Here is a 53,788-nt window from a genome sequence, read left to right on the forward strand (position 1 = left end):
ACCCGCTCAAGAAACAGTTGCAGGTGATTGAGCGGCAGGTCGTAGAAACCGAGCATGCCCAACTGCCCGACAATCGCGGCATTGCTGGCCGTGGACAGGGCGAACTCGCCCATGATCTGGCGCTTGGTGCGTTGCAGCTCGGCTTCGCTCGGGCCGATTTCGATGAACTGATCAAGGCTGTCATGGATCACTTCCAGCGCCAGTTCGACCTGATCGGCGCGGGTCTGCATGCTGATCATGAACGGCCCCTTGGCCTGCATCGGCACCAGGCTGCTGCTGACCGAGTAGGACAGCCCGCGGGTTTCGCGGATCTGCTCCATCAGCCGTGAGCCGAAGCCCGAGCCACCGAGGATCTGGTTGCCGACGTAGAGCGCGGCATAGTCCGGGTCGTTGCGGCTGATGCCGTGCTGGCCGAGCAGGATGTGGGTCTGCTGGGAGTCGAAGTCGATATGCCGGTGGCCGGGCTCGATCGGGAACGGATCGGCGATCGGGCTGGCGGCGCGGCCCTGGGGCAGGGCCTCGGCAATCCGTCGGGCGATGCGTTCGGCCTGCTCGCGGTCGATGGCACCCACCAGGGCAATCACCGCATTGCCGGCGCTGTAGTAGCGCTGGTGAAATTCACGCAATTGCTCGCGGTCGATCTGCACCAGACTCTCGGCCTGGCCCTGGGGCAGAGTGCCGTAGGGGTGAGCCGGGTAGAGGTCGGTCCAGAAGGCCTCGCTGGCCAGGGCCGAGGGACGCTGCAAGCGGAAGCGCAGGCCGGCCAGCATCTGGTCGCGCAGCCGCTCCAACGCCTCTTCCGGAAAGCTCGGGCGGGCCACCACGGCAGTGAACAGTTCCAGCGCCGGGGTCAGCTTGTCTTCGGCAGTCAGGCTGCGCAGGCCGGCAATCGCCATGTCGCGATGGGCGCTGTTCTCGAATTCGGCACCCAGTTGCTCGAAACCGGCGGCGATGCTGCCGGCGTCCCGCTCGCCAGTGCCCTCGTTAAGCATGGCGTTGGTCAGGGTCGCCAGTCCGGGCAGATGCTCATCGCGGCTGGCGCCGGCGGCGAAGGTCAGGCGCACATCGAGCATAGGCAGCTCGTCAGCCCGCATGAAATAGACCCGTGCGCCCTGAACGGTGGTCCAGTGCTGCAGGTCAAGCTGGCGGCGGGCCGGAGCCTGATCCAGATCGACCTCGGCCAGCGAACGCAGCTTGGGCAGGGGCTCCTCGTCAATGCTGCTGGGCGCCTCGGTCAGTTCGGGGGTACTGGGCTGGGCCGGCGCTTCGGGTTCGCTGATGCTGCGTTCCAGGCTGGGGCGCAGGGCCAGCGCCAATACCAGCAGCAGGGCCGCCAGGGTTACCAGCCAGCGCAGGGGGGATTGGAACCGGGCCATCAGCGCACCTCCTCGGGGTTGTTCGGCAGCACATGGGCGCGGGTCAGGCGCTCGCGGACCAGATAGCGGCGCGCCACCGCACTGATCTGCTCGGGGCTGACCGCTTCAAGGGCGGCGATATCTTCATCGACCAGCCGCCAGGACAGGCCAACGCTTTCTAACTGGCCGATCTGGCTGGCCTGCTGGCTGATGCTGTCCTGACCGTAGACCAGACCAGCGATGGTCTGGGCCTTGACCCGGTTCAGCTCTTCGGTGCTCGGTGGTTCCAGCTTGAGCGCTTCGATTTCCTGCCACAGGCGCTGTTCCAGTTGCTCCAGATCGACGCCGCGGGACTGATTGGGAATGCCGCTGAGCAAAAACAGGCTGTCGCCGCGGCTGAACCCGTCGTAGCTGGCCGAGGCTGAGGTGGCGATGGCCTCGCCGCGCTCCAGGCGGCTGGCCAGCCGGGCGCTGTAACCGCCGTCGAGTACCCCGCGCAGCAGCCGCAGGGCGTAGATTTCCCAGGGCTGCTCGGTGGTATTCAGGCTCGGCACGTTGAAACCCATCAACAGGCTGGGCAGTTGCACGTTGAGGTTCAGGGTGAGCTGGCGCTCAGCACCGCCAGGCAGCTCCAGCGGCAGCTTCTGCGGCGGTACCGGGCCGGCCGGAATCGGCCCGAAGTGCTGCTGAACCAGGGCCCGGATCTCGGCCAGACGCACATCACCGACGATCACCAGAATGGCGTTGCCGGGCTGGTAGTGGGTCTGGTACCAGGCGCGCAGATCATCGACGGTCAGCCGCTCGATATCGTGCATCCAGCCGATCACCGGCTGACCATAGGGGCTGGCCATGTAGGCCTGACGCAGAAAGCGTTCAAAGGCCAGGCCGTTGGGGTTGTCATCGACCCGCAGCCGGCGCTCTTCCTTGATCACCTCCATCTCACGCTCGAACTCGTCCTCGGGCAGGCTCAGGCGGTGCATGCGTTCGGCTTCCATCTCCAGGGCAATCGCCAACTGATCGCGGCTGAGGATCTGGTAGTAGCCGGTGTAGTCGCGGCTGGTAAAGGCGTTTTCCTGGGCGCCTAGGCTGCTCAGCAGGCGCGAGGCCTGGCCCGGTGCCAGATTGTCGGTGCCCTTGAACATCATGTGTTCCAGTGCATGGGAAATACCGGTCAGGCCCGGCGGCTCATGGCTGCTGCCAACCCGGTACCAGAGCTGGGAGACCACCACCGGAGCGCGATGATCTTCGCGAACAATGACCTTCAGGCCGTTGTCGAGGGTGAATTCATGGGTCGGCTGACGTGGCTGGCTATCCTGCGCCCAGGCGCCCAGGCTAAACACCAGGACCAGCGTCAAGGCAATACTTTGTCGAAGCATGATCATTCCCGTTCAGACTAGGGTCATACCGCCGTAGGCGGAACTGGGGTAGGATAACCCGATTCTTTCATTACGCCCTTATGTAGCGGTTTATCCGCTGCCTGACTCAGATAGTGATCATTCATGTTTGGTTCCAAAGACAAGCCCGAACACCCCAAGCGCGACGAGCAGGACAAACCCAAGAAAGGCCTGTTCGGCTGGATGCGCGGCAAGGACGACGCCCGACCCGATGAAGCCGCGCCTGTCGAACCCGCCGAGCCTGCTGCACCGGCCTCGGCCGATGAAAAGGCCCGCCAGGTAGCCGCCGAACTGTTTTCCGGCCTGGGGCAGGGCGAGCCGCCCGCCGCCAGTGAAGCCCCAAGCCCCGAGCCTGAACCCAAGGGCTTCTTCGCCCGGATGAAGGCGGGGCTGGCCAAGACCAGCGTCAATCTTGGCGAAGGCATGGCCAACCTGTTTCTGGGCGAGAAGGAAATCGACGACGACCTGCTCGAAGAAATGGAAACCCGCCTGCTGATGGCCGACGTGGGTATCGAAGCCACCACCCTGATCATGGAGTCGCTCCAGGGTCGGGTACGGCGCCGCGAGCTGTCGGACCGCAAGGCCCTGTATCGCGCCCTGCAGGACGAACTGGAAAGCCTGCTGGCGCATGTCGCCAAACCGCTGGAAGTCGACACCGCCAAGCAGCCCTACGTGATTCTGGTGGTCGGGGTGAACGGGGTCGGCAAAACCACCACCATCGGCAAGCTGGCCAAACGGCTCCAGGGTGAAGGCAAGCAGGTGATGCTGGCCGCTGGTGACACCTTCCGCGCCGCTGCCGTCGAGCAGTTGCAGGTCTGGGGCGAGCGCAACCAGATTCCGGTCGTGGCCCAGCATACCGGGGCTGACTCGGCGTCGGTGGTATTCGACGGCCTGCAGGCCGCCAAGGCCCGTGGCATGGACGTACTGATTGCCGACACCGCCGGCCGGCTGCACAACAAGGACAACCTCATGGATGAGCTGAAGAAGGTTAAGCGGGTGATGGCCAAGCTGGATGCCGAGGCCCCGCACGAGGTGCTGCTGGTGCTCGATGCCGGCACCGGCCAGAACGCCATCAGCCAGACCAAGCTGTTCAATGAAGCGGTCGATTTGACCGGTCTGGTGCTGACCAAGCTTGACGGCACCGCCAAGGGCGGGGTGATCTTTGCCCTGGCCAAGCAGTTCGGCCTGCCGATCCGCTATATCGGCGTGGGTGAACAGATCGACGACCTACGGCCCTTTACCGCGCCGGAGTTCGTCAAGGCCCTGTTTGGACGCGACTGATCGATGATCCGCTTCGAGCAGGTCAGCAAACGTTACCCCAACGGTCATCAGGGGCTGGACAACCTCAGCTTTCATATCCGCGCTGGGGAAATGGTCTTCATTACCGGCCACTCCGGCGCCGGCAAGAGCACCCTGCTCAAGCTGATCATGTGCATGGAGCGCCCCAGTAGCGGCCATGTGCATGTTGGCGGGCAAAACCTGCGTGATCTGGGCAGTGCCGATATTCCCTACCTGCGTCGCCAGGTTGGTGTGGTGTTCCAGAACCACCAGTTGCTGTTCGACCGCACGGTGTTCGACAACGTCGCCCTGCCGCTGATCATCAATGGTACCCCGGCCGACGAGATTGGCCGCCGGGTGCGCGCGGCGCTGGACAAGGTCGGGCTGCTGAGCAAGGAAGGCAGTTACCCGATTGCGCTGTCTGGCGGTGAACAGCAGCGGGTTGGCATCGCCCGGGCGGTGGTGCACAAGCCGGCACTGCTGCTGGCTGACGAGCCAACCGGTAACCTTGACCCGGGGCTGTCGGCTGAGATCATGGCGCTGTTCGAGGACTTCAACCGGGTGGGCGTGACCGTACTGATCGCCAGTCACGACCTGCCGCTGATCGCCAAGCTCGACCACCGCATGCTGACCCTGCATCAGGGCCGCCTGCTGCAGGACGGGGAGGGCGCATGAGTCGCAAACCAACCACCAGCCAGGAAAGCCGGCGCAAGGCGCCCAGTGGCGCGGCCCGTTCCCGGCGCGACTGGCGGCACCCGCTGCGCAGTTGGAGTGGCAGCCACCGGGCCAGTGCCCGGCAGGCACTGGAGCGTGTGCGCCAGCAGCCCTTGAGCAGCCTGATGACTGTGCTGGTCATGACCATCGCGCTGGCCTTGCCGATGGGCCTGACCGTATTGATCGACCAGATTGAACGGTTGGGGATCGACTGGCAGCGCTCAGCGCAGTTGTCGGTCTACCTGGAAGACAGCGTGACTACTGAGCAGGCCAAGACCCTGACAGCACAGGTGGCGGCGCTGGACGGCGTGGCCGATGCCCAATTGCTGGACAAGGATCTGGCTCTGGCCGAGTTCCAGCAGCATTCCGGGCTGGGTGACGCCCTGCAGCAACTGGCCTACAACCCCTTGCCGGCGGTAATCGTGGTCACTCCCAGCAGCCTGGACGGCGGCGCGGCGGCATTGCAGCCACTGCGCGATCAACTGGCCGCTCTGACAGGGGTCGAGCTGGTGCAGATCGATCTGCAGTGGGTCGAGCGCCTGAGTGCCATCCTCGGGGTGTTCGAGCGCTTTACCGGCGCCCTGGCGCTGATGCTGATTTTGGCGCTGCTGCTGGTGATGACCAACACCATCCGGCTGGCGATCGAAAGCCGGCGTGAAGAGATTCTGGTGGTCAAGCTGGTCGGCGGCACCGATGCCTTCGTGCGCCGGCCGTTTCTGTATATCGGCGTGCTCTACGGGCTGATTGCCGGGCTGCTGGCCTGGGGCCTGTTGAGCCTGGGCCTGGCCTGGCTGAATGCCAGCGTGCGTCAGGTCGCAGCCCTGTACTACAGCGACTTTGCCCTGTCCGGCATGCCGCTGGCCGACGGTCTGACCCTGCTGGCCGGGGCCATGCTGCTGGGTCTGGCCGGCGCCTGGCTGGCGGTTGGACGACACATCCGGGACATCGAGCCGCAGTAGCCTGCGGCCCTTATGTTTCGGAACTTTTACCCCGGTTTCACAGTCCGATTGGGCAGTGATACACTGCACCGTCTTTACATGGGGAGTTCAAACATGAGCACTGCTTTGCAGCCCGTACATAACCTGGTTCCCGGCGCGAACCTGGAGGCTTATGTCCAGACCGTGAGCAGCATCCCGGTACTCAGTGCCGAGGAAGAGCGCGAGCTTGCGGATCGTTTGTTCTACCACGAGGATCTGGACGCCGCGCGCCAACTGGTCATGTCGCACCTGCGTTTCGTTGTGCACATTGCCCGCAGCTATTCCGGCTATGGTCTGGCCCAGGCCGATCTGGTTCAGGAAGGCAATGTCGGCCTGATGAAGGCGGTCAAGCGCTTCAACCCGGAAATGGGCGTACGTCTGGTGTCCTTCGCCGTGCACTGGATTCGCGCCGAGATTCACGAGTTCATCCTGCGCAACTGGCGCATCGTCAAGGTTGCCACCACCAAGGCCCAGCGCAAACTGTTCTTCAACCTGCGCAGCGCCAAGAAAAAGCTGGCCTGGCTCAACCACGATGAAGTCAACGCCGTAGCCGAAGACCTCGGCGTGGCCGCCCACGAAGTGCGCGAGATGGAAAGCCGTCTGTACGGCCAGGATCTGGGCTTTGACGCTGGCGCCGACGATGACGACGACGCCACCTACGCGCCGGTTCACTATCTGGAAGACAAGCGCTACGACCCGGCCACCCTGCTGGAGTCAGCCGACTGGTCGGACAACTCGGTCGGCCATCTGCAGCAAGGCCTGGCCAGTCTCGACGAGCGCAGCCGCGACATTCTCTATCAGCGCTGGCTGGCCGAAGAAAAGGCCACCCTGCATGAGCTGGCAGCCAAGTACCAGGTCTCGGCGGAACGCATCCGCCAACTGGAAAAGAACGCCATGAACAAGCTGAAGAAAAATCTGGAGGCCGAGGTCGCGGCCTGACGCGTCCGGCTTCGAGCGCTTTACTACAGGGCATCCCACGGGATGCCCTTTTGCTGTCCAAGGGGGACAAAACTGAATGGATACCCGAATGCGTGTGCGTATTGCCACGATCCTGAGTGCGGTAGTGCTGAGCTTTTTTGCTCTGGGCTACTGGATGGGCGGTGAAGACACCGCAGAGCCGCTGGCCTGGCAAGAACGCTATAACGACGCGCTATGGGTGCCGCTCAAGGAGCGCCAGCTGGAACTGGGCACGCTTGAGCGCACCCTGGGCGAGGGTCGGCTGTGGCTGATCAGTGCCGATGACCAGCCGCTGCTGGTCAGCCGTTATGGCCTGCAGAGCGATGGGCAGGCCTGGCGCGTGCAGGCGGTAGTCGAGCTGAACGCCGAGCAGATGGACAGTCTGGTTCAGGCCCAGGCCTGGCAACCCGGCCAGCACGACCAGCCGTTGTCACCAGCGGTTGGTGAAGCGCTGGCAGCACAAGCGATCAGCCGGCTCAGTCTGATCCCGGCCGAGGCCGTAGATGTAGAGCAGATTCAGGCCACCTTCGGTAACCCGGATATGCGTCTGGAAGTAGCCGAAGGTGAAGCCTGGGTCTATCCCAAGGCTGGGGTGGTGATCGCCGTGACCGGCGAGCAGGCCCACTCGGTTATGTATGGCCTGCAGGGCGGGTTGTAACTCAAGCCCCACTCAACCTTTCACGCCAATAAGTAAAACTGAGCCACTGCGGCGCGCCACGCCTGGCCTCCACCTGATCGAGATAGTGGCGGCCACCCAGTTGCCGGGTCTGGCGTTGAATCCAGTTGGCCCGGTTCTGGACATGGGCCGGCGGGTTGGCCGCACTCCATTGCCGGGGATTGGGCAGTACCGCCGCCAGCAGCGCACTCTGGCGCTGTGACAGGTAACTGCCACCGATGCCGAAGTGATGGCGGGCCGCCGCCTCGACGCCGAACACACCGTCATCCCACTCGACGATGTTCAGGTACATCTCCAAAATCCGCTGCTTGGGCCACAGCAGTTCGATCCAGAAGGTGTACCAGGCCTCCAGCCCCTTGCGCGGCCAACTGCGGCCAGACCAGAGAAACAGATTCTTGGCCACCTGTTGGCTGATGGTACTGGCGCCGCGCAGGTTGCCGCCCCGACGGTTGTGCTCCAGCGCCGCGCGGATAGCGGCCAGATCAAAACCGCCATGATTGGCGAAATGCTGGTCTTCAGCGGCGATCACCGCCATTTTCATACTGTCCGGGATATGGTCATACCTCAGCCACTGGTGTTGAATCACCAGAGCGTTTTCACCGCCGCGGGCCTGCAGCCAGCGCTCAAACATCAGCATCGAACCGGGTGCCGGCGCCCAGCGCAGTACAATCACCGGCAGCAGGCTGATCAGCAGCAGGATCAGCAGCCACTTGGCGGTTTTGCGTAGTATGGTCTTTAACATGGCAGGCCGGACTGACAGCGTTTCTGAAGGTCCGGCCAGTATAGATCGGGGGAATTGCATGGCCAAACTCTTGTTGCTGCTGGCCTCGCTCAGCGGATTTACTGGCGTGGCGCTCGGCGCCTTTGCCGCCCACGGGTTACGCAGCCGGCTGCCGGACAACCTGCTGGCCGCCTTTCAGACCGGCGTGCAGTACCAGCTCTGGCATACGGCGGCGCTGATCGGCGTCGCCTTGCTGCTGTTGCGCTTTCCTGACTCGGGGCTGTTCAAGGTCGCCGGTGGGTTGTTTGTGGCCGGTATTGTGCTGTTTTCCGGCAGCCTCTATGTGCTGGCGCTGAGCGGGCTGGGCAAGCTCGGGATCATTACCCCGTTCGGTGGCGTGTGCTTCCTGCTGGCCTGGCTGCTGTTGGGCATAGGCGCCTGGCGGGCGCTGTAAGAGGGCACCGTTTCGCGCTATCATAGCCGCTTTGCGCAAACCTCCACCGAGTAGTCCATGCATATCCAACTCAATGGCGAAGCCTATGAGCTTAACCAGCCGCTGACGCTGGCCGAGCTGGTCGAGCATTTGGGCCTGACCGGCAAGCGTCTGGCCGTCGAACACAACCTGGAGATCGTGCCGCGCAGCCAGCACGGCGACATCCGCCTGAGCGATGGCGACCGGGTGGAAATCGTCCATGCCATCGGTGGCGGCTGATCTGCACCCGCGCCGCCCCTAACCGTTTCCAGCCCGCCCCAACCCGGAGAGCCCCATGACCGACCTCACTCAGGATGCCTTTGAAATCGCCGGCGTACGTTACAACTCACGGCTGCTGGTGGGCACCGGCAAATACAAGGACCTGGAAGAAACCCGCCAGGCCATCGAAGCCTCCGGCGCCGAGATCGTCACCGTCGCCATCCGCCGCACCAACATCGGTCAGAACCCTGGCGAGCCCAACCTGCTCGACGTGATCCCGCCGGATCGCTACACCATTCTGCCCAACACCGCCGGCTGCTACACCGCCGAAGATGCCGTGCGCACCTGCAAACTGGCACGCGAACTGCTCGACGGCCACAAGCTGGTCAAGCTGGAAGTACTGGCCGACCAGAAAACCCTGTTCCCCAACGTGGTAGAAACCCTCAAGGCCGCCGAAGTGCTGGTCAAAGACGGCTTCGACGTCATGGTCTACACCAGCGACGACCCGATCATCGCCCGCGAACTGGCCGCCATGGGCTGCGTCGCCGTCATGCCGCTGGCCGGCCTGATCGGCTCCGGCATGGGCATCTGCAACCCCTGGAACCTGCGCATCATCCTCGAAGAAGCCACCGTGCCGGTGCTGGTCGATGCCGGGGTCGGCACCGCCTCCGACGCCACCGTAGCGATGGAGCTGGGCTGCGCCGCCGTACTGATGAACACCGCCATCGCCCACGCCAAACAGCCTGTGCTGATGGCCGAAGCCATGAAGCACGCCATCATCGCCGGGCGCGCCGCCTACCTGGCCGGACGCATGCCGCGCAAACTCTACGCCAGCGCCTCTTCGCCGCTGGATGGCACTTTTTTCTGAGAATGCGTCTACGGACTGCTGCGCGTCGGCCCTACTGCGTTAAAAACAGGCTCGGAATGCTCATTTACAACTCGTAAACTCCGCTTCCTCGCCTGTTTTTGCCTTGTATGGCTCTAGCTCGCTAGACCGTAAACACATTCTACGAACTTTTATTTTTTCGAGGCCTACCGATGACCGACAAGCCTGAAAGCGATAGCTCCGTCGCCCCTGAACACCGCCGCACCATCAAGAGCTTCGTCATGCGCGCCGGGCGCATGACCGAAGCCCAGCAACGTGGTGTAGAGCAGGGCTGGCCGCAGTTTGGCCTGAACCTGGAGCAAGGGCTGCTGGATCTGGATCAGGTCTTTGGCCGCAGCGCCCCGCGCAGCCTGGAAATCGGCTTCGGCATGGGCCAGTCGCTGCTGGAAATGGCGGAAAAGGCCCCCGAGCAGGACTTTATCGGCATCGAAGTGCACCGCCCCGGCGTCGGCTCGCTGCTCAATGGCGCGCTCAAGGCCGGCCTGACCAACCTGCGGGTCTATGACTGCGACGCCATCGAAGTGCTCGACAAGGCCATCCCCGATGCCAGCCTCGACCGCCTGATGCTGTTCTTCCCCGACCCCTGGCACAAGAAAAAGCACCACAAGCGCCGCATCGTCCAACTGGCCTTTGCCGAAAAAGTCCGGCAGAAACTCAAGGTCGGCGGCATCTTCCACATGGCCACCGACTGGCAACCCTACGCCGAGCACATGCTGGAAATCATGAACGCCGCCCCCGGCTACCGCAACCAGTCCCCCGACGGCACCTGGGTCCCTCGCCCGGAAGAACGCCCGATCACCAATTTCGAGAAGCGTGGCGAGCGGCTGGGGCATGGGGTGTGGGATTTGAAGTTTGAGCGGGTGGAGTGAGGGGAAGGTACTGTTCACTTGGATTGCTTCTGAACCAGTGCGTGTGAAACGAAAAACCGGGCCTAGTGCCCGGTTTTTTGTGGGGGTTACGTGGCTTCTTATGCGGCGTATTTGTCTTTCATCAGAAACGCATAGGCGGTGGTGAAGGCCGTCTCCTGATAGGCCTTGAGGCCAGTATCCGCGAACTCAATCTGAATCGGATTGCGTTTCAATAAGTCCTTGATCTCGGTTGTCGACAGAATGACCACATCAAGATCGCTGATCAGTTCAATCGCCGCTTCCAGCTTGAAACCCACCGCACCACCGGCAAACTTGCCCTTCATCGGCCGCTGGCGAATAACCACCTTGTCCACAGGGTAATCCTGCATCAGCTTGGCAAAGGTCTGCTGGAAGTAGCGCAGCTCAGCGGTGCTGTGAACATCTTTCAGCGTCAGCCGCCGGGAGCGGCAGTCAGGCAACTCGAAAATGTCGTCGCTCAGCGACAGCAGACAGAGATTCACATCGTTACTGTTGATTTCAATGCCACAGACTTTCATAGGGTGCTCGATTCGGGTTTATCCGGGCATTGTAGCGCAAAATGGTTGGGCTATATGGGGCTGCGCCGGCTTGGTGGTTCAGCTCGGTGAGTCATAGGGCAGGGGGCTTTCGAGGAGCTTCTATGGAAAGCTACGCTGTAATGACCCAGCGGATTTTGCACACCTAAGCCGCTAATTGTTGATAAACCACGCTGGGTGTTTTCATTCCCAGCGCTTGATGAGGGCGTTGTTCGTTGTAGTACTTGAACCACGCTCTCAGCGTTGTCCTGGCTTCATCCAGTGACTGGAAGTTATGCAGCCAGAGGCACTGCTCTTTTACCGTTCGGATCAGCCGCTCGACCATTCCGTTCAGCCAGATGCTCGTTGATCCTGGGTTTGGCTTTGGTGGGCCGATAGTAATAGCTGCGCCGGGAAATACCGGACCAGCGACAAGCCTGGACTACCGTCACCGCATCGCCATTGGCCGCCATCTCGGTCACAACCCGCTCGATCAATCGTCGGTCGATTCGAGATGGCGCTGTAACTTTTTTCGGAACTTGAGCTCCAGCATGGCCTCTCCATAGGCTTCCTTGAGGTCACGCAGTTGCGACTCGTATTGCTCGGCAATGTCCTTGGGATTGGCCTTCAGAGCATTCTCCATGCCGGCTTCTGCATCATCCATCCACTTCTCGATCTCTTGCTGGGTGAGATCGTAGTGACGGGCAGCCTACGGAACGGTGGTTTGCCCTCGGTAGATTTGCTTGATCAGCTCCGCTTTGCGTTTGGCTGTCCAGCGCTTGATGTCAGGTTCTTGCGTCATGCTTCACTCCATTTACTGAAGCGACTTTAGCATGTGCAGGTTTTCACTGGGTCATTACATGGCAGCGTTGTAAGATTCGATCCTCTTCCTTCAGATGCTTTGGCGGTATTGTGTGCCTCACGACAAACTAACCGGAGATTTTTCATGGGTCAGAATGTAGTGTTAACACCCGGCCGCCAGATGTACCACTTTGCTCAGCTTCGCGAAGAGGTCGGTGACCTCGGCTTGATCGGATTAATGGCTGAAAGGTTGCTCAACACAGTGCACTGCTCTGCAGCTGCGGCCGTGCGGGCCGCTGCAGATCAGTTTGAGATTCTGGAAAAAATGCAAAATGGGGTTCCCGTATTTTCCGACATGCGGGCAGCAAAGGGACTGGGGCGCATGGGAGACAAGGGTGTAGTTTTGACGATTGACGCCTCAAAAGGCATCGGTCATGAGAGTTAATGACATGAGCAAACCAGAAAAAAAGGGCTCTGCTGATACTCGCTACGAACCGAATGTGTCGATCAGTGCTCTCGACAAAAAAGCTCGCTTTAACGCCGATGACTTCTACAGGCACCTCACCTCAGAATTTGAGGTGACTGAGAAGGGTTATCAGCCATTGAAAGAGTTGATGGCTGCTTATGGCATCGATTCGACTGACATCCTAGGCTCCGATTATCCAGAGGATCCTGACTCGCCCCCGCGCAATGATCTCATGCTGTTCGAAAAGGCCAAGCTTGCGGTTCTCGCAAGGCGGATGTCTGTGCGAAGCAAAAAATGGCGTCCCTATGCTTTGTTCGCAAAGCCATCGATGAGCGCTGTCCTAGGTTCGAAGGCGCCAAGTAGCAAATACCATAAGCAAGAGCGGGATAAGATGCTCCTGTACTACCTCACAGAGTTGAAGAGCGGGATTCCAGCGCCGGCGCAGGGTTCTGCGCAACCTTTGTTGGAAAATAACGATGGCTTTGAGCTAGCGGGCGGACGCTTTGAGCAACGCTCAATGGGGATGACCTACGTCGTCGCAAACTTCTTGGCTGCTCGTCAGCGGGAAGTCGTGGTAAAGAACAACTGGGAAAACGGCTGGAGGGATTCAGAAAACAAGCTTGCGTCCTGGCCGCCGCACGTTCCGCCCGAGTATGGCGCATCTGAAGCGGTAGATATAACGAGAAAAGCGTTTGTCGCCATGCTTGAAGCTGTCCCTCCCGAAGCATCCAAAGACATGGCAAGGGTCCGATTAATTAAGGATCATTTCCTCGACGCAGAATCGTCCCACTGGCGAGAGGCATGTGAGCTTGACAAGAGCCTGTTGGCTGACATTCCTCCCGAGATCAGCAGGTTAGACCTTCGCGTAACTCGCGATCATATTAAGGAAGGCGTCGCCAGCGCCTTAGGCGTTGAGGTTCATGATCTACCTGGGAATCTTGTCCGCCAGGCGGAGTGCCTCGTTCGCCTCTATGGACATAAGCATTGCCCTAATATGACGAATCCAGAGAGACTTAGGTATTTCCGAGAACTCCAAGCTCCACACCAAACAGCGATGGCCGCAGTGTTACTCTTCAGTTTAAAGCGTACGTCCCGGCAGATAGTGCTCAGTCTCCCTGGCGAGACCCACTCCAAGGTCTATGTGCATAAGGCTTTTTTGATGGCGCTCGCAGCTGCAGGGGTTGATCTGAACGAAAGCTTAGAGACTAACGACCAGCAGCTAACATCTGTGGTCGACAACATGGATACCAAGGTACTGACCTACCTGACGTCGCTTTTCTCAATCGTCACCATGGCCGATGATGGTCATCGAAACCACCTCAAAATGGAGTACTTAGCAAGCCATCTCAAGGTCAAAATCGAGCGCAGGGCCCTCTTGGCTGAACTCCCGCAGTTGCTAAAACCTTACAGCTGCCGTTTGGCCTATCAGTTGATGGGAGATTTCATGTCCTGCCTATACGAACACACAAAAAATCCAATGTCCTGATCAGGCTGCCGACTAGAGCAGCTTCTTGGTATCCTCAGCCTAGGGACCGATTGGCCATCTCTCTCGCTGAGGGAGGCCACTGCTACCAAGCATAGGCGCCGCTGCGAGATACCTGAATCCCCCCAACCTCACCGCCTCCTCTTAAGCAACGGCAACACCGCCAGCACCACTAGCACGCCGCCAAGCACCCGCACCAGGCCTATATCGACAGAGCTTCTGCCGGCACCGGTGTAGCCCATCCAGCGAAACCCGGTCTCTGGGTCGGTGGTCAGCATCAGCAGGCCAAGAACGCCCACCATCAACAAAAAGGCATAGGGGATCAGGTGCATGGGTGTGTTTCTCCCTATTAAGTCATCGCATTGGCGACAGGTGCATGTTTGGCAATCAGGTCAGTTACCCAGTCGATGAATACCCGTAGCTTGCGGCTGATATGCCGGTTAGGTGGGTAAGCCACATACAGAGGCATGCTATCGAGGGTCCAGTCGGTGAACAGGGGCAGCAGTTCGCCGCGCTGCTGAAAGGGGCTGGACATGTACTGTGGCAGCCAGAGTACGCCGAGTCCGGCCAGGCCGGCGGCGAGGTAGGCGTTGCCGTCGTCAACGGCCAGTGCATAGCGCCCGTTGATCTGCAGGCTTTCGTTCTGCCTGTGCAGGGCGTAGGGCACCGCCCGGCCGGTTCGCGCCCACAGAAAGCCGACGATCCGATGCTCTGAGTCCTCCAGCTCGTGTGGATGGGCCGGGGTGCCGAAGCGCTCGATGTAGCTTGGTGCGGCGAACACGCCCAGTTCAAGATCACCAACCCGTCGCGCCATCAGCGATTGATCCATCAACTCGCCGCCGCGCACTACGCAATCGACATGTTCATCGATGATGTCCACCACGCGGTCGCTGACGCCCAGGTCAATCTGGATATCCGGGTAGCGGGCATAGAAATCAGGCAATGCCGGGACCAGAATCATGCTGGCCAGCGGGCTGGGTACGTCCACCCGCAGGCGCCCGCTGGGCAGGGCCGATGCGCTGGACAGGCTGGACTCGGCATCTTCCATGTCGGCCAGCAGTCTGATGACCCGCTCGTAGTAGGCTGCGCCATCGGCCGTTACGTTGACCTTGCGGGTGGTGCGATTGAGCAACTTGACCCGCAGGCGCGTTTCCAACTGCTGGATTAGCAGCGATACGGTGGTTTTGCTCATGTGCAGGGTTTCGGCAGCCTTGGTAAAGCTCCCGGCTTCTACCACACGGGCAAACGCCTGCATTGCGTCAAAACGGTCCATTTTCGCCCCGGTTGATCGGTGGATTGTTTGGCATTCACAAACAGTGCTGGTTAGCCTTGCGCGTTTATCGCCCCGGCGCAAGTTTCTAGAGTATCTCCATGGGGCTTTCACGGCCCGCCCAGTCCACATGATGGAGGTAGTTATGTCGCAACGTGATGTTGTTTTCCCGCCTGGTCGCCATGCGCTCTACGAGCGCAACCGTTATTCGCCGGCGGTGCGCTCCAATGGTTTTCTGTTCGTGTCCGGTCAGGTCGGCAGTAAGGAAGATGGCTCGCCGGAACCGGATCTGAAAAATCAGGTGCGCCAGGCTTTCACCAATCTGAACGCGATTCTTGCCGCCGCTGGCGCCAGCTTCGAGGATGTGGTGGATGTGACGGTGTTTATCGTCGATCCGCAGTCGAAATTCGACATCATCTGGCCGGTGGTGCAGGAGTTCTGGGGCGAGCCGCCGCATCCGACGGTGACCGCGGTTGGTGTGACCTGGCTGTATGGGTTTGATTTTGAGATCAAGGTGATCGCCAAGTTGCCGCAGCAGTGAGTTGCAGCCGCTCAAGATAGCGGGGCTGGGCTGTCATGTTGTTGTAATGTGCATGTCATCTTTTTTGCGCATTCTGGCGGCCCACTGCTGACTATCTGATTTCAATGAGGCTGTTGATGCGCTCTGTTTGTCGCCGACTTATGCAATACCTGGGGGTCTCCCTGGCCTTGGTCTCTGGCCCGGTATCTGCCCACGCGCTGGAAATTCATGGCTCCAACACTGTGGGCGCCACCCTGGCACCGATGCTGATGAGCGCCTTTCTCGAGCAACTGACGGGCGAATCCGTCAGCGCCAGCGCTACCGGCGCTGACAACGAGACAGTGCTCAGGACCCGGCATCAGGGTCAGCCGCTCAGTGTGTTGATCGCCGCTCACGGCACCAGCACCGGTTTCGCTGCGATGCGGGCTGGCCGGGCGGATATCTGGGCGGCTTCCCGGCGCATCACCGATACCGAAATCGCCAGCATGGCCGCGCAGGCGGACATGGTCAGCCCTAGTAGTGAGCATGTCATTGCGATTGATGGGCTGGCCATTCTGGTGCATCCCGCCAACCCGGTCAGTCAGTTGGATATCGATACGCTGGCGCGGATTTTTGCCGGCGATATCGGCAACTGGTCTGAGGTCGGCGGGCCGGATCGGGCGATTCAGGTCTATGCCCGCGACAGCCAGTCCGGCACCTGGGACACCTTCAAGGATCTGGTGCTGGCGGGCCGCTACAGCCTGACCGAGAGCGCCCGGCGCTACGAGTCGAATGACCTGTTGTCTGAGGATGTAAGCCGTGACCCGGGTGGCATCGGCTTTGCGGGTTTTGCCTCGGCTGGCAACAGCAAGTTGCTGGCGATTGCCGACGGTGCGGCACCGGCCTTGCAGCCGAGCAAGCTGTCGGTGGCCACGGAAGATTACCCGCTGTCCCGCCGGCTGTATCTCTACACCCCGGAGCTGGCCAGCAAGCCACTGCTCCAGGCCTTTATCGATTTTGCCCAGAGCCAGGCCGGGCAGGATGTCGTGGCCAAATCCGGTTTCTTTTCCCAGACCCCGTTTGCCGTCGATCCGGTGCTGGATGCCAGCGTGCCGGAAACTTTCCGGCGCCTGACGCAGAATTACCAGCGCCTGTCGGTAAATATGCGCTTTGCCGAGGGGCATACCCGGCTCGACAACAAGGCTCACCGCGACTTGCTGCGCATTCGGCAGTATCTGCAAGACACCGGCAAAACCGGTGCCGATCTGATGCTGATTGGTTTTGCTGATCAACAAAGCGGCGAACTGCGCGCGCAGATGATCTCCGAGCTGCGGTCCCAGTCGGTCAGCCGTGCGCTGCGTGACCTGGGTGTGCAGGGCCACGGCCATACCGGCTATGGCCACTACATGCCCGTGGGCGCAACTGGGGGAACCAGCGGCGCCCAGCGCAATGGCCGCGTAGAAGTCTGGGTGCGGCGCTGACGGGCTCAGCGAAACCGACTGCGGCTCAGGTTGCGTTGGCAGCCCTGATATTGCTGGTGGTAGCTGTTGGAGCGGGTATCCACGCGTCGCGCCACGCCCTGCAGCCAGGCTTTGTTGCGGTGGGTGCCGCGCCGGTATCCGCCCCAGCCTTCGTGGTAGTTCAGGTACTGGTGCTGGGCATCCCACTTGGAGATGCGGTTGATGCTGTGGGTTTTGTTGATGTACCAACCCATGAAGTCGATCGAGTCGGCAAAGTTTGTCCGGCTGGCTCGGCGGTTGCCGGTTTCCTGCCGGTAGTCATTCCAGGTTGAGCTAAGGGCCTGCGAGTAGCCCAGTGCGTCGCTGGGGCGGCCGGCGGGAATAAAGCCGAGGATGGTGCGCCGCGGCGGGCGGGCGTTATGCCGGAAGCTGGATTCCTGATACATCATTGCCATGGGCACATGCACGGGCACTCCCCAGGTCTTTTCCATTTGCAGCGCGTGGTAATGCCAGCCGCGCTGGTCGGCAAAGATATGGCAGATGTTCTCTTGGCGGGTGGGTACGGCTTTGCTGGCGCAACCGGCGAGCAGGGCAGCCAGTACCAGCAGGCTGATCAGTTTGCCGGCGGCGGGCCGGCGCGCTGTGGGGGTAAAGCGGGGCATGGCAGGTTCCTTGTTTTGTCGGATGATACCCATGGGGGCTGACAAAACAATCTTTCCTGGCCTCCGGTTTGTATCAGGGTAATTGCGGGAGGCTGCGCAAGCGCTGTCAGGTTGGCGCGGTGGATGGGTAGTTGCTGGGCCAGCCAGCGGCGTGCCCCGGGACCGGATGATGGTCCGGTCGGTCAAGGGATCGCCGCTGGCCACGCCATGACTGAAGGCCAGCTCGCGTTCAGCGCTGTGCTCGGAGGATGTGCTGGTCATACAGCAACACCAGCCCCGCCAGCCCGGCGAATAGTACCCCCACTACGCAGGTCGTGGCCCAGCCGCCGTGGCTCCAGGCCAGTGCCGCTAATGCCGAGCCACTCGCGGCACCGACGAAGTAAGCGGTCATGTACACGGCGTTGACCCGTGCCCGTGCCTGCGGGGCCAGTTGATAAATCACGCTCTGATTGCTGATATGCACCGCCGGTAGGGCTATGTCCAGCAACAAGAGCGCCAGCAGGAACCAGTACAGATTGCCGGCCCCAAGATAGAGCCCCAGCCAGCCGAGTAACAACAGAACCAGTGCGCCAGCGCTGACCCTCTGCCCCCGGCCACGATCTGCCAGGCGCCCTGCCATATTGGCGGTAATGACCCCGGCAATGCCGAGCAACCCAATCAGGCCAATCTGGCTGTCGCTGAGTTGATGAGCCGGCCCTGATAGCAGCAGAGCCATGGTCGAAAACAACACGCTGACCGAGCCAAATACAAGGCCGCCGAGCGCTGCACGGGTGCGCAGTCGAGGGTGGGCGATAAGCAACTGCACCAGCGAACCGAGTGTCGCGGCGTAACTGGCCGGCTGAGCGTTGCGGGCGCGGGGTAACACTACCCACAGCGCACCAGCCAACAACAGCATCAGCACGGCGGTTAAACGATATACGGTACTCCAGCCATCCACTTCCGAGAGCAAGCCGGCAGCGGTGCGTGCCAGCAGAATCCCCGCCAGCAATCCGCTCATGACCAGCCCAACGGCTCGGCCGCTGCGCGCTGGGTCGGAAAGATTCGCCGCCATGGGCACCAGAATCTGGGCGGCAACCGAAAAGAAGCCGGTAACCAGGGTACCTATCAGCAGCATGTTGAAGTTCTGTGCATAGCCGCTGATCAGTAGACCCAGTGCGGCGATCAGCATCAGGCTAACCGCCAGACCGCGCTGCTCAAGCTTGTCGCCCAGCGGTACCAGAAACAGCAGGCCGACGGCGTAAGACACTTGTGACAGGGTCACGGTCAGCGCCGCCAGCCCCTCACTGACGCCAAGAGCCAAAGCGATGGAGTTCAGCAGTGGCTGATTGAAGTAGTTGGCCCCGGCACAGAGTCCGGTGGCCACCGCCATCATCAACAGCACCCCCGTAGTGAGGTACTGACCACTCATGTTCGCGCTGGTGGCGTGATTGCTAGCCTGCGTCATGCGTGCGACTCCTGGGCCGTGGTATGAAAGTCGCGAGCACCTTAATACCTCAACTTAACTTGAGGTCAAGCGTTTGAATGCACAAAACGGAGCACAAGGCTCCGTTTTGTCGATCAGTCAGCCTGACTCAGGCCAGTTCGCTACGCAGTTGCTTGGCGGCTGCGACCATGTTGACCAGTGCTGCTTCGGTTTCCGGCCAGCCACGGGTTTTCAGACCGCAGTCGGGGTTGACCCACAGCCGTTCGGCCGGCACTCGCTGGGCAGCTTTTTTCATCAGCCGGGCCATTTCGGCGCTGCCGGGTACCCGTGGCGAGTGGATGTCGTACACCCCCGGGCCAATCTCGTTGGGGTAGTCGAAGCGCTCGAAGGCCTCCAGCAGTTCCATATCCGAGCGCGAGGTCTCGATGGTGATCACGTCGGCATCCATGGCGGCGATCGATTCGATCACGTCGTTGAACTCGCTGTAGCACATGTGCGTGTGGATCTGGGTTTCGTCACGCACGCCCGAGGCGGTCAGGCGGAACGACTCGGTGGCCCAGTCCAGGTACGCCTGCCATTGCGCCTTGCGCAGCGGCAAGCCTTCACGGAAGGCAGCCTCGTCGATCTGAATGACCTTGATGCCGGCGGCTTCCAGGTCGACCACTTCGTCGCGGATGGCCAGGGCCAGTTGGCGCGCCTGCTGCTCGCGGGGGATGTCGTCACGCGGGAAGGACCACATCAGCATGGTCACCGGGCCGGTCAACATGCCTTTCATCACCTTGTCGGTGCAGCTCTGGGCGTAGCTGATCCAGTCCACGGTCATCGGTTGCGGGCGGCTCAGGTCGCCGTAGATTACCGCCGGTTTGACGCAACGCGAGCCATAGCTCTGTACCCAGCCAAAACGGGTGAAGGCGTAGCCGTCGATCTGCTCGGCAAAGTACTCGACCATGTCGTTACGCTCGGCCTCGCCGTGCACCAGCACGTCCAGGCCCAGTTGCTCCTGCACGCTGACCGCGTGGCGGATTTCGCTGTGCATGGCTTCGGTGTACTCGGCGGCGGAAATCTTGCCGGCCTTGAACGCCTGGCGGGCCAGGCGGATTGCCGGGGTCTGCGGGAAGGAGCCGATGGTGGTCGTGGGGAAGGGCGGCAACTTCAGGCGTGCGCGCTGCAGCTCGATGCGCTGGGCAAAGGGCGACTGACGCTGGCTGTCCTGTGCGCTGATAGCGGCCAGGCGCGCTTGCACGGCCGGCTTGTGGATGCGCGGCGATGCGGCGCGGCTGGCTTGTATGGCGCGGCTCTCGGCCAGGGCTGCTTGCACCTCGGCGGCTTCCGGTTCGCGCAGGGCCTGGGCCAGTACGGCAACTTCACGGCACTTCTGCACGGCAAAGGCCAGCCAGCTCTTCAGTTCGGCGTCGAGCTGGTCTTCACGCGTCAGGTCGACTGGGCTATGCAGCAGCGAGCAACTGGGGGCCACCCACAGGCGCTCGCCAAGCCGTTCTTGCGCTTGTTGCAGCACGTTCAGGGCTTGTTCCAGGTCGGTACGCCAGACGTTGCGGCCGTTGACCACGCCGAGCGACAGCACCTTGTAGGCCGGCAGGCGGTCGAGGATAGTCGGGAACTGCTCCGGGGCGCGTACCAGGTCGATATGCAGGCCGTCCACCGGCAGACCGGCGGCCAGGCCGAGGTTGTCTTCCAGGCCGGCGAAGTAGGTGGCGATCAGCTTCTTGCCCGGTTCTTTCTGCAACAGGTTGTAGGCGCGCTCGAAGGCGTTCTTCCAGTCCTGCGGCAGATCCAGGGCCAGGATCGGCTCGTCGATTTGTACCCATTCGATACCTTGCGCAGCCAGACGCTGGAGGATTTCACCGTAAACCGGCAGCAGGCGCTCGAGCAGGTCGAGGCGGTTGAAGTCGCTACCTTTTTCCTTGCCCAGCCACAGGTAGGTCAGCGGGCCGATCAGTACCGGCTTGAGGTTGTGCCCCAGAGCCTGGCCCTCTTCGACCTCTTCAAACAGCTGTTCCCAGCTCAGGGCGAACTGCTGGTCAGCGGTGAATTCGGGGACCAGGTAGTGGTAGTTGGTATCGAACCACTTGGTCATTTCCTGAGCATGCGCGCCGCCACAGCAACTGTCTTGAGTGACGCCACGGGCCATGCCGAACAGGGTGTCCAGGGTCGGCTTGGTGCCGTGTGCATGGAAGCGTTCAGGGATCACGCCGAAGGTCAGCGAGTGGGTCAGCACCTGGTCGTACCAGGCGAAGTCGCCAACCGGCAGCAGTGCGATGCCGGCGTCTTTCTGGACTTGCCAGTGGGTGGCACGCAGCTCGCGGCCAACGGCGCGCAGGCCGGCTTCATCCAGATCGCCTTTCCAGTAGGCTTCCTGGGCTTTTTTCAGTTCACGGTCGCGGCCAATGCGCGGAAAACCGAGATTGTGGGTCAATGCCATGGGGGTTCCCTCCATCAAAAATCAATGGAGGGATTCTCAAGGCCTGGCGATCACGAAACAAACTCATTTTCTTCGTGATGAACATAAGTTTTGTTCATGTTGCGTAGCGCCGCCTGTTCAGCAACGTTTCAGGGCTTGGGCAGATAGCCGGGCAGGGCTTCCAGACGCTCAAACCAGCGGGCGATATGCGGATACGGCTGCAGGTCTACGCCGCCTTCGGGGGCCAGCACTACGTATGGGTACACCGCGCAGTCGGCAATCGTCGGCCGGCCAAGCGCCAGCCAGTCATGCTCGGCCAGGTGCGAATCGAGTACCGACAGCACGGCTGGCGATTTGTCCAGCGCCGCAGCCTGGTCCAGCGGGTAGCCAAACTTCTGCACCAGACGCGCGGCACACAGGCTGTGCTGCACCTCATTGGCGGCGAATGACAGCCACTGCACAATCTCGGCCTGACCCTGCGGATGCGCCGGCCACCAGGCCAGCCCACCGTAGCTGCCTGCCAGATACACCAGGATGGCCTGTGAGTCGCGCAGGGCCAGCTTGCCGTCTTGCAGCACCGGTACCTGCCCCAGCGGGTTCAGGTCGATCAGCGGCGGTTTTTTATGCGCGCCGTTAGGGATGTCTACTGTGGTTAGCTCCAGATCAATATTGGCCAGCGCCGCAAAGAGCCGCACCTTGTAGCAGTTGCCGGAAGCGTCCAGGTTGTACAGTTTCATTACGCGTGTTCCTCTACCAGTTGATTGAATTCCAGGACATTGCCATCGGGATCGCGGATGAACAGGGCGATTCGCCGGGGGCCAATGTGATGCGGCCCTTCGGTGATGACGATGCCCTGTGCATCCAGCCAGCGTTGCAGCGCTGACAGGTCATCGACAATGAAAGCCGGGTGGGTGATGCCCGGTAGTTTGACCGGCTCATCCAGCAGAACGTTGTGGGCGGCAGGCTGGCGCGCGCCATTGAAGATCAGGTTGATCCGCACGCCGTCCGGGCTAAGCATTTCGTTGGCCTCGAACTGCGGAAAGCTCATGCTCTCCACAAAGCCGAGCGCCTGGTAAAAAGTCATGGCCCGATTCTTGTCGCTGACACGTATTCCGATATGATCGTAAGCCAGTATGCGAGCGGGGCTGTGGTGGTGGCTCATGGTGTAGATACTCCAGGTGACATCAGTCGCTGTAGTGTCCACTCTGGCAGGCCTTTCACCTATGCCGCGCACCTGACATGACCTGTGCAACACATGCACAAATCCAAAGGTGGCTATGGACAGGCTCAAGGCAATGGCCAATTTCGTGCGGATCGTCGACAGCGGCAGCCTGAGTGGCGCCGCCGACGCGACAGGGCAGTCGGTCGCCTCGCTGGTGCGCTCGCTGGCGGCTCTGGAGCGTCATCTCGGAGTACGGCTGCTGAACCGCACCACCCGCAGTATGGCACTGACCCACGAAGGCGAAGAGTACCTGGCCTGGAGTCGCCGGATCCTGGCGGATTTCGACGACATGGAGCAGCGCCTTGATGCGCGCGATGGCAGCGTGCGAGGTCTGCTGCGTATTACCGCCCCGGTGGAGTTCGGGCAGCGCTATCTGGCCCCGCTGGTGAATGACTTTCTCAAGGAGTACGCGCAAATCAGTGTCGAGCTGACATTCAGCGACCAGATACTGCCCCTGCTCGATGAGCGGCTCGATCTGGCGCTACGCATCGGCCACCTGCCGGATTCCAACATGGTCGCCCGCCAGATCGGCGCTACCCGCCTGGTTACCTGCGCCAGCCCGGATTACCTGCGCAGCGCTCCGGCCATCGACACGCCGGAAGCCCTGCGCGAGCACGCCTGCATCACGCTGCTCACCCAAGGTCGCCACTGGCACTACCGTCACAACGGCCAGGACCGCGCAGAAACCATCATCCCCAAACTGGCCTGCAACCAGATCCGCGCCGCCAACCAGGCCTGCGTACAGGGTGTGGGCATTACCCGTTTGATGCATTACCAGGTGGCCGATGAACTGGCTGACGGCCGCCTGGTCCGAGTGCTGAGCGAGTTTGAACCGGCGGATATCCCGATTCAGTTGGTCTATCCGCACGCCTTGCAGCTATCGCCGCGAGTGAGGGCGTTTGTGGAGTGGGTGTGTCCGCGGCTGGAGAGAGTGGTGCCTTGGCCGGATGAGGGGCGTTCTGCCATTTAAATCAAGCAGTTGGGCAGTAAGTAGAGCGGTATGAACAGGCATAACAAGGCAACACTCATCGGGCTTATCGCAATTGTGCTGTGGAGCTCGATAGTCGGCCTGATTCGTGGCGTCAGCGAAAGCCTCGGGGCGGTCGGCGGAGCTGCGATGATCTACAGCGTGGCGTCGGTGATGCTGTTATTCACGGTCGGTTTTCCGAAGCTTGGCCGGTTCCCGCGGCGCTATCTCGTCTGGGGCAGCGTGCTGTTCGTTAGTTACGAGCTGTGCCTGGCCTTGTCGATTGGCTACGCCAACACCAGCCGGCAAGCCATCGAAGTAGGCATGGTCAATTACATGTGGCCGGCTTTCACCATCCTGGCGGCCATCCTGTTTAACAAGCAGCACTCCAGCCTGTTGATCATTCCCGGTTTTCTGCTGGCGATGCTTGGCATCTGCTGGGTGTTGGGTGGTGAGCAGGGGCTGGATTTTGCCGGGATGGTGACGAATATCCAGGACAATCCCCTCAGTTATGGGCTGGCTTTCACGGGGGCGGTGATCTGGGCGGCGTATTGCACGGTGACCACGCGCATTGCCGGTGGGCAGAACGGCATTACCTTGTTTTTCATGCTGACGGCTTTGGCGTTGTGGATCAAATACAGCGCTGGTGGCGGTGGCACGATGGACTTCAGCCTCCATGCGGTGATTTATCTGCTGATGGCTGCCTCGGCGATGGGGTTTGGTTATGCCGCCTGGAACGTTGGCATCTTGCACGGTAACGTCACCATCCTCGCTGGCGCGTCGTATTTCATTCCGGTGCTGTCTGCGGCTTTGGCGGCCATGCTGCTGCGCACACCACTGTCGCTGTCGTTCTGGCAAGGTGCGCTGATGGTCTGCATCGGCTCGATCCTGTGCTGGTTTGCAACCCGTGCCCGGCCAATGAAACAGCTTGTCGATGACGCGGTGTAGTCCGGGAGCAGATGCTCCCGTCTCCCAGGGGCTCCATCCGCCCTACCTATGCCTGGGCATACGCCTGAGTGAGGCAACTGGTGGCTGTGACCCGTGAGTTCTACACTGGCCGACACTAGGGAACCACTGAAAAACTACCTGCGTTGGCAATACTGCGTTAAAAACAGCCTCGATCGCGAGCCCGGTCAAAATGCTCATTTACACCGCGTAAACTGCGCTTTTTCGGCTGTTTTTGCCTTGTCTTGCCTGCCTCGCCTACGTTTTTCAGAGGCTCCCTGGATGAATAATGCTGACCGAATGGAGCTTGCCCTATGTCCTACGAAACCCTCGATTACCAGGTTCAGGATGGCATCCTGACCTTGACCCTGAATCGTCCCGAGCGGATGAATGCCTTCAACGGCCAGATGCGCCGTGATCTGATCGCTGCCTTTGATGCCGCCGATGCCGATGATGCGGTGCGGGTGATTGTGATGACCGGGGCTGGCAAGGCGTTTTGTGCCGGGGCCGACCTGGAGAAGGGTGGTGATACCTTCAACCGCCACAAGCGCCAGGACCAGCCCGAGGGCGATGATCTGCGTGACGGCGGCGGTACGGTGTCGCTGCGGATCTACGAGAGCACCAAGCCGGTGATCGGGGCGTTCAACGGTGCGGCGGTGGGTGTCGGCGTGACCATGACCCTGCCAATGGATATTCGCCTGGCCTCGACCAATGCCAAGTTTGGCTTTGTGTTTGCCCGCCGCGGGATCACCATGGAGGCCTGCTCGAGCTGGTTCCTGCCGCGCCTGGTTGGCCCGATGCAGGCCGCCGAGTGGGTCTATACCGGCCGCGTGTTTGGTGCCGAGGAGGCGCTCAAGGGCGGCCTGGTGCGCAGCCTGCACGAGCCAGATGAGCTGCTGCCGGCGGCCTATGCGTTGGCCCGTGAGATTGCCGACAACACCTCGGGCATGTCGGCGCTGCTGAACCGTCAGTTGTTGTGGCGGATGATGGCGGCCGATCATCCGATGGAGGCCCACATTGTCGATTCGCGGGCGATTGCCTTTATGGGTGAGTCGGCCGATGCCAAGGAGGGAGTGCAGTCGTTCCTGGAGAAACGTGCGCCGCAGTTCAAGCTGAGTCCGAGCAAGGATCGGCCGGGGTTTTATCCGTGGTGGGATGAACGCAAGTTTCGCTGACCGGGGCTGGCTGTGGATTGCCACGGGCCTGCGGCCCTCGCAATGACGGTCAAAACCACCACCAACTTCACACCACCCCCGTCATTGCGAGGGCTATAGGCCCGTGGCAATCCAGGGGTGCAGGTGGTTGCGCTTTGGTGGGGCGGTGGTAGTCTGCCGCTTTATCTGACTGAGCCGAAACAGGAGTCATCATGAGCCGCCATTTCGAAGCCGCCCCGGGCCTGTGCGAGAACCGTGACCCGGGTACCGAGGGTTTTGTGTTCAACCAGACCATGCTGCGGATCAAGTCGCCGGAGCGCACGCTGGATTTCTATACCCGGATCATGGGTATGACTCTGGTGAAGAAGCTGGATTTCCCGGAGATGAAGTTCAGCCTGTTCTTCCTGGCTGCGATCGACAGCCACGAGCTGGGCAACTGGTCGACTGATCCCAAGGAGCGCCTGGTGCAGACCTTTGGCCGCCCGGCGATGCTGGAGCTGACCCACAACTGGGGTACCGAGGACGATCCGGAGTTTGCCTACCACAACGGCAACGAAGAGCCGCGTGGGTTTGGCCACATTGGCTTTGCGGTGCCGGATCTGGATGCGGCCTGTGCGCGTTTCGAGTCCTTGGGCGTGAGCTTCGTCAAGCGCCCGCAAGACGGCAAGATGAAGGATATCGCCTTCATCAAGGATCCGGACGGTTACTGGATTGAGCTGTTCACACCCGGTCGGCTGCCGGGCGTGCTGGGCTAAGTCAGCGCGGCTTCACACCTGCAAGCGCGCCAGCGCTGCCCGCGGCCCGGCTGGGATCGGGCAGGGCTGGTTGCTGGCGCGGTCGACGAAGACGTGGACAAAGCGTCCGGCAGCACAGGCTTCGGCCTGCCCTTCCTTGAAAATCCCCAACTCGTATTGCACTGAACTGTTGCCCAGTTTGGCGACCCGCACGCCCACGGCGATCCGCTCGGGAAAGGCGATGGGGGCGAAGTAGTCGCACCCGGAGCTGACCACGAAGGCGACCTGCTCGCCGTGGTGAATATCTAGCCCGCCCTGTTCGATCAGCCAGCTGTTCACCGCACTGTCAAAGTAGCTGTAGTAGGTGACGTTGTTGACGTGACCATAGATGTCGTTGTCGTGCCAGCGGGTGGTGATCGGGTGCAGGTAGGGGTAGTCGTGGCGCTGGGGTTTGCTGTTCATGTTCATGCTCTTCAATAGGCCTGCCGGTAGATGGCCAGGGCGTCGGCCTCGCTGACTTCACGCGGGTTGTTGATCAGCAGGCGCTGCTGCAGCATGGCATCGCGAGCCAGCATCTCCAGGCTGGACTCGGGCACGCCGGCATCACGCAGACGGCTGGGCAGGTTGCAGCGTGGGCTGAGTTCGCTCAGGGCGTTGACCAGTTGTCCGGTCAGGCTGGCAGCGCTGCCGGGCTTGAGATCGGACACCAGCAGTGGTGCCAGTTCGGCGTACAGGTTCTGGGCGGCTGGGGCGTTGAAGGCGATCACGCTGGGCAGGACCAGGGCGTTGGACAGGCCATGAGGAATATGGAAATGCCCGCCCAGCGGATAGGCCAGGGCATGGACCGCCGCGACCGGCGCGTTGGCGAAGGCCTGGCCGGCGAGCAGGGCGCCGAGCAACATGGCCTGGCGTGCTTCGCGGTTGCTGCCGTTGTGGACGGCCTCGTCGAGGTTGGCGGCCAGCAGGCGCAGGGCTTCGCGGGCGAGCATGTCCGACAGCGGGTTCTTTTTCAGTTTGCTGGTGTAGGCCTCAATGGCGTGGACCATGGCGTCGATGCCGGTGGCGGCGGTGACTGCCGGTGGCAGGCCCAGGGTCAGTTCGGCGTCGAGCACCGCTAGGTCGGGCAGCAGAATCGGTGAAACCACACCCATCTTGGTGGTTTCTCCGGTGGTGATGATGGCGATCTGAGTGACTTCCGAGCCGGTGCCGGCGGTGGTCGGGACCTGAATCAGCGGCAGACGCTGGCCTTTGGCGTTGCCGACCCCGTAGATATCGGCCAGTTGCTGCTGGCAGTCGGGGTGAGCCAGCAGGGCGATCAGCTTGGCCACGTCCATCGAGCTGCCGCCACCAAAGCCGATGATCAGCTCGGCGCGCAGTGCCTTGGCCTGTGTGACGGCGGCCAGTACCACGGCTTCCGGCGGATCGGCGATCACCTGATCGAAGACTTCAACGCTCAGCCCGGCCTGGGCGAAGCCGGGCAGTACGCCATTGAGCAGGCCGTGCTGGGTAATGCCTGGGTCGGTGACGATCAGAATCCGCTGGGCATTACGTTCACGGCACAGATCGGCCAAACGGCTGGCCGAGCCGGATTCGCAGAGAATCTGGGCGGTGGTGGCAAAGCTGAACGGTGTCATGGGGCCCTCGGCTGCACTGAGACATTTGGCACAACTGTATGAGGCCTGCGCCATGGCTGCAAGGGTTACAGCCCATGCTGGATGTTGTGAATGGCGGGCTATGTAACGGTCAGGGCCGCTGGATTGCCGTATCTGTGGATTGCCGTGCTCGCAATGACGATGGTGGGGCGTGGGATGGCTCAGAGAAACCGTTGCAGCAGGTCGTTGAGGAACAGTCGGCCGCGTTCGGTGGTGTGCAGTTGTTGTTGCCAGGGTTGCAGCAGGCCGCGAATCACGGCGTCGTCGAGCTGGTTGGCGATGCTGTCCAGCGTCTGGCCGGTGCGTTCGCTGTACCAGGCGCTGGGTACGCCGTCGACCAGGCGCAGGGCGTTCATCAGAAAGTCGAAGGGCAGCTCGTCGGGCTCGAGCAGTCGGTGCCCGGCGCGGAAGCTTTTGTCCGGATTGAGGTAGTCCTTGGGCAGGCGGGTTTTCCAGTAGCGTTCGATCCGCCCGTCAGGGTGGGTCTGCTTGCCGTGGGCGCCGGCGCCGATGCCAATAAAGTCGCCATACTGCCAGTAATTGAGGTTGTGCCGGGCGCGGCGCTGGGCGCGGGCGTAGGCGGAGACCTCGTACTGGGCGTAGCCGTGTTCGGCCAGCCGGGCCTGGCCGGCTTCCTGGATGTCCCAGAGGATGTCGTCCTCCGGCAGCTGCGGCGGCTGGCTGTAGAACACGGTGTTGGGTTCCAGGGTCAACTGGTACCAGGACAGGTGTTCAGGGCCGAGGGCGATGGCCTGGTCGATGTCGGCCAGGGCCTGCTCCAGGCTCTGATCGGGCAGGCCGTGCATCAGGTCCAGGTTGAGATTGTCGAACCCGGCCCGGCGGGCCATGTCGACTGCGGCCAGGGCTTCACGGTGATCATGAATCCGGCCCAGCGCCTTGAGGTGTTCGGGGTTGAAGCTCTGAATGCCGATCGACAGGCGATTGATCCCGGCGCTGCGATAGCCAGCGAACTTGGCCTGCTCGAAGGTGCCGGGGTTGGCTTCCAGGGTGATTTCTATGTCACTGGCAAACCGCAACCGGGCGCTCATTGCGTTGAGTAGTCGCTCCAGGCTGGCAGCCGAGAACAGGCTGGGGGTGCCGCCGCCGAAGAAGATCGACACCAGTTCACGGCCTTGAACGGCTTCCAGTTCCTGATCCAGATCGTCGATCAGTGCGTCGATGTATTCGGCTTCCGGCAGGCTGGCGCCGGCGGCATGCGAGTTGAAGTCGCAATAGGGACATTTGCGTACGCACCAGGGAATGTGTACGTACGCCGCCAGCGGCGGCGTCACGCCAGCCCCAGCCGCTGGCGCAGCAGAACCATGGCCCGGGCCCGGTGGCTGAGCCGGTTTTTCTGCTCGGCCGGCAGTTCGGCGCTGCTGCATTCGGTTTCCGGCACCCAGAACAACGGGTCGTAACCAAAGCCCTGATCACCCCGCGGGGCGTGCAGGATGCGTCCGCGCCAGTGGCCTTCGCAGAGAATCGGCAGCGGATCGTCGGCATGCCGGACCAGCGCCAGGGCGCAGATGAACTGGGCGCCACGCTGTTCATCGGGCAGGCCGTCGAGGGCGGCCAGCAGCTTGCTGTTGTTGGCGGCATCACCGGCGCCATCGGCATAGCGGGCCGAGTAGATGCCCGGTGCGCCGCCCAGGGCGTCGACCGCCAGCCCGGAGTCGTCGGCCAGCGCCGGCAGACCGGAGGCGCGGGCGGCGTGGCGGGCCTTGAGAATGGCGTTTTCGACGAAGCTCAGGCCGGTCTCATCGGCTTCCTGATCGGTGAACTGCTTCTGCGGCAGCACTTCTATCTGGCTGCCGAGCATGGCCTGCAGTTCTTTCAGCTTGCCGGCGTTGTTGCTGGCCAGAACCAGTCGGGTCAGGGGCAGTACATCAGTCATCGGGATGGAAATCCTGCTGGAAGCGCACGCTATGCACCGGGGAGTTGTCGTCGGCCTGCACCTGGACTTCAAAGCGCAACAGGCCGCGCTGGGCGGCGGTGTAGTTGGCAACGAAGTAGACCGCGTCGCCTTCCTGGATGCGGATGAAGTTCAGCGGGGTGATCTGCTGAATCAGGTTGGTCACGGTGCCGCTGATCCGCGCGTCGACCGGCTCGCCATTGCGCTGCACGGCGATGTTGACCACCCCGTGGGTGCGGCCGCGAACCAGCCCGGCACTGCGTGCAATCTCTGGCTGCAGGAAGCTGCTGTTGAAGGTGTTGTGGTAGACCGTCAGGTCACCGACCTGCTGGCTCTGGGCCCAGCTCAGGGATGAGAGGCTCAGTAAAAAAGCGCAGATGAGGGTGCGTAATATCATGGCCACATACTCCTTGCTTAACGGGTAACCCGGTAGATCGCGACTTCACCCAACAGGTTTGGCCACAGTCCGCTGAACCAGCGGCTTTGGTGGGTCTGGTCGACGACCAGACGATCAAGCACCTTGATCGAGCGCTGACGGCACAGGTCTTCGAAGTCCTTGAAGGTGCAGAAGTGAATGTTGGGTGTGTTATACCAAGTGTAGGGCATGAACTCGGAAACCGGCATGCGTCCCTTGAGTCCCAGGTACAGGCGGCAGCGCCAGTGGGCGAAGTTGGGGAAGGTCAGGATCGCCTCGCGGCCGATACGCAGCATGTCTTCCAGCACCCGGTCGGGGTAGTGCACGGCCTGCAGGGCCTGGGTCATGACCACGCTGTCGAAGCTGTTGTCAGCGAAATTGTCCAGGCTCTTGTCCATGTTCTGTTCGATCACGCTGACGCCCTGGCGCACGCAGTGGGCGATCTTGTCCGGATCGATTTCCAGGCCATAACCCTGGACCTGCTTGTGCTGGTTCAGGTAATGCAGCAGTTCGCCGTCACCACAGCCCAGGTCGAGTACCCGGCTGGCCGGCTTGATCCATTGCTGGATAATTTCCAGGTCGGCGCGCAGGCTCATGGGCTCACCTCGATACGGTTCATGTAGCTGCTGAAAGCGTCGATGTAGCGTGGAATCGGCAGCAGGAAGGCGTCATGACCCTGAGCTGCTTCGATTTCCAGATAGCTGACCGGTTTGCGCGCGGCCAGCAGGGCGTCGACGATCTCCCGCGAGCGGGCCGGGGAAAAGCGCCAGTCGGTGGTGAACGACATGATCAGACACTGGGCCTGCAGTTGCTCGAAGGTTTTCGCCAGGTTGCCAGCGTGGGCTGCGGCCGGGTCGAAGTAGTCCAGCGCCTTGGTCATCAGCAAGTAGGTGTTGGCGTCAAAGCGTCCGGAAAACTCCTGACCCTGATAGCGCAGATAGCTCTCGACTTGAAATTCAACGCTGTTGAAGTCGTAGTTGAGCTGGTCGTTGCGCAGTTCACGACCGAATTTCTCACCCATCGAGTCGTCCGACAGGTAGGTGATATGACCGACCATGCGCGCCAGCATCAGGCCGCGCTTGGGAATCACCCCAAAGGCGGCGTAATCGCCGTTGTGAAAGTCCGGGTCGGTGATGATCGCCTGGCGCGCTACTTCATTGAAGGCGATGTTCTGGGCCGACAGTTTGGGCGCAGTGGCGATCGCCACGCAGTGGCGCAGCCGCTCGGGATAGCTGATCGCCCACTGCAACGCCTGCATGCCGCCAAGACTGCCGCCGACCACGGCGGCCCACTGGCCAATGCCCAGCACATCGGCCAGGCGAGCCTGACTGTTGACCCAGTCTTCCACGGTCATGACCGGAAAGCTGGCACCGTAGGCCTTGCCGGTAGCTGGGTCGATGCTGGATGGTCCGGTCGAGCCGTGACAACCGCCCAGGTTGTTGAGACTGACGACGAAGAAGCGGTTGGTGTCAATGGCTTTGCCCGGACCAATGCAGGCATCCCACCAGCCGGGCTTGCGCTCTTCGATGCTGTGATAGCCGGCAGCATGGTGATGGCCCGACAGCGCGTGGCAGATCAGCACAGCGTTGTCACCGGCGCTGTTCAGGCTGCCGTAGGTTTCATATACCAGTTCGTACTGCGCCAGCGCCTTGCCGCAAGCCAGCGGCAGGGGCTCGGTGAAGGCCTGGCGCTGGGGCGTCACCAGGCCAACGGAGTCGGCGGGAAATCTGGACATCGGGAACCTGTTCCTGTGTGAGTTGCTCGCTGAGAGTGGCAGGCGACCAACGGTAGAGGCGCCAGTCTAAAGAGGGTGACTGGCGGACGCAATATTAGCCGTGGCTGATCGCAAGGGAGCCTCTGGAAAACGTAGGCGACGACTGCATGGATGCAGGAGTTAGGGCGAAGCAGGAGCCAGAGCCGAGGCAGGCAAGGCAAGGCAAAAACAGCCGAAAAAGCGCAGTTTACGTAGTGTAAATGAGCATTTGATTCGCTTCGCTCACCCCTTCGGGGCCGCACTGAAGTGCGTTCAACCTTACGGTTGTGAGGCTGTTTTTAACGCAGTATTGCCAACGCAGGTAGTTTTTCAGAGGTTCCCAAGCTCTGCGGGCAACTGCTGCGGGGCTATGATCAATACCCGTTTCTGGCGGCTTTGCTGGCCGCTGAGCAGGCTGACCTGTTGCCGGGGTACGGCGAAGGCCTGGGCCAGAAACTCGATCAGCATGGCGTTGGCCTTGCCGTCCACTGGCGGGGCGCTGATGCGGATCTTCAGCCGTTCGCCATGCAACCCGGCAAACCCTGGCTGTTTGGCTCCGGGTTGCAGGTGGCAGTCGAGAATCAGGTCGTTGTCGCGCCAGTGGTAGAACGGCATGGCTCAGTTCCTGTGTGCTGCGCTACCGTCATTGCGAGGGCCGTGGGTCTGTGGCTCGCAATGACGGTGGGGCGACAGCGTCTTACAAGGCCAGGGTCAGTCCGCGTGGCATGCCGGTAGCGATTGCCAGGTTGGTGACCACCAGCATATCGACCAGACGCAGGGCGATGAAGCCGAAGATTGGTGACAGGTCCAGGCCGCCAAGCGAAGGGATGATCTTGCGGATTGGTGCCAGGATCGGCTCGCAGATCTGATGCACCAGAATTACCGCCGGGTTGTGGCTGCCCTGGGCGACCCAGGACAGGATCACGCTGGCGATCAGGGCGAAGAAGAAGATCTTGATGAACAGTGCCGTTACGCCCACCAGCGACCAGACCAGCATCTGCAGTACGCCGGGCAGGGCAGCGCCCATCAGCTTGATGATCAGGCCGATCAGCACCAGTTGTACCAGCACGGCCAGTACCAGCGAGGCGAAGTCGATGCCGGCAAAGCCGGGGATGGCCTTGCGCATCGGGGTCAGCAGCGGGGCGGTGGCGCGGACGATGAATTGTGACAGCGGATTGTAGAAATCGGCACGCACCAGTTGCAGGATGAAGCGCAGCAGTACGACCAGCAGGTAGAGGCTGCCGAGGGTCTGGACCAGATAGACGGCGGCCATGTTCAGTCCGTTCATGAAAGCTCCTTAGGCGAGTTCTTTGGACAGTTCGTCGGCGCGTCGGGCGCAGGCTTGCATGGCCCGTTCGACCATGGCCGGCAGACCGTCGGCGGCAAAGCTGTTGATGGCCTGTTCGGTGGTGCCACCCGGCGAGGTGACCCGGCGGCGCAGTTCGGCCACATCGACATCGCTGTGCACGGCCATGTCGGCGGCGCCCAGGGCGGTGAACAGGGTCAGGCGTTCGGCGGTTTCGCGTGGCAGGCCAAGCTGCTGGCCGGCGGCGATCATCGCTTCCATCAGATAGAAGAAATAGGCCGGGCCACTGCCGGATACCGCGGTGACGGCATCGATCTGGCTTTCCTGCTCCAGCCACAGGCTGATGCCCACGGCGTTGAGGATATCTTCGGTCTGTTGCTTTTGCGTGTCACTGACCAGAGCATTGGCGTACAGGCCGCTGACCCCCTGGCGGCGCAGTGACGGGGTGTTGGGCATGCAGCGTACCAGCGGACCGTCGCCCAGCCATTCGGCCAGACTGGCGCAACTGATGCCGGCGGCAATCGAGATCACCAGTTGGCCGGGCTTGCGTTCGGCCGGCAGGGCACGGCAGACCTGCTGCATGACCTGCGGCTTGACCGCCAGCACCAGCACATCACACTCGCGGGCCAGCTCGGCGTTGTCGGTGGTGGCGCGGATGCCGAACTGGCGGGCCAGCTTGTCGCACTGCTCGGCGGTGCGGTCGCTGGCCATGATCCGGGCTGGCTTGAAGTTCTGCTGCAGCATGCCGCCGATCAGGCTGGTGGCCATGTTACCGGCGCCGATGAATCCGATGGTCGGAGCGCTCATGGAGTTATCCTTGCACGTGAGGTGAATGGGAGTAGTCGCGGGCCCCGAACAGGGCCGTGCCAATCCGGACCTGGGTCGCCCCCTCCTGAACCGCTTCGGTCAGGTCGTCGGTCATGCCCATCGACAGGGTATCCAGGGGCAGCGGTAGCGCTTGCAGCGCCTGGCGCAGAGCCTGTAGCGGGGCACGCCGGGCGGCACTGTCCTCGGCTGGTGCCGGAATCGCCATCAGCCCGCGCAGACGCAGGTTGGGCAGCTCGGCAACGGCGGCGGCCAGAGCCGGCAAGTCGGCCAGCGCGACGCCGGACTTGCTGTCCTCGCCACTGATATTGACCTGCAGGCAGATATTCAGCGGGCCAAGCTCTGTGGGGCGTTGCTCGGACAGGCGTTTGGCGATCTTCAGCCGGTCGACGCTGTGTACCCAGTCGAAGTGCTCGGCAATGGCGCGGGTCTTGTTCGACTGGATCGGGCCGATGAAGTGCCAGGTCAGTGGCAGGTCGGCCAGCGCCTCGATCTTGTCCAGAGCTTCCTGCAGATAGTTCTCGCCTACGTCGTGAATGCCGGCGGCCCAGGCCTCGCGAATGTCGCCGGCCGGGCGGGTCTTGCTGACCGCGATCAGGGTCACCCCGGCCGGGTCGCGCTCGACACTTTTTGCCGCACGGTGAATGCGTTCACGTACGTTTGCAATATTCTTTGCTATCGTGGACATTACGGACGTTTATTACCTGCCAAATCAGAAAAAGGGCCTGTCGGCATTCTACATGCTTGCAGGATGCAATGGGGAACCCTATGGACATTACCGAACTGTTAGCCTTCAGTGCCAAGCAGGGCGCGTCTGACTTGCACTTGTCGGCTGGATTGCCGCCGATGATCCGGGTTGATGGTGACGTCCGCCGCATCAATGTGCCGGCCATGGAACACAAGCAGGTTCATGCGCTGATCTACGACATCATGAACGACAAGCAGCGCAAGGACTATGAAGAGTTCCTTGAGACTGACTTCTCTTTCGAAGTGCCCGGGGTCGCCCGTTTCCGGGTCAACGCCTTCAACCAGAACCGGGGCGCCGGGGCGGTGTTCCGGACCATTCCGTCCAAGGTGCTGACCATGGAAGAACTGGGCATGGGCGAAGTGTTTCGCAAGATTGCCGATGTGCCGCGTGGGCTGGTGTTGGTGACCGGGCCGACCGGCTCGGGTAAATCGACCACCCTGGCGGCGATGCTCGATTATCTGAACGTCACCAAGTACCAGCATATTCTGACCATCGAAGATCCGATCGAATTCGTTCACGAATCCAAGAAGTGCCTGGTCAACCAGCGTGAGGTGCACCGCGATACCCTGGGGTTCGCCGAAGCTCTGCGCTCGGCTCTGCGTGAAGACCCGGACATCATTCTGGTTGGTGAGATGCGTGACCTGGAAACCATTCGCCTGGCGCTGACCGCTGCCGAAACCGGTCACCTGGTATTCGGCACCCTGCACACCACCAGCGCCGCCAAGACTATCGACCGGGTGGTTGATGTGTTTCCCGGCGAAGAGAAGGCCATGGTTCGCTCGATGTTGTCCGAGTCGCTGCAGGCGGTGATTTCCCAGACCCTGCTCAAGAAGATCGGCGGTGGCCGGGTGGCAGCTCACGAGATCATGATCGGCACGCCGGCGATTCGTAACCTGATCCGCGAGGATAAGGTGGCGCAGATGTATTCGGCGATTCAGACCGGCGGCAATATCGGCATGCAGACCCTGGACATGTGCCTGAAGGGGTTGGTCGCCAAAGGACTGGTTACCAAGGAATCGGCCCGCGAGAAGGCCAAGATTGCAGAAGGCATCTAAGGATGCCGCTTACAGGTCGCCGGAGCATTAGCACTGGCCTATTGAACGAGGGAAGTCATGGAGTTTGAGAAGCTGCTGCGCCTGATGGTCGAAAAGGGTGCGTCCGACCTGTTCATTACCGCTGGCGTGTCGCCGAGCATGAAGGTGAACGGCAAGATCCTGCCGGTTACCAAGACTCCGTTGTCGCCCGAGCAGACTCGGGAAACCGTACTCGGAGTGATGACCGAAGCCCAGCGCCGCGAGTTCGCCGAAAAGCGCGAATGCAATTTCGCCATCAGCGCCCGGGGCATTGGTCGCTTTCGGGTCAGCGCCTTTTATCAGCGCAACCTGGTCGGCATGGTGCTGCGGCGGATCGAGGTCAATATCCCGACCATCGAGGAGTTGCGGCTGCCGGAGATCCTCAAGAAGCTGGCGATGACCAAGCGCGGACTGGTGATCTTCGTTGGTGCCACCGGTACCGGTAAGTCGACCTCACTGGCGTCGATGATCGGGTATCGCAACAAGAACTCCAGTGGCCACATCATCACGGTCGAAGATCCGATCGAATTCATTCACCAGCACCAGAACTGCATCGTCACTCAGCGCGAGGTCGGTATCGATACCGACTCGTTCGAGGTGGCGCTGAAGAACACCCTGCGTCAGGCTCCGGATGTGATTCTGATCGGTGAGGTGCGCAGCAAGGAAACCATGGAGCATGCGGTGGCCTTTGCTGAGACCGGTCACCTGTGTCTGGCGACCCTGCACGCCAACAACGCCAACCAGGCGCTGGATCGGATCATTCACTTCTTCCCCACCGAGATGCATCAGCAGGTGTGGATGGACTTGTCACTCAACCTCAAGGCCATCGTTGCCCAGCAGCTGATCCCCACGCCGGATGGCAAGGGTCGGCGTGCGGCCATTGAAGTGTTGCTCAACACCCCGCTGGCCGCCGATATCATCCGCAAGGGTGAGGTACACGAACTCAAGCCGCTGATGGCGCGTTCTAACGAGCTGGGTATGCAGACCTTCGACCAGGCGCTGTACAAGCTCTATAGCGCTGGCGAAATCACCTATGAGGATGCGTTGTTGCATGCCGACTCGGCCAACGACCTGCGGCTGATGATCAAGCTGGGTTCGGAAACCGATGGCAAGCATCTGATGCAGGACACCAGCGAGTTTACCCTGACTGTCGAAGAGGACGACCGCCGGCGCTGAGAGGCGCCGGGGCTTACAGAACGTCTTCGGTGACGGCTGAGCTGGCTCGGTTGCGACCGCTGCGCTTGGCTGCCAGCAGGGCGCCGTCGGCGCGATTGATGGTGTCCGAGTAGCTGTTGCCTGCCAGGTGTTCGGCCAGGCCGACGCTGATGGTGACCGATACCGATGCCGTATTGACCCGCACGGTCAGCCGCTCCACGGCCTGACGCAGCCGCTCGAGTACCTGGCTGGCGGTGCCTTGATCAGTTTCCGGCAGCAGCACCAGAAACTCTTCACCGCCCCAGCGCCCGCACAGGTCATGTTCGCGAATCTCAGCGTCCAGCACCCGGGCAACCTCGACCAGTACGTTGTCACCGATTTCATGGCCGAAGTGGTCATTGATCAGCTTGAAGTGGTCGATATCGATCATGGCGATGCTGAATGGCCGGGTATAGCGGCGAAAGCGTTCGCTTTCTTCCTTGAGCCGTTCGACCAGCAGCCGCCGGTTGGGCAGCCCGGTCAGGGCATCGTGGGTCGAAGCTTCCTGCAGGGCCAGGTTCAGATCGCGCATCATCTGCTGATAGCGGTCAGAGATGCGCGCGACCTTTTCCAGTTGCCGCAACTGTTTGTTGACCCGCTCGGCCAGGCTCTGCTCCTTTTGCTTGGCCAGGCTCTGGTAGGCATCGGAGATCCGGGCAATCCGTTCCAGCCGGCGCACGAGTTCCTGATGAGCATCCCACAGTTCACTGAGTGTTTGATGCAGCGCGGTGTCCTGGTGCTCGGAATCGGCCAGCAACTGACTGATCCGGGTTTCGAGTGGCGGCGACTTGGTCTGGGCCATGGCTTCAGGCCTGCGGGCTGGGAATGATCTCGAACGGGAAGCTGCAGTCTTCCTTGAACTCCTCGGCCAGTTCGGCGACCCGCTCGTTGCGCTGGTCGTAGTACCAGTTGACGGCTACGGGCTTGTGCTCCTGATGGGCAACTTCGAGCAGGTCGAAGATGTCCATCATCGCCTTGATGCTGCTGGTGTTGAGATACAGCAGGTTCAGTTCCAGGCTAAGTGGGCGTCCGCCTTCGGCCAGAAAACGCTCGATCCATTCAAAGATCTGGTTGAACAGTTCGTAGGAGTTTTCCGGGTAGGAGTCGCCCTGCATGAACAGTCGGCCGGTGCTCCATTCGGTGCGGATGTCCGGGGTGGATTGAGTCCCGGCAATCGTGATATCGGTCATGGGGGTTGATTCTCGGATATTCAGATGACGGCCCGCAGGCTGAAAAAAGCTTTGCCGTTATCGGCCGGCTGCAACGCTGCCTTTAGCGGTTCGCTGGACTTGCGGGCGATGTCGATCAGACCCAGGCCGGCGCCGCTGCTTACTTCGGCATCTCGCGGGCGGCGCAGCTGCTCCTTGTAGGCGGCCTTGAGCTGAGCCTTGTCGAGCAGACCAAGCGCTTCGATGCTGTTGACCAGAACCTCGCCATCAGCGGCCTCGATCAGGTTGCCGGAGGACACCACGTAATGGCCGTTGTCGTCACGCGAGACAACCACGGTGGCGCTGGCGTCCTGCTCGCTCCAGCCGCGGTCGCGGGTGTAGTGGCGGATGTTCTGGGTCATTTCGATATACACGGCAAATACGTCCATGGCCGCCGAGGGGTGGGCATGGTCGGCGGCCAGATAGTTGCGCAGGGCGTTGCCGATTTCCTCGATCAGGCTGCGGGAAATGGGCCCGTTGAAGCAGAGCATGATCTGCTGGCGGTTGAAGGTTTCGCGCATGGCGAACAGGTCGATCATGGACATGGAAGCTCCTGCTGGGTCAAACAATAACCACCGTGCAACGCCTTGTAACATGAACTCATGGCTCAATCAAAGCGGAAGCATAGCATGGTGATGTCGTCGCGCTGTGGGTAACTGCCCTGGTAGGCGGCCAGGGTTGCGCTGAAAGCGGCGCTTTGCTGCTCCAGTGGCAGACAGGCGTGCTTGCGCAGCATCTCGGCAAACCGGCTGTTGCCGAAGCCAAAGCCAAGCTCGCCGCCAGCCTGGTCCAGGAAGCCGTCGGTGCACAGATAAAAGGTGCGGCCACTGAGCAATTCCGTTTCAGTGTTGTGGTACTGGCCTTGGCGTTTGTCGACCAGCGCCCGCCGCCCTCCGGGTAGGTGTTCGACCCGATTGCCATCACTGAAATACAGGGCGATTTTGGCACCGGCAAAGGTGACTTTGCGTTGATCAAGGTCAACGAAGGCTAGTCCGACATCCATATTGGTCGCCAACGAGCTGAATTCCGGGGTGTCGCCCAGCATGTTGCGCACGATCTGATCGGTGCGCTGCAAGACTGCGGCCGGGTCCTGCGGGCCACAGTCGCTGATTGCCTGATCCAGTGCAGCGTGGGCCAGCATGGTCATCAGTGCGCCGGGTACGCCATGGCCGGCGCAGTCGACTACGCCCAGGAGGTAGTGCTGACCCAGGTTACGGAAAATGTAGAAGTCGCCGCCGACCACATCGCGAGGGCGCCACAGCACCGCGTGGCGATCACCCAGGGTATTGACCAGTTCGCGATTGGGCAGAATCGCCCGCTGGATCAGGCTGGCGTAGTCGATTGAGTCGCCAATTTTCTTGTGGGCGTTGGCCATGTCGCGGTTGGCTTCTTCCAGCGCGCGGGTGCGCTCCTGAACCCGGCTTTCCAGTTGCTGGGTATTTTCCCGAACTCGCGCGGCCATGCTGCCGAAAGCGCTGCTGAGTTCGCCGATTTCATCGTTGCGGGCCTTGGGCAGACGTACATCGTAGTTGCCGGCGGCCAGTGCCTGGGCGCTTTGCCGAAGCTGGCGCAGTGGCCGCAGCAGCAGGCGTTCGGTGCCCAGTGCGAACAGCAGTACCAGTGCCAGGATCAGGCCAGCCAGGCCGATTACCAGCGGCCACAGCCACTGACGGTTGATTACCTCGGCGGTATTGAGATCGACCGCGTTGACCACATGCCAGCCCAGCTCCGGGATAAAGCCCAGCGCCAGCAACTGTTCACGGCCCTGCAGTTGCAGACGCAGGGTCTGGACCTGGTCGGGCTGCTGTTCGGCCTGCTGCATGGCCTGGCGCAGGCTCTCGGCCTGGTCGGCGCTGCCCAGCAGACTGAAGACCAGCGATTCGGGTTGGGCCGCGCCGTCGGCACCGGAGTTGAGGGCGATCAGCTCGGGATTCTGGTGAGCCTGAATGGCGCCGTGGCGGTCGAGGATCATTGGGCTGACCCCGGCCAGCTCGCTGGCGATGAAATCGCTGATGAAGTTCGACAGATCAATGCCCGAGCCGGCAATGCCGATGATTTTGTGGTCATTGCGGATCAGCATGTTGAGCCAGACCCGGGTGGTATTCATCTGCGGGTTGCTGTCGACGTTGATGTTGTAGTCGCTGGTTGACTCCAGGGTACCGAAGAACCAGCGATCATCGGGATTGTCCGGGCTCATTCGGTAGCGGGGCTGATCGCTGAAACTTTGGTCGCCGCCGTTGAAGTAGTAGTCCAGGCTATTGGTGTTGACGATGAAATAGGCGTGGTCGCGGAAGGCCTGGCGATAGCCTTCGGCTTCGCGGAAAAACAGGCTGTGTTTGTCCGGATTCTGCTCATCGAGCAGCCACTGACGGGTGACTTCGGAGTTGGCGAAGCGCAGGGACAGAGCCAGTTCGCGGGAAATCGGGGCAAAGATCCGCTCGCGGTTGAGCTGGGTGGCGTTGCGCGCATAGGCCTCGCCAAAGTGCTGGTGAATGCCTTTGAGTGTCTGGCCGCCGATAAGTAAAGCTGGCACCAGAGCCAGTAGGCAGGCCAGTACCAGGGCCAGGAACGATTTGGCACGTAATCCGAAGGCAGCCATGATGCGCGGAATCCTTGCAGGTGCGAGGCCGGGCGCGGACCGCCCGGCGGGTCAGTGGAAGTTCAGGCCTGGTAAACCAGTTTGCCGTGGCTGAGGGTGTGGGTGACCACGGTGGGTGCACCCTGGCCGATGAAGGGACAGTTGGCGCCCTTGGACAGCCAGTTATGACCGATATGGCTGGAGGCAACCGGATCGAACAGCACGATGTCGGCTTCACCGCCCAGTTCCAGACGTCCGGCCGGCAGCCCCAGTGCGTTGGCAGGACCGGTGGTGAGCCGGGCCAGCAGGGCAGGGAGCTCCAACAGGCCGTCGGCAACCAGCGTCAGGGCCAGCGGCAGCAGAATCTCGACACTGCTGATGCCGGGTTCCGAGGCGGCGAAGGGTACACGCTTAGCCTCCGGCTCGTGCGGCTGGTGGTGCGAGGCAATGGCCTGGATCACGCCTTCCTGTACTGCCTGGCGCAGAGCCCGGCGATCGCTGGCGCTGCGCAGCGGAGGGATGACGTGATAGAGGCTGGAGAAGCCGGCCAGGTCTTCGTCGCATAGCAGCAGTTGATACATGGCAACATCGGCGGTTACCGGCAGGCCACGGGCTTGAGCGTCGGCCAGCATGTCGACGGCACGGGCGCTGGACAGGCCACTGAAGTGCGCTCGCACTCCAGTCTGTTCGATCAACAGCAGATCACGGGCCAGGGCCACGGTTTCGGCGCTTTCAGGAATGCCGACCAGGCCCAGGCGGGCGGCAGTGGGGCCTTCATGGGCCATGCCGCCTTCGGCCAGCGCCGGGTCCATCGGAGTGAAGATGATCGACAGGTCAAAGCCAGCTGCATATTCCAGTGCGCGGCGCAGAATGCGGTTGCTCTTGATCGGTGCCAGGCCCTGGGTGAAGGCTATGCAGCCGGCGTCGCGCAGGGCTACCAGCTCGCTCAGCTGTTCGCCTTCCAGTGCCCGGGTCAGTGCGCCAATTGGAAAAACCCGGGTCTGGCCGGCTTTTTCGTTGCGGTCGAAGATCAATTCGGCAACGGCTGGAGTATCCAGTACCGGGCGTGTGGTTGGTGGGCAGCACAGACTGGTGACTCCGCCGGCGGCTGCGGCGCGGGTCTCGCTGGCAATGGTGCCCTTGCGGGTATAGCCCGGCTCGCGCAGGCTGACGCTCAGGTCGACCAGGCCGGGGGCGGCGATCAGGCCGCGGGCATCGATGGTCTGGTTGGGGCTGAAGCCTTCCGGGGCGGCGCCAATGGCGACAATGTGTCCGGCGGCGATGTGCAGGTCGGTGATCTGGTCGAAGTGGCTGGCCGGGTCGATGACACGGGCGCCGGCAATGGTCAGTTTCATCGGTTACTGGGCTTCCTGGTTGAGCTGGCGCTGGGCGTTCTGGCCGGCCATGGCCATCGACATCACTGCCATACGGACGGCGATACCGTAGGTGACCTGATTGAGAATCACCGACTGCGGACCGTCGGCGACTTCTGATTCGATTTCCACCCCGCGGTTGATTGGCCCAGGATGCATCACCAGGGCCTCGGGCTTGGCCAGAGCCAGGGTTTCCCGGGTCAGGCCGTAGAGTCGGTAGAACTCGCCTTCGCTGGGAAGCAGACCGCTTTGCATGCGTTCTTTCTGCAGGCGCAGCATGATCACTACGTCGACATCACGCAGGCCGGTGCGCAGGTCGTTGAACACCCGTACGCCGTACTGTTCGATACCGGCTGGCAGCAGGGTGCGCGGGGCGATCACTCGCAGATCCTCACAGCCCAGGGTCTTGAGCGCCAGCATGTTCGAGCGCGCCACCCGTGAATGCAGGATGTCGCCGACGATCGCCACCGACAGATTCCTGAAGTCGCCGGCATGCCGGCGGATGGTCAGCATGTCGAGCATGGCCTGGGTCGGGTGCGCGTGGTTGCCGTCGCCAGCGTTGACGATGGCGACCTGGGGGCAGACCTTTTCGGCGATGAAGTGCGCGGCGCCGGAGTCGCCATGGCGGACGATGAACATGTCGGCGGCCATGGCCTCCAGGTTCTGCAGGGTATCGAACAGGGTCTCACCCTTGCTGGTCGAAGAGGTCGAAATGTTCAGGTTAAGCACGTCAGCCGACAGCCGCTTGGCGGCCAGTTCGAAGGTGGTGCGGGTGCGCGTGGAGTTCTCGAAGAACACGTTGCAGACGGTCTTGCCGCGCAGCAATGGGACCTTCTTGACTGCCCGTTCGCCGACTTCGAGAAAGGAGTCGGCGGTGTCCAGCAGTTCGGTCAGCAATTCGCGCGACAGTCCCTCGATGGTCAGAAAGTGGCGCAATTGGCCCAGGTGATTGAGTTGCAGGTGGCTGGGTGTCAGGCTCATGGGGCTCTCAGTCTGCCGGGTTCAGGGTCAGGTGCAGGGGCTCGGGACCGGTCAATTTTATCCGTTGGCCCGGCGGCAGGGCCAGGCTGGCGCCGAGGATGTCGGCACGGATTGGCAGTTCGCGGGCTTCGATGTCGAGCAGGGTGACCAGGGTCACCGAGGCCGGGCGGCCATAATCGAACAGTTCGTTGAGCGCGGCGCGGATGGTGCGGCCAGTCATCAGTACGTCATCGACCAGTATCAGGTGGCGGTCGTCGACGGCAAACGGCAGTTCCGAGGGGCGCACCCGCTGCGGCAGGCCGACCTGCTCGAAGTCATCACGGTAGAAGGCGATGTCCAGGGTACCCAGCGGTGCTGCGGGGGCGCAGCGCTGACGCAGGTTCTCGGCGATCCAGACGCCGCCGGTGTGAATCCCGACAAACGCGGGGTCAGGCCGCTGCAGGCGTTTGAGGTGGGCGGTCAGCTCGGTGGCCATGCGCGCCAGTAGCGGCTCGACCTCGGGCAGTGCGGTCATGATGTCTCCTCGGATAGATTGCCAAGCCAGGTTTGCAGCAGCAGCACCGCCGCCAGGCTGTCGACCGGATTGTCACGGTAACTGGTCGGCGTGCGGCCGCTGTCGCGCAGGCTCTGCTTGGCTTCGAAGGTGGAAAGGCGTTCGTCGATGCAGTGGACCGGTAGACCGAAGCGGCCCTGAAGCCTACGGGCAAATTTTTCCGCGCGGGCACTCATCTCGCTGGGGCTGCCATCCATGTTCAGGGGCAGGCCGACGACCAGGGCGTCGGGTTGCCACTCGCTGATCAGTCGGGCGATCTGCTCCCAGTCGGGCACACCATCGCGGGCGCGCAGCTCGCGCAGCGGCTCAGCGCTGCCGGTCAGGCTCTGGCCGACGGCTACACCAATTTGTCGGGTGCCGTAATCAAAACCCAGGGCGCGGATCGGCATCAGGCGTGGCCTGCCTGGCTGGTCAGCAGGTTGAGGTCGATCCCCAGGCTGCGGGCGGCGGCGCTCAGGCGTTGCTCGCAGGGCAGGTCGAACAGGATGGAGAGGTCGGCCGGGCAGTTCAGCCAGACGTTGTCGATCAACTCCTGGTCCAGTTGGCCGGCGCCCCAGCCGGCATAGCCCAGGGCGATGACGGCGGTGTCCGGGCCGTGTCCGCGGGCCATGTCGATCAGGATGTCGCGCGAGGTGGTCAGTTGGATCGGGCCCAGATCCAGGGTCGACTCCCATTGGCCATCGCCCCGGTGCAGGACAAAGCCGCGCTCGGGTTGAACCGGGCCGCCGCTATAGATGACCTGGCTGGCGCAAGTGGCCGGCACTTCGAGTTCGGGCGCCAGTTGATCGAGGATGTCGCCCAGACTCAGGCCGCTGGGCTGGTTGACCACCAGGCCCATGGCGCCTTCTTCGTTGTGGTCGCACAGGTAAATCAGGGTATGCACGAAGCGCGGATCACTCATGTGTGGCATGGCGATCAGAAACTGGTGCTTGAGATAGCTCGGGGTCGATGTGCTCATAGCCATAGTATTGAGGGGAAGTCAGGCGAGGGCAAGGGGCCTGGTGCGACGGGCAAGGTTGCGCTGGACGTTGTGCTTGTCGGTTAAAAGCTCGAGACCCGGTCGCCGGGCTCGAAACGCCAGGTGCGGATGATTTCCAGTACGTCGACGTCGAGCAGGTCGCCGGTGAAGGGGGCGTAGGGGGCGGCCAGGCGGACGATGCGCAGGGCGGCCTGGTCGAGGATCTGATGGCCCGAGGACTCCAGTACCTGGACATCGCGCAGGCTGCCATCGCGGTTGATGGCGACCATCAGCCGCAGACTGCCGTAGATCCGGTTTTGCCGGGCCTGGGCCGGGTAGTTCTGGTTGCCAACCTGTTCGACTTTGCGGCGCCAGGCTTCCTTGTAGTAGGCGCCTTTGTCCTGCATGGTCGAAGCGGCGTTGAGCCGGTGCACGCGCGGACGTTTGGCGTATTGCTGGCGTTCATCGGCCAGTTGCGCTTCCAGGCTGGCGATCTCCTCTGACAGGCGCGACAGATCGAAGCGTTGCAGCGGACGGGGCTGTTCGACCGGCTGCGGCTGGGTCGGAGTCGGGCTGACCCGGTCACGACTGGGGGCCTGGGTAGTTACCACCGGGGCCTGTTGCTGCGGGACCGGGGGCGGGCTGCTGGCTTCGGCCGGTGGTGTGACTTCGTGAATCTCGCTGTCCTGGAACGGTGCCTGCTCCGGGGTGCTGGGCGCGGCCTTGTGTTCCAGCGTGCCGCTGCCTTCCTGATTGATCTGGGCCAGGTAGTCGGCCTGCTCGGGCACCTTGTCGCTGGGCTGGGTGGCGAGGGTGATTTCCAGGGTTTTCGACAGCTCGCTGGGTTTGGGCAGGTCGAAGGTGATGCCGAGAACGACCAGGGCGTGCAGTATGGCGGCCAGGAACAGGGTGAAGCCCAGTCGGTCATTGGCGCTGACGACTGGGGGTTCAAGCTGGCTGGGGGCGACTACTGCGGTATTCATGTGGTCCGTAAATAAGGGGCATACCCGATTCCTGCGCAGTCTGCCCCGCCATGCGGCAAAAGTCTATGCGCCAACTTTGAGCTGTTCCTCAATACAGTCCATTAGTCGTCCGCCGATGTCAGTATCGTAGGCGGCATCGATCTCGCGGATGCAGGTCGGGCTGGTGACATTGATTTCGGTCAGGTAATCACCGATTACGTCCAGGCCGACGAACAGCAGGCCACGCTCGCGCAGGGTCGGGCCAACCTGGCTGGCGATCCAGCGGTCGCGTTCGGTCAGGGGGCGAGCTTCGCCGCGACCGCCGGCCGCCAGATTGCCGCGGGTCTCGCCTTGCTGCGGGATGCGCGCCAGGCAGTAGGGCACTGGTTCGCCGTTGATCATCAGGATGCGCTTGTCACCATCAGCGATTTCCGGCAAATAACGCTGAGCCATGATCTGCTGCTGACCGTGACGGGTCAGGGTCTCAATGATCACGCTGAGATTAGGGTCGTTCTCGCGGATGCGGAAAATCATCGAGCCCCCCATGCCGTCGAGTGGTTTGAGAATGACGTCACGGTGTTGTTGGGCAAATGCGCGCAAAATGTCTGCCCGGCGGGACACGACGTTGGTCGGCGCGCATTGCGGGAACTGGGTGGCGAACAGCTTTTCGTTGCAGTCGCGCAGGCTGGCGGCGCGGTTGACTACCAGCACTCCGTCGCGCTCGGCTGCTTCGAGGATGTGGGTGGCATAGAGGAATTCGTTGTCAAACGGCGGGTCCTTGCGCATCAGGACCACATCCAGTTTGGCCAGCGGGGCAGTTTCTGGCTCACCCAGGTCGAACCAGTGTTTGGGGTCGGCATGTACCTTTAGCGCACGCATCCGGCCCATGGCCTTGCCGTCGCTCAGGAACAGGTCGTCCGGCTCCAGATAGAACAGCTCCCACTGGCGTGCCTGGGCTGCCAGCAGCATGGCCAGTGAGCTGTCTTTCTTGTAGTGGATCGCGTTGATCGGATCCATGACGATGCCGAGGCGAATGTGCATAGGAGGCGGGTCCGCTGAACTGTTGATGGGTTTTGGAGTGTAACCTCTGCCTGGCTCGGGGTGGAAGATTGACGAAATGTCGGGTCTGTCCCATACCTGAGAGGGGTTTATAGATTGACCAGGAAATCTGTGTTAAAAGTACGCGGAAAGGGATTGGCTGGGCTACGGCCGGCTCTTTGCCGCCCGACGATGTAAGCCTCCATTCATAATAAGGCTGGTCTTATGGAAGAAAATTTCGAAAGCCTGAAGGTCATGGTGATTGATGACAGCAAGACCATCCGGCGTACGGCGGAAACCTTGCTGAAAAAGGTCGGGTGTACGGTCATCACCGCGGTTGATGGCTTTGACGCGCTGGCCAAGATTGCCGATAACCACCCGGATATCATTTTTGTCGATATCATGATGCCGCGACTCGATGGTTATCAGACCTGTGCGCTGATCAAGAACAACAGTGCGTTTCGTGCCACGCCGGTGATCATGCTGTCGAGCAAGGACGGTCTGTTCGACAAGGCCAAGGGCCGGATTGTCGGTTCGGACCAGTATCTGACCAAGCCGTTCAGCAAGGAAGAGTTGCTGGGAGCAATTCGCACCCACGTACCACAAACTGATAATAACGCCGCCGGGGCCGCCAGCGCCTAAGGCACGCAGTACCATTTTGGAAATACCAGGGGAGCCCAATGGCCAGAATTCTTATCGTGGATGACTCGCCAACCGAGCTGTACAAGCTGACTGGCATGCTGGAAAAAAATGGCTATGAGGTGCTCAAGGCCGATAACGGTGCCGACGGCGTTGCCCTGGCCCGCCAGGAAAAACCCGATGCAGTCCTGATGGACATCGTCATGCCTGGCCTCAATGGCTTTCAGGCTACCCGTCAACTGACCAAGGACCCGGAAACCGGGAATATCCCGGTCATCATCGTCACCACCAAGGATCAGGAAACCGACAAGGTCTGGGGCAAACGCCAGGGGGCCAAGGACTACCTGACCAAACCGGTTGAGGAAGCGACCCTGATCCAGACGTTGAAGTCGGTGCTGGGCAGCTAGTGGTCACCTCCACCGTGCCGCATAACAACCAGAACAGGGCCGGCATGTCTGAGTCAAATCACCCTTTTGATCTGCTGTTGCAGTTGACTGGTCTGTGTCGCCAGCAGGCGACCGGCTTGCCGGCTCAGGACGTGGTCAGCGAGACCTGGAGCGGCGTCGGTTTTCGGCTGGGCGATCAAACCCTGATTGCGGCCATGGGTGAAGTCAGCGAGATTTTGCACGAGCCACGCTACACCGCCTTGCCCCGGGTCAAGAGCTGGGTGCGGGGAGTGGCCAATGTGCGCGGTCGGCTGTTGCCGATCATCGATCTCGGACGTTTTTTCGGCAGCGCCAGCAGTGGCTCGCGCAAGCAGCGTCGGGTGCTGGTGCTGGACCGCGACGGACTGTTCGTTGGGCTGCTGGTCGACGAGCTGCTGGGTATGCAGCATTTTCCGGTCAGCACCTTCACCGCCGAGGTGCCAAGCGTGGCGCCGGAATTAAGCCCTTTTGTCGTGGGCGCTTACGTCGGGCAACAGACATCGCTGGTGTTCAACTTCAGGGCACTGGCGCGCGATCAGGCGTTTCTCGACGTGGCGATCTGATCGGGGGCGGTGGCCGGCCAGGGCACCGTGACAGTCCAAGGGTAATTAGAACTACGCTGTAGGCCAGGTAGGGGCCAGAAGATGAAAAAGCTCGATTTGCAGATACTGTCCGCCATGCGCGGTAACCGCGCGATCAGTGGCCTGTTCGCCGCGCTGATCCTGTCGTTGCTGCTGCTGTTCGTGAACTTTTTGTACCTGAACCTCCAGAGTTCCTACGACACCGAATACATCGCGCACGCCGGTGAGCTGCGGGTACTGTCCCAGCAGATTTCCAAGTCGGCGACCGAAGCGGCGACCGGGACCCAGGAGGCCTTTGGTCTGCTGCTGGAGGCGCGCAATGACTTCCAGGAACGCTGGGGTTATCTGACCGAAGGCCGTGAGGAAACCGCTCTGCCGGCTGCACCGGCCAGCCTGGCTGACATCATGGGAGCTGCCCAGGCCGACTGGGACAAGGTGCGGACCAATGCTGATGCGATCCTGGCCAGTCAGCGCACGGTACTGTCGCTGCACGAGGTGGCCATGGTTCTGGCAGATACCATTCCTTACCTGCAGGTCGAGTACGAGGATGTGGTTGATGTTCTGATCGAAAACCGTACACCGGCTGACCAGGTCGCTATTGCCCAGCGTCAGTCACTGCTGGCTGAACGGATTCTCGGTTCGGTAAACCGGGTACTCAGTGGTGATGCCGATGCGGTCATGGCAGCTGACAGTTTCGGCCGTGACGCTGCGCTGTTCGGTCGGGTATTGCAGGGCATGTTGACGGGTAATGCGGTGATGGGCATCGAGCGGGTCGATGATGAGGATGTGCGCGCCCGTCTTGACGAAATCGCCAATCAGTTCAGCTTCGTATCCGACTCAGTGGATGAGATCCTGCTGACTTCCCCGGAACTCTATCTGGTGCGTACCGCCGCCAACGAAATCTTCACCGACTCGCAGTCGCTGCTGGATAACACCTCCAGGCTGGCCGATAACTTTGAGGCACGCAGCAACTCGCGTCTGGCCAATACCCTGCTGGGCTATGTGCTGGCCTTGATCGCGCTGGGCTGCATTCTGTTGATCGGTGTGCAGATGACCCGAGAGACCCGCCAGCGTCTGGCCGAAACGGCGGAAAAGAACGAACGTAACCAGGCCGCGATTCTGCGTCTGCTCGATGAAATTGCCGACCTTGCCGACGGTGACCTGACGGCCGAGGCGACAGTAACCGAGGACTTCACCGGGGCCATCGCCGACTCGATCAACTACTCGATCGACCAACTGCGGGCGCTGGTTCAGACCATTAACGAAACCGCTCTGCAAGTGGCTACAGCGGCTCAGGAAACCCAGGGCACGGCGATGCATCTGGCCGAGGCGTCCGAACACCAGGCCCAGGAAATTGCCGGGGCTTCGGCCGCGGTTAACGAGATGGCGGTGTCGATTGATCAGGTATCGGCCAACGCTGCCGAATCGTCAGCGGTAGCGGAGCGCTCGGTAGCCATCGCCAACAAGGGCAACGAGGTGGTGCAGAACACCATCGTTGGCATGGATACCATTCGCGAACAGATCCAGGATACTTCCAAGCGGATCAAGCGCCTGGGTGAGTCGTCCCAGGAGATTGGTGACATCGTAAGTCTGATTAACGACATTGCCGACCAGACCAACATCCTGGCCTTGAACGCGGCGATTCAGGCGTCGATGGCCGGTGATGCTGGCCGAGGCTTCGCGGTGGTAGCCGACGAAGTACAGCGTCTGGCGGAGCGCTCATCGGCGGCGACCAAACAGATTGAGGCGCTGGTTAAAACCATTCAGACCGATACCAACGAGGCGGTAATCTCGATGGAGCAAACCACTTCCGAGGTAGTCAGTGGTGCGCGCCTGGCTCAGGACGCGGGTGTGGCCCTGGAAGAGATCGAGAAGGTATCCACCAGTCTGGCGGCGCTGATTCAGAACATTTCCAACGCTGCCCGTCAGCAGGCCTCGTCCGCAGGTCACATCTCCAACACCATGAACGTGATTCAGGAAATCACCTCGCAGACCTCGGCGGGTACCACCGCCACGGCGCGCAGCATCGGTGAGCTGGCCAAGTTGGCCGACGCCATGCGCCAGTCGGTTGAAGGCTTCACCTTGCCAGACCAAAAGGGCTAGTCTGAAAGACGGGGCGCCGGCTTGGCGACCCCGCTGCCGGCGTCAGCGAGGGGTACAAGGTGCAAAAACAACCCAACTGGTCATTGCAGCAACTGCCGGATATGGACAGCCATCAGTTTAACCAATGGCAAACGCTGCTGGAAAATCGCACAGGCGTCTGTGTCAGCGCGCAGCGCAAGCTGTTCCTGCAGACCAGCCTGGGTATGCGCATGCGTGAGTTGGGGATCGATGATTACCAGCACTACTACGAGCATGTGACCCAAGGGCCGGTCGGCGCGGTGGAGTGGTCGACCTTGATTGATCGGCTGACCGTGCGTGAAACCAGTTTTATGCGCCACCGACCATCATTTGACTGCGTGGCTCGCTATCTGACCCAGCGTCTGGCGCAGCGGCCTGCCGGCCAGCCCTTGCAGCTCTGGAGTGTTGGCTGTGCCAGTGGTGAGGAAGCCTACTCGCTGGCGATGGTGGCCGAGCGTAGTCTGCAAGCCCATGGCCGCGCTGCGCGCGACTACGGGGTCTGGGCGACCGACATCAGTGCGCGGGCCCTGGAGCAGGGTAGGCAGGCTCGTTATGCCCAGAGCCGCATGACCCAGTTGCAAGTCCCCGAGCGTGATACCTGGCTGCGCCCGCTGGAGGATGGCAGCTATGAGGTAGTCGCCAATCTGCGCGAACGGGTGTGCTTCAGTCGGTTGAATATTCTTGAACTTGCCCAGGCTCCGATCCGGGACCTGGACGTCATCTTTTGTCAGAACCTGCTCATCTATTTCCGCCGTTGGCGTCGGCGCGACCTGCTCAACCTGATGGCCCGGCGCTTGGCTCCGGGCGGCATGCTGGTGATCGGATTGGGTGAGATCGTGGACTGGAACAATCCCCTGCTCGAGCGGGTACCCGATGACCGGGTACAGGCCTATGTGCGCCGGGATGGTATGGAATCTCTGGAGTGAATATGGCTGATCGGCATGATTATGTCGCCCTCGACTGGGTCAAAGGCGAAATTTCCGAGACGCTTAACCAGGCCCGCCAGGCCCTGGAAGCCTTTGTCGAGACGCCTGAGGATTCTACGCGTCTGCGCTTTTGCCTGACCTATATTCATCAGGTCCATGGCACCTTGCAGATGGTCGAGTTTTACGGTGCGGCGCTGCTGGCCGAGGAAATGGAAAAGCTGGCCCAGGCGCTGATGAGTGGTGTGGCCAGACGTGATGGCGAGGCGCTTGATGTCCTGATGCAGGCCATCCTGCAAATGCCGACCTATCTGGACCGTGTCCAAAGTGGTCGGCGTGACCTGCCATTGGTGCTGCTGCCGTTGCTCAATGACATGCGCACGGCGCGGGGCGAGAAACTGTTGTCGGAAAATGCCCTGTTCAGCCCGGAAATCGAGGTGGCCGGACAAGCCGAATCGTCCAGCGCCGAGGTGTTTGATGCCGGCGCGGTGCGCCAGTTGCGCAAGTTGCGTCAGGCGCTGCAGATGTTGCAGGCCAATATCATTCGTGAGCAGGACATGCCATCCAGTTGCCGGCAACTGGGCAAGGTTTTTGCCAGGCTGGAAATACTGTGTCGTGGCCGTCCGCACGCCGAGCTATGGACCATCTTTGCCGGGCTGGCCGAGGGCCTGGAGTACGGCAGCATCGACAACGGCGCCTCGGTGCGTCAGCTTCTGCGTCAGGCTGACCGCGAATTGCGTCAGTTGCAGGATCAGGCCAGTGAGCCTGAATTGCCGCCACCGCCGCCGGAGCTGATTCGCAATCTGCTGTTCTACGTGGCAAAGAGTCCGGGCGGCAGCCCGCGTCTGGATGCGCTCAAACAGCGCTATCAGTTGCAGGCCTTATTGAGTGATGCCGACCGCGCGGCCCAGGCCAGCGGCAGTCGGCTGGTAGGGCCGGATCGCAGTGCACTGCATTCGGTGGTGTTGGCCCTCAACGAAGAACTGCTGCAGGTCAAGGATCAGCTTGATCTGTTTGTCCGTGGTGATCGTAGCCAGCCGGATACGCTGGCCGGACTGCTGCCGACCATGAAACAGATCGCCGATACCCTGGCCATGCTCGGCCTGGGGCAGCCGCGCCGGGTGCTGGGTGAGCAGATCGAGCGTCTGCAGCAACTGGTAGGCGGGTCGGCTGAGATCAATGATACGGCCTTGATGGATGTCGCTGGTGGGTTACTGTTTGTCGAAGCCAGCTTGCAGGGTATTGCCGGCCTGGAGCGACAGGATGGCAGCGATGCGGCAGCGGGTGAAGAGGCACACCGCCTGGCGGTGGCCAGAGACATGCTGCATGTCCAGCAGCAGGTGGTGACAGAGGCGCGCAACGCTCTGGAGCAGACTCGTGAGGCGATCAATGCCTTTATCGCCAACCAGTGGGATCATGCACATCTGGCCCCGGTCGATGATTTGCTCAACAGCATTCGTGGTGGTCTGGCCATGTTGCCGCTGGAGCGTGCAGCCCAGGCGATAGCGCTGTGTCGGCGTTATATCAACGAGCGGTTGCTGGCCGAGCGACGGATTCCGGACTGGGTTTCGCTGGATGCCCTAGCTGATGTGATCACCAGCATCGACTATTACCTGGAGCGGCTGGCTGAAGACGATACCGAACGCAGTGACGGTATTCTCGCCGTGGCTGAAGAACGGTTGAAGAGTCTGGGCTTTGATCCGGCTGCGCCGTTCGAGCCGCAGGCCGAACCGGAAACTCCACAGGCCGAGGCTGAGCCGGTCAGCAGCGCAGTGCCCGAGTCCGAGCCTGACGAGCAGGACGACGAGCTGGACGCCGAACTGGTGGAAATCTTCGTCGAAGAAGCTGGCGAGGTACTTGAGACTCTGGCCGAGTTCACGCCGCAATGGCAGGCCGACCCCGAAGATCGCAAGCCCCTGGCTGAGGTCCGACGGGCGTTCCACACCCTCAAGGGCAGTGGGCGGATGGTCAAGGCGACGATCCTGGCCGAGCTGGCCTGGTCGGTTGAGAACAT

61 protein-coding genes (2 of these 61 cut by a window edge) are annotated in these 53,788 nt (G+C 61.6%); 25 read left to right on the forward strand and 36 right to left on the reverse strand.

Annotated elements, in window-relative coordinates; translation table 11 throughout:
* On the reverse strand, positions 1–1,376 hold the 5' portion of the coding sequence (locus tag BVH74_RS05655) for a M16 family metallopeptidase (protein WP_119701262.1). It extends 148 nt beyond the left edge of the window; the window shows 1,376 of its 1,524 coding nt (coding positions 1–1,376); it begins with the start codon at positions 1,374–1,376; its stop codon lies off the left edge, out of view.
* Positions 1,376–2,737 carry a M16 family metallopeptidase gene (locus BVH74_RS05660; protein ID WP_231705573.1) on the reverse strand — a complete coding sequence of 454 codons (1,362 nt, stop codon included), beginning with the start codon at positions 2,735–2,737 and terminating at the stop codon, positions 1,376–1,378. The genes BVH74_RS05655 and BVH74_RS05660 overlap by 1 nt, the downstream gene beginning before the upstream one ends.
* 117 nt (positions 2,738–2,854) lie before the next feature.
* Between BVH74_RS05660 and ftsY the strand changes: the two genes are divergently transcribed.
* The 5 genes from ftsY (at position 2,855) to BVH74_RS05685 (ending at position 7,333) form a co-directional block, all read left to right on the forward strand.
* A complete protein-coding gene (ftsY, locus tag BVH74_RS05665) occupies positions 2,855–4,030 on the forward strand; it encodes a signal recognition particle-docking protein FtsY (protein ID WP_080049122.1) in 1,176 nt (391 codons plus the stop codon).
* 3 nt (positions 4,031–4,033) lie between these two features.
* Positions 4,034–4,702: a cell division ATP-binding protein FtsE gene (gene ftsE, locus BVH74_RS05670; protein ID WP_080049123.1), complete on the forward strand. Its 669-nt coding sequence runs from the start codon at positions 4,034–4,036 to the stop codon at positions 4,700–4,702.
* On the forward strand, positions 4,699–5,700 hold the full coding sequence (ftsX, locus tag BVH74_RS05675; protein WP_080049124.1) for a permease-like cell division protein FtsX: 1,002 nt from the start codon (positions 4,699–4,701) through the stop codon (positions 5,698–5,700). The genes ftsE and ftsX overlap by 4 nt, the downstream gene beginning before the upstream one ends.
* A gap of 93 nt (positions 5,701–5,793) precedes the next feature.
* Complete coding sequence (rpoH, locus tag BVH74_RS05680) at positions 5,794–6,657, forward strand: RNA polymerase sigma factor RpoH (RefSeq protein ID WP_080049125.1); 864 nt, start codon at positions 5,794–5,796, stop codon at positions 6,655–6,657.
* Positions 6,658–6,745: 88 nt separating this feature from the next.
* Positions 6,746–7,333, forward strand: a complete 588-nt coding sequence (locus tag BVH74_RS05685; RefSeq protein ID WP_080049126.1) for a hypothetical protein — start codon at positions 6,746–6,748, stop codon at positions 7,331–7,333.
* 1 nt (position 7,334) lies between these two features.
* On the opposite strand, the gene mtgA is transcribed toward BVH74_RS05685, so the two are convergent.
* Positions 7,335–8,093 carry a monofunctional biosynthetic peptidoglycan transglycosylase gene (gene mtgA, locus BVH74_RS05690; RefSeq protein ID WP_080049127.1) on the reverse strand — a complete coding sequence of 253 codons (759 nt, stop codon included), beginning with the start codon at positions 8,091–8,093 and terminating at the stop codon, positions 7,335–7,337.
* Positions 8,094–8,151: 58 nt separating this feature from the next.
* Between mtgA and BVH74_RS05695 the strand changes: the two genes are divergently transcribed.
* The 4 genes from BVH74_RS05695 (at position 8,152) to trmB (ending at position 10,518) form a co-directional block, all read left to right on the forward strand.
* Positions 8,152–8,526 (forward strand): DUF423 domain-containing protein, encoded by a 375-nt coding sequence (locus BVH74_RS05695; protein ID WP_080049128.1) that lies wholly within the window; start codon positions 8,152–8,154, stop codon positions 8,524–8,526.
* 57 nt (positions 8,527–8,583) lie between these two features.
* Positions 8,584–8,784: a sulfur carrier protein ThiS gene (gene thiS / locus BVH74_RS05700; protein WP_080049129.1), complete on the forward strand. Its 201-nt coding sequence runs from the start codon at positions 8,584–8,586 to the stop codon at positions 8,782–8,784.
* A gap of 55 nt (positions 8,785–8,839) precedes the next feature.
* Positions 8,840–9,631 (forward strand): thiazole synthase, encoded by a 792-nt coding sequence (locus BVH74_RS05705; protein ID WP_080049130.1) that lies wholly within the window; start codon positions 8,840–8,842, stop codon positions 9,629–9,631.
* 170 nt (positions 9,632–9,801) lie between these two features.
* The gene (gene trmB, locus BVH74_RS05710) at positions 9,802–10,518 is read left to right on the forward strand and encodes a tRNA (guanosine(46)-N7)-methyltransferase TrmB (RefSeq protein WP_080049131.1); all 717 of its coding nucleotides are present in this window, start codon (positions 9,802–9,804) and stop codon (positions 10,516–10,518) included.
* Positions 10,519–10,616: 98 nt separating this feature from the next.
* Here trmB and BVH74_RS05715 read toward each other — a convergent pair whose 3' ends face one another.
* The 4 genes from BVH74_RS05715 to BVH74_RS18915 all read right to left on the reverse strand — a co-directional run bounded on the left by BVH74_RS05715 (position 10,617) and on the right by BVH74_RS18915 (position 11,715).
* Positions 10,617–11,054 (reverse strand): DUF3010 family protein, encoded by a 438-nt coding sequence (locus BVH74_RS05715; RefSeq protein WP_080049132.1) that lies wholly within the window; start codon positions 11,052–11,054, stop codon positions 10,617–10,619.
* A gap of 163 nt (positions 11,055–11,217) precedes the next feature.
* Positions 11,218–11,397: an integrase core domain-containing protein gene (locus BVH74_RS19100; RefSeq protein WP_080049133.1), complete on the reverse strand. Its 180-nt coding sequence runs from the start codon at positions 11,395–11,397 to the stop codon at positions 11,218–11,220.
* The gene (locus tag BVH74_RS18865; RefSeq protein ID WP_177344492.1) at positions 11,345–11,533 is read right to left on the reverse strand and encodes a hypothetical protein; all 189 of its coding nucleotides are present in this window, start codon (positions 11,531–11,533) and stop codon (positions 11,345–11,347) included. The genes BVH74_RS19100 and BVH74_RS18865 overlap by 53 nt, the downstream gene beginning before the upstream one ends.
* Positions 11,534–11,544: 11 nt before the next feature.
* On the reverse strand, positions 11,545–11,715 hold the full coding sequence (locus tag BVH74_RS18915) for a hypothetical protein (protein WP_218189167.1): 171 nt from the start codon (positions 11,713–11,715) through the stop codon (positions 11,545–11,547).
* Positions 11,716–11,997: 282 nt separating this feature from the next.
* Between BVH74_RS18915 and BVH74_RS05730 the strand changes: the two genes are divergently transcribed.
* Positions 11,998–12,297 (forward strand): hypothetical protein, encoded by a 300-nt coding sequence (locus BVH74_RS05730; protein ID WP_080049134.1) that lies wholly within the window; start codon positions 11,998–12,000, stop codon positions 12,295–12,297.
* 4 nt (positions 12,298–12,301) lie between these two features.
* Positions 12,302–13,804, forward strand: coding sequence for a hypothetical protein (locus BVH74_RS05735; protein ID WP_080049135.1), 1,503 nt, complete (start codon positions 12,302–12,304; stop codon positions 13,802–13,804).
* Between the two features lie 128 nt (positions 13,805–13,932).
* Here BVH74_RS05735 and BVH74_RS05740 read toward each other — a convergent pair whose 3' ends face one another.
* Positions 13,933–14,133 carry a hypothetical protein gene (locus BVH74_RS05740; RefSeq protein ID WP_080049136.1) on the reverse strand — a complete coding sequence of 67 codons (201 nt, stop codon included), beginning with the start codon at positions 14,131–14,133 and terminating at the stop codon, positions 13,933–13,935.
* 17 nt (positions 14,134–14,150) lie between these two features.
* Positions 14,151–15,074, reverse strand: coding sequence for a LysR family transcriptional regulator (locus BVH74_RS05745; RefSeq protein ID WP_080049137.1), 924 nt, complete (start codon positions 15,072–15,074; stop codon positions 14,151–14,153).
* Between the two features lie 142 nt (positions 15,075–15,216).
* On the opposite strand from BVH74_RS05745, the gene BVH74_RS05750 reads away from it, so the two are divergent.
* Entirely contained in the window at positions 15,217–15,612 is a 396-nt protein-coding gene (locus BVH74_RS05750) for a RidA family protein (protein ID WP_080049138.1), read from the forward strand.
* Positions 15,613–15,728: 116 nt separating this feature from the next.
* Entirely contained in the window at positions 15,729–17,051 is a 1,323-nt protein-coding gene (locus BVH74_RS05755; RefSeq protein WP_177344514.1) for a substrate-binding domain-containing protein, read from the forward strand.
* 5 nt (positions 17,052–17,056) lie between these two features.
* On the opposite strand, the gene BVH74_RS05760 is transcribed toward BVH74_RS05755, so the two are convergent.
* The 5 genes from BVH74_RS05760 to BVH74_RS05780 form a co-directional block, all read right to left on the reverse strand.
* Positions 17,057–17,647, reverse strand: a complete 591-nt coding sequence (locus BVH74_RS05760; RefSeq protein ID WP_205890158.1) for a transglycosylase SLT domain-containing protein — start codon at positions 17,645–17,647, stop codon at positions 17,057–17,059.
* A 274-nt stretch (positions 17,648–17,921) separates the two neighbouring features.
* A complete protein-coding gene (locus BVH74_RS05765) occupies positions 17,922–19,136 on the reverse strand; it encodes an MFS transporter (protein ID WP_080049141.1) in 1,215 nt (404 codons plus the stop codon).
* Between the two features lie 127 nt (positions 19,137–19,263).
* Positions 19,264–21,555 (reverse strand): 5-methyltetrahydropteroyltriglutamate--homocysteine S-methyltransferase, encoded by a 2,292-nt coding sequence (gene metE / locus BVH74_RS05770; RefSeq protein WP_080049142.1) that lies wholly within the window; start codon positions 21,553–21,555, stop codon positions 19,264–19,266.
* 128 nt (positions 21,556–21,683) lie between these two features.
* A complete protein-coding gene (locus tag BVH74_RS05775) occupies positions 21,684–22,271 on the reverse strand; it encodes a glutathione S-transferase family protein (protein ID WP_080049143.1) in 588 nt (195 codons plus the stop codon).
* Positions 22,271–22,696 carry a VOC family protein gene (locus BVH74_RS05780; protein WP_080049144.1) on the reverse strand — a complete coding sequence of 142 codons (426 nt, stop codon included), beginning with the start codon at positions 22,694–22,696 and terminating at the stop codon, positions 22,271–22,273. Before BVH74_RS05780 ends, BVH74_RS05775 begins: the two co-directional genes overlap by 1 nt.
* 115 nt (positions 22,697–22,811) lie before the next feature.
* Between BVH74_RS05780 and BVH74_RS05785 the strand changes: the two genes are divergently transcribed.
* The 4 genes from BVH74_RS05785 to gloA all read left to right on the forward strand — a co-directional run bounded on the left by BVH74_RS05785 (position 22,812) and on the right by gloA (position 26,577).
* On the forward strand, positions 22,812–23,726 hold the full coding sequence (locus BVH74_RS05785; RefSeq protein WP_080049145.1) for a LysR family transcriptional regulator: 915 nt from the start codon (positions 22,812–22,814) through the stop codon (positions 23,724–23,726).
* Between the two features lie 30 nt (positions 23,727–23,756).
* Positions 23,757–24,671 carry an aromatic amino acid DMT transporter YddG gene (gene yddG / locus BVH74_RS05790; RefSeq protein ID WP_080049146.1) on the forward strand — a complete coding sequence of 305 codons (915 nt, stop codon included), beginning with the start codon at positions 23,757–23,759 and terminating at the stop codon, positions 24,669–24,671.
* 311 nt (positions 24,672–24,982) lie between these two features.
* Positions 24,983–25,843, forward strand: a complete 861-nt coding sequence (locus tag BVH74_RS05795) for a crotonase/enoyl-CoA hydratase family protein (protein WP_080049147.1) — start codon at positions 24,983–24,985, stop codon at positions 25,841–25,843.
* 191 nt (positions 25,844–26,034) lie between these two features.
* Entirely contained in the window at positions 26,035–26,577 is a 543-nt protein-coding gene (gene gloA, locus BVH74_RS05800; RefSeq protein WP_080049148.1) for a lactoylglutathione lyase, read from the forward strand.
* Positions 26,578–26,589: 12 nt separating this feature from the next.
* Here gloA and BVH74_RS05805 read toward each other — a convergent pair whose 3' ends face one another.
* From BVH74_RS05805 to BVH74_RS05855, 11 genes are all read right to left on the reverse strand, one after another.
* On the reverse strand, positions 26,590–27,018 hold the full coding sequence (locus BVH74_RS05805; protein ID WP_080051638.1) for an acyl-CoA thioesterase: 429 nt from the start codon (positions 27,016–27,018) through the stop codon (positions 26,590–26,592).
* An 11-nt stretch (positions 27,019–27,029) separates the two neighbouring features.
* Positions 27,030–28,190: an iron-containing alcohol dehydrogenase gene (locus BVH74_RS05810; RefSeq protein ID WP_080049149.1), complete on the reverse strand. Its 1,161-nt coding sequence runs from the start codon at positions 28,188–28,190 to the stop codon at positions 27,030–27,032.
* Positions 28,191–28,369: 179 nt separating this feature from the next.
* The gene (hemW, locus tag BVH74_RS05815) at positions 28,370–29,593 is read right to left on the reverse strand and encodes a radical SAM family heme chaperone HemW (RefSeq protein WP_080049150.1); all 1,224 of its coding nucleotides are present in this window, start codon (positions 29,591–29,593) and stop codon (positions 28,370–28,372) included.
* Complete coding sequence (rdgB, locus tag BVH74_RS05820) at positions 29,497–30,102, reverse strand: RdgB/HAM1 family non-canonical purine NTP pyrophosphatase (protein WP_080049151.1); 606 nt, start codon at positions 30,100–30,102, stop codon at positions 29,497–29,499. The genes hemW and rdgB overlap by 97 nt, the downstream gene beginning before the upstream one ends.
* Positions 30,095–30,517 (reverse strand): DUF4426 domain-containing protein, encoded by a 423-nt coding sequence (locus tag BVH74_RS05825; RefSeq protein ID WP_080049152.1) that lies wholly within the window; start codon positions 30,515–30,517, stop codon positions 30,095–30,097. Before BVH74_RS05825 ends, rdgB begins: the two co-directional genes overlap by 8 nt.
* Before the next feature lie 17 nt (positions 30,518–30,534).
* On the reverse strand, positions 30,535–31,125 hold the full coding sequence (gene metW, locus BVH74_RS05830; protein WP_080051639.1) for a methionine biosynthesis protein MetW: 591 nt from the start codon (positions 31,123–31,125) through the stop codon (positions 30,535–30,537).
* A gap of 2 nt (positions 31,126–31,127) precedes the next feature.
* Positions 31,128–32,270, reverse strand: a complete 1,143-nt coding sequence (gene metX, locus BVH74_RS05835; RefSeq protein ID WP_080049153.1) for a homoserine O-succinyltransferase MetX — start codon at positions 32,268–32,270, stop codon at positions 31,128–31,130.
* A 348-nt stretch (positions 32,271–32,618) separates the two neighbouring features.
* Positions 32,619–32,903: a DUF167 family protein gene (locus BVH74_RS05840; RefSeq protein WP_080049154.1), complete on the reverse strand. Its 285-nt coding sequence runs from the start codon at positions 32,901–32,903 to the stop codon at positions 32,619–32,621.
* Between the two features lie 82 nt (positions 32,904–32,985).
* Positions 32,986–33,576, reverse strand: coding sequence for a YggT family protein (locus BVH74_RS05845; RefSeq protein WP_080049155.1), 591 nt, complete (start codon positions 33,574–33,576; stop codon positions 32,986–32,988).
* Positions 33,577–33,585: 9 nt separating this feature from the next.
* Positions 33,586–34,401 (reverse strand): pyrroline-5-carboxylate reductase, encoded by an 816-nt coding sequence (gene proC / locus BVH74_RS05850; RefSeq protein WP_080049156.1) that lies wholly within the window; start codon positions 34,399–34,401, stop codon positions 33,586–33,588.
* A gap of 4 nt (positions 34,402–34,405) precedes the next feature.
* A complete protein-coding gene (locus BVH74_RS05855; RefSeq protein ID WP_080049157.1) occupies positions 34,406–35,107 on the reverse strand; it encodes a YggS family pyridoxal phosphate-dependent enzyme in 702 nt (233 codons plus the stop codon).
* 80 nt (positions 35,108–35,187) lie between these two features.
* Between BVH74_RS05855 and BVH74_RS05860 the strand changes: the two genes are divergently transcribed.
* Positions 35,188–36,222: a type IV pilus twitching motility protein PilT gene (locus BVH74_RS05860; RefSeq protein WP_080049158.1), complete on the forward strand. Its 1,035-nt coding sequence runs from the start codon at positions 35,188–35,190 to the stop codon at positions 36,220–36,222.
* Positions 36,223–36,279: 57 nt separating this feature from the next.
* Positions 36,280–37,416 carry a PilT/PilU family type 4a pilus ATPase gene (locus BVH74_RS05865; RefSeq protein ID WP_080049159.1) on the forward strand — a complete coding sequence of 379 codons (1,137 nt, stop codon included), beginning with the start codon at positions 36,280–36,282 and terminating at the stop codon, positions 37,414–37,416.
* A gap of 13 nt (positions 37,417–37,429) precedes the next feature.
* On the opposite strand, the gene siaD is transcribed toward BVH74_RS05865, so the two are convergent.
* From siaD to gshB, 11 genes are all read right to left on the reverse strand, one after another.
* Positions 37,430–38,236, reverse strand: coding sequence for a biofilm regulation diguanylate cyclase SiaD (gene siaD / locus BVH74_RS05870; RefSeq protein WP_080049160.1), 807 nt, complete (start codon positions 38,234–38,236; stop codon positions 37,430–37,432).
* A 4-nt stretch (positions 38,237–38,240) separates the two neighbouring features.
* Positions 38,241–38,624, reverse strand: coding sequence for a biofilm regulation phosphoprotein SiaC (gene siaC, locus BVH74_RS05875; RefSeq protein WP_080049161.1), 384 nt, complete (start codon positions 38,622–38,624; stop codon positions 38,241–38,243).
* 20 nt (positions 38,625–38,644) lie between these two features.
* Complete coding sequence (gene siaB / locus BVH74_RS05880; RefSeq protein WP_080049162.1) at positions 38,645–39,187, reverse strand: biofilm regulation protein kinase SiaB; 543 nt, start codon at positions 39,185–39,187, stop codon at positions 38,645–38,647.
* A gap of 62 nt (positions 39,188–39,249) precedes the next feature.
* Entirely contained in the window at positions 39,250–41,241 is a 1,992-nt protein-coding gene (gene siaA, locus BVH74_RS05885) for a biofilm regulation protein phosphatase SiaA (protein WP_080049163.1), read from the reverse strand.
* 62 nt (positions 41,242–41,303) lie between these two features.
* Positions 41,304–42,575: a dihydroorotase gene (locus BVH74_RS05890; RefSeq protein WP_080049164.1), complete on the reverse strand. Its 1,272-nt coding sequence runs from the start codon at positions 42,573–42,575 to the stop codon at positions 41,304–41,306.
* Between the two features lie 3 nt (positions 42,576–42,578).
* The gene (locus BVH74_RS05895) at positions 42,579–43,574 is read right to left on the reverse strand and encodes an aspartate carbamoyltransferase catalytic subunit (RefSeq protein WP_080049165.1); all 996 of its coding nucleotides are present in this window, start codon (positions 43,572–43,574) and stop codon (positions 42,579–42,581) included.
* A gap of 7 nt (positions 43,575–43,581) precedes the next feature.
* Positions 43,582–44,088, reverse strand: a complete 507-nt coding sequence (pyrR, locus tag BVH74_RS05900; protein WP_080049166.1) for a bifunctional pyr operon transcriptional regulator/uracil phosphoribosyltransferase PyrR — start codon at positions 44,086–44,088, stop codon at positions 43,582–43,584.
* Positions 44,085–44,516: a Holliday junction resolvase RuvX gene (ruvX, locus tag BVH74_RS05905; RefSeq protein WP_080049167.1), complete on the reverse strand. Its 432-nt coding sequence runs from the start codon at positions 44,514–44,516 to the stop codon at positions 44,085–44,087. The genes pyrR and ruvX overlap by 4 nt, the downstream gene beginning before the upstream one ends.
* Positions 44,516–45,085: a YqgE/AlgH family protein gene (locus BVH74_RS05910; protein ID WP_080049168.1), complete on the reverse strand. Its 570-nt coding sequence runs from the start codon at positions 45,083–45,085 to the stop codon at positions 44,516–44,518. The genes ruvX and BVH74_RS05910 overlap by 1 nt, the downstream gene beginning before the upstream one ends.
* A gap of 83 nt (positions 45,086–45,168) precedes the next feature.
* The gene (locus tag BVH74_RS05915; protein ID WP_080049169.1) at positions 45,169–46,068 is read right to left on the reverse strand and encodes an energy transducer TonB; all 900 of its coding nucleotides are present in this window, start codon (positions 46,066–46,068) and stop codon (positions 45,169–45,171) included.
* Between the two features lie 63 nt (positions 46,069–46,131).
* Positions 46,132–47,088, reverse strand: a complete 957-nt coding sequence (gshB, locus tag BVH74_RS05920) for a glutathione synthase (protein WP_080049170.1) — start codon at positions 47,086–47,088, stop codon at positions 46,132–46,134.
* Between the two features lie 222 nt (positions 47,089–47,310).
* Between gshB and BVH74_RS05925 the strand changes: the two genes are divergently transcribed.
* The 6 genes from BVH74_RS05925 to BVH74_RS05950 form a co-directional block, all read left to right on the forward strand.
* Complete coding sequence (locus BVH74_RS05925) at positions 47,311–47,727, forward strand: response regulator (RefSeq protein ID WP_080049171.1); 417 nt, start codon at positions 47,311–47,313, stop codon at positions 47,725–47,727.
* Positions 47,728–47,765: 38 nt separating this feature from the next.
* Positions 47,766–48,131 (forward strand): twitching motility response regulator PilH, encoded by a 366-nt coding sequence (pilH, locus tag BVH74_RS05930; RefSeq protein WP_080049172.1) that lies wholly within the window; start codon positions 47,766–47,768, stop codon positions 48,129–48,131.
* A gap of 44 nt (positions 48,132–48,175) precedes the next feature.
* Positions 48,176–48,712 carry a chemotaxis protein CheW gene (locus BVH74_RS05935; protein WP_080051640.1) on the forward strand — a complete coding sequence of 179 codons (537 nt, stop codon included), beginning with the start codon at positions 48,176–48,178 and terminating at the stop codon, positions 48,710–48,712.
* 81 nt (positions 48,713–48,793) lie between these two features.
* The gene (locus BVH74_RS05940) at positions 48,794–50,833 is read left to right on the forward strand and encodes a methyl-accepting chemotaxis protein (RefSeq protein ID WP_080049173.1); all 2,040 of its coding nucleotides are present in this window, start codon (positions 48,794–48,796) and stop codon (positions 50,831–50,833) included.
* Between the two features lie 59 nt (positions 50,834–50,892).
* The gene (locus BVH74_RS05945; RefSeq protein ID WP_373279479.1) at positions 50,893–51,777 is read left to right on the forward strand and encodes a CheR family methyltransferase; all 885 of its coding nucleotides are present in this window, start codon (positions 50,893–50,895) and stop codon (positions 51,775–51,777) included.
* Positions 51,778–51,779: 2 nt separating this feature from the next.
* A protein-coding gene (locus BVH74_RS05950) for an Hpt domain-containing protein (protein ID WP_080049175.1) crosses the window boundary here: on the forward strand, positions 51,780–53,788 show its start. The gene runs 4,006 nt beyond the window's last position; the window shows 2,009 of its 6,015 coding nt (coding positions 1–2,009); the start codon lies at positions 51,780–51,782; the stop codon falls past the right edge of the window.

This window comes from Halopseudomonas phragmitis (assembly GCF_002056295.1).
Taxonomy (GTDB): Bacteria; Pseudomonadota; Gammaproteobacteria; order Pseudomonadales; family Pseudomonadaceae; genus Halopseudomonas; species Halopseudomonas phragmitis.

What these genes read in the sequence shown, in the direction of transcription:
- BVH74_RS05660 (WP_231705573.1), bottom strand. Translation starts at nt 2,737, where the DNA reads ATGATCATGCTTCGACAAAGTATTGCCTTGACGCTGGTCCTGGTGTTT.
- ftsY (WP_080049122.1), top strand. Translation starts at nt 2,855, where the DNA reads ATGTTTGGTTCCAAAGACAAGCCCGAACACCCCAAGCGCGACGAGCAG.
- ftsE (WP_080049123.1), top strand. Translation starts at nt 4,034, where the DNA reads ATGATCCGCTTCGAGCAGGTCAGCAAACGTTACCCCAACGGTCATCAG.
- ftsX (WP_080049124.1), top strand. Translation starts at nt 4,699, where the DNA reads ATGAGTCGCAAACCAACCACCAGCCAGGAAAGCCGGCGCAAGGCGCCC.
- rpoH (WP_080049125.1), top strand. Translation starts at nt 5,794, where the DNA reads ATGAGCACTGCTTTGCAGCCCGTACATAACCTGGTTCCCGGCGCGAAC.
- BVH74_RS05685 (WP_080049126.1), top strand. Translation starts at nt 6,746, where the DNA reads ATGCGTGTGCGTATTGCCACGATCCTGAGTGCGGTAGTGCTGAGCTTT.
- mtgA (WP_080049127.1), bottom strand. Translation starts at nt 8,093, where the DNA reads ATGTTAAAGACCATACTACGCAAAACCGCCAAGTGGCTGCTGATCCTG.
- BVH74_RS05695 (WP_080049128.1), top strand. Translation starts at nt 8,152, where the DNA reads ATGGCCAAACTCTTGTTGCTGCTGGCCTCGCTCAGCGGATTTACTGGC.
- thiS (WP_080049129.1), top strand. Translation starts at nt 8,584, where the DNA reads ATGCATATCCAACTCAATGGCGAAGCCTATGAGCTTAACCAGCCGCTG.
- BVH74_RS05705 (WP_080049130.1), top strand. Translation starts at nt 8,840, where the DNA reads ATGACCGACCTCACTCAGGATGCCTTTGAAATCGCCGGCGTACGTTAC.
- trmB (WP_080049131.1), top strand. Translation starts at nt 9,802, where the DNA reads ATGACCGACAAGCCTGAAAGCGATAGCTCCGTCGCCCCTGAACACCGC.
- BVH74_RS05715 (WP_080049132.1), bottom strand. Translation starts at nt 11,054, where the DNA reads ATGAAAGTCTGTGGCATTGAAATCAACAGTAACGATGTGAATCTCTGT.
- BVH74_RS19100 (WP_080049133.1), bottom strand. Translation starts at nt 11,397, where the DNA reads ATGGTCGAGCGGCTGATCCGAACGGTAAAAGAGCAGTGCCTCTGGCTG.
- BVH74_RS18915 (WP_218189167.1), bottom strand. Translation starts at nt 11,715, where the DNA reads ATGGATGATGCAGAAGCCGGCATGGAGAATGCTCTGAAGGCCAATCCC.
- BVH74_RS05730 (WP_080049134.1), top strand. Translation starts at nt 11,998, where the DNA reads ATGGGTCAGAATGTAGTGTTAACACCCGGCCGCCAGATGTACCACTTT.
- BVH74_RS05735 (WP_080049135.1), top strand. Translation starts at nt 12,302, where the DNA reads ATGAGCAAACCAGAAAAAAAGGGCTCTGCTGATACTCGCTACGAACCG.
- BVH74_RS05740 (WP_080049136.1), bottom strand. Translation starts at nt 14,133, where the DNA reads ATGCACCTGATCCCCTATGCCTTTTTGTTGATGGTGGGCGTTCTTGGC.
- BVH74_RS05745 (WP_080049137.1), bottom strand. Translation starts at nt 15,074, where the DNA reads ATGGACCGTTTTGACGCAATGCAGGCGTTTGCCCGTGTGGTAGAAGCC.
- BVH74_RS05750 (WP_080049138.1), top strand. Translation starts at nt 15,217, where the DNA reads ATGTCGCAACGTGATGTTGTTTTCCCGCCTGGTCGCCATGCGCTCTAC.
- BVH74_RS05755 (WP_177344514.1), top strand. Translation starts at nt 15,729, where the DNA reads ATGCGCTCTGTTTGTCGCCGACTTATGCAATACCTGGGGGTCTCCCTG.
- BVH74_RS05765 (WP_080049141.1), bottom strand. Translation starts at nt 19,136, where the DNA reads ATGACGCAGGCTAGCAATCACGCCACCAGCGCGAACATGAGTGGTCAG.
- metE (WP_080049142.1), bottom strand. Translation starts at nt 21,555, where the DNA reads ATGGCATTGACCCACAATCTCGGTTTTCCGCGCATTGGCCGCGACCGT.
- BVH74_RS05775 (WP_080049143.1), bottom strand. Translation starts at nt 22,271, where the DNA reads ATGAAACTGTACAACCTGGACGCTTCCGGCAACTGCTACAAGGTGCGG.
- BVH74_RS05780 (WP_080049144.1), bottom strand. Translation starts at nt 22,696, where the DNA reads ATGAGCCACCACCACAGCCCCGCTCGCATACTGGCTTACGATCATATC.
- BVH74_RS05785 (WP_080049145.1), top strand. Translation starts at nt 22,812, where the DNA reads ATGGACAGGCTCAAGGCAATGGCCAATTTCGTGCGGATCGTCGACAGC.
- yddG (WP_080049146.1), top strand. Translation starts at nt 23,757, where the DNA reads ATGAACAGGCATAACAAGGCAACACTCATCGGGCTTATCGCAATTGTG.
- BVH74_RS05795 (WP_080049147.1), top strand. Translation starts at nt 24,983, where the DNA reads ATGTCCTACGAAACCCTCGATTACCAGGTTCAGGATGGCATCCTGACC.
- gloA (WP_080049148.1), top strand. Translation starts at nt 26,035, where the DNA reads ATGAGCCGCCATTTCGAAGCCGCCCCGGGCCTGTGCGAGAACCGTGAC.
- BVH74_RS05805 (WP_080051638.1), bottom strand. Translation starts at nt 27,018, where the DNA reads ATGAACAGCAAACCCCAGCGCCACGACTACCCCTACCTGCACCCGATC.
- BVH74_RS05810 (WP_080049149.1), bottom strand. Translation starts at nt 28,190, where the DNA reads ATGACACCGTTCAGCTTTGCCACCACCGCCCAGATTCTCTGCGAATCC.
- hemW (WP_080049150.1), bottom strand. Translation starts at nt 29,593, where the DNA reads ATGCAGCAGCGCCGAACTGCCGGCCGAGCAGAAAAACCGGCTCAGCCA.
- rdgB (WP_080049151.1), bottom strand. Translation starts at nt 30,102, where the DNA reads ATGACTGATGTACTGCCCCTGACCCGACTGGTTCTGGCCAGCAACAAC.
- BVH74_RS05825 (WP_080049152.1), bottom strand. Translation starts at nt 30,517, where the DNA reads ATGATATTACGCACCCTCATCTGCGCTTTTTTACTGAGCCTCTCATCC.
- metX (WP_080049153.1), bottom strand. Translation starts at nt 32,270, where the DNA reads ATGTCCAGATTTCCCGCCGACTCCGTTGGCCTGGTGACGCCCCAGCGC.
- BVH74_RS05840 (WP_080049154.1), bottom strand. Translation starts at nt 32,903, where the DNA reads ATGCCGTTCTACCACTGGCGCGACAACGACCTGATTCTCGACTGCCAC.
- BVH74_RS05845 (WP_080049155.1), bottom strand. Translation starts at nt 33,576, where the DNA reads ATGAACGGACTGAACATGGCCGCCGTCTATCTGGTCCAGACCCTCGGC.
- proC (WP_080049156.1), bottom strand. Translation starts at nt 34,401, where the DNA reads ATGAGCGCTCCGACCATCGGATTCATCGGCGCCGGTAACATGGCCACC.
- BVH74_RS05855 (WP_080049157.1), bottom strand. Translation starts at nt 35,107, where the DNA reads ATGTCCACGATAGCAAAGAATATTGCAAACGTACGTGAACGCATTCAC.
- BVH74_RS05860 (WP_080049158.1), top strand. Translation starts at nt 35,188, where the DNA reads ATGGACATTACCGAACTGTTAGCCTTCAGTGCCAAGCAGGGCGCGTCT.
- BVH74_RS05865 (WP_080049159.1), top strand. Translation starts at nt 36,280, where the DNA reads ATGGAGTTTGAGAAGCTGCTGCGCCTGATGGTCGAAAAGGGTGCGTCC.
- siaD (WP_080049160.1), bottom strand. Translation starts at nt 38,236, where the DNA reads ATGGCCCAGACCAAGTCGCCGCCACTCGAAACCCGGATCAGTCAGTTG.
- siaC (WP_080049161.1), bottom strand. Translation starts at nt 38,624, where the DNA reads ATGACCGATATCACGATTGCCGGGACTCAATCCACCCCGGACATCCGC.
- siaB (WP_080049162.1), bottom strand. Translation starts at nt 39,187, where the DNA reads ATGTCCATGATCGACCTGTTCGCCATGCGCGAAACCTTCAACCGCCAG.
- siaA (WP_080049163.1), bottom strand. Translation starts at nt 41,241, where the DNA reads ATGGCTGCCTTCGGATTACGTGCCAAATCGTTCCTGGCCCTGGTACTG.
- BVH74_RS05890 (WP_080049164.1), bottom strand. Translation starts at nt 42,575, where the DNA reads ATGAAACTGACCATTGCCGGCGCCCGTGTCATCGACCCGGCCAGCCAC.
- BVH74_RS05895 (WP_080049165.1), bottom strand. Translation starts at nt 43,574, where the DNA reads ATGAGCCTGACACCCAGCCACCTGCAACTCAATCACCTGGGCCAATTG.
- pyrR (WP_080049166.1), bottom strand. Translation starts at nt 44,088, where the DNA reads ATGACCGCACTGCCCGAGGTCGAGCCGCTACTGGCGCGCATGGCCACC.
- ruvX (WP_080049167.1), bottom strand. Translation starts at nt 44,516, where the DNA reads ATGCCGATCCGCGCCCTGGGTTTTGATTACGGCACCCGACAAATTGGT.
- BVH74_RS05910 (WP_080049168.1), bottom strand. Translation starts at nt 45,085, where the DNA reads ATGAGCACATCGACCCCGAGCTATCTCAAGCACCAGTTTCTGATCGCC.
- BVH74_RS05915 (WP_080049169.1), bottom strand. Translation starts at nt 46,068, where the DNA reads ATGAATACCGCAGTAGTCGCCCCCAGCCAGCTTGAACCCCCAGTCGTC.
- gshB (WP_080049170.1), bottom strand. Translation starts at nt 47,088, where the DNA reads ATGCACATTCGCCTCGGCATCGTCATGGATCCGATCAACGCGATCCAC.
- BVH74_RS05925 (WP_080049171.1), top strand. Translation starts at nt 47,311, where the DNA reads ATGGAAGAAAATTTCGAAAGCCTGAAGGTCATGGTGATTGATGACAGC.
- pilH (WP_080049172.1), top strand. Translation starts at nt 47,766, where the DNA reads ATGGCCAGAATTCTTATCGTGGATGACTCGCCAACCGAGCTGTACAAG.
- BVH74_RS05935 (WP_080051640.1), top strand. Translation starts at nt 48,176, where the DNA reads ATGTCTGAGTCAAATCACCCTTTTGATCTGCTGTTGCAGTTGACTGGT.
- BVH74_RS05940 (WP_080049173.1), top strand. Translation starts at nt 48,794, where the DNA reads ATGAAAAAGCTCGATTTGCAGATACTGTCCGCCATGCGCGGTAACCGC.